Raw genomic sequence first — 55103 nt, 5'->3', positions numbered from 1 at the left:
ATGATGACGGTGCCCGCATCCTGCCCTGGGAGGTCTGCGAGGCGCACGCGCCCGCGCTGCTCGAAAGCCTGATGACCGTCGATCTTCCTGAAGGCACCTTCCTGAACCTCAACTTCCCGAACTGCCGTCCTGATGAAGTCGAGGGCGTCGAAGTGACGGCGCAGGGCAAGCTTGCCTTCAATCTGCAGGTCGATGCGCGCACGGATGGCCGCGGCTTCCCCTATTACTGGCTGAAATTCGGCGAGCGCGCCGGCGCCTTTACCGAGGGCAGCGATATTCACGCTCTCAAGCATAATAGGATTTCAGTAACACCTTTGAAACTTGATCTGACCGATTATTCCGTGACGGACCGCGTAGCGCGGGCGCTCGGACACGGAGTAAAGGGTTGACGGCAAAACTGGCCGAGAAGGAAGGCTTCGCAGCGCTGGTCTTGAGATTGCGCGCGGAAGGCATTTCCGACATCGATCTGCTGACGGCGGTCGAGCAGACGCCGCGCTCGCTTTTCGTACCGCCGCAATTTGCCGAGAACGCATATTCCAGCCGCACGATCCCAATCGAGTGCGGGGCCTTTCTTGAGGGCGTCGATTTCGCCGTCCGACTTCTGCATCACCTGAAGGTCCGTCCTGGCCAGCGCGTGCTCGAAATCGGCACAGGCAGCGGCTTTACTGCGGCGGTCATCGGTCGCATTGCGGAACGCGTGTTGACGGTCGATCGTTATAAGACCCTGGCGCTTTCGGCCCAGCGCCGCATGGAAGCCCTCAGTCTGCGCAGCGTCATTATCCGTCAGGCCGATGGCAGCAACGGCATGCAGGGCGAGGGTACTTTCGATCGCATCCTCGTTACGGCCGCCTTCAATTCCATGCCGCGCTTCTATGCAGATCAGCTGGTGTCCGGCGGTTCCATGATTGCGCCGCTGATCATCTCCGAGAATGAATGCCGCATGGTGCGGCTGACGAAGACGGGCAGCCGTTTTGAGCGGGAAGAGCTTTTCGACGCTCCCTATCTGCCGATTGTTCCAAGGCTTGCTTCACAGCTTTAGACCAGCGGGCGCAAGGTCCGGCGGCTATGATTTTTCGCCCGCAAACTTATGGTTATCAAGTTCTCAAAAATATAGCACTGATTCCAGCGCCTTAACCGCATGGTAACACTAACGCGCTTTAATAGATTCACAAATGGTTGCGTTCTAAGTGGGTCGAGTCATGCGTTTCAGTCTTTCGCCGAAGTTCGGGAAATCGGCCGGCAATCTTCTGGTCGTCGCCTTGCTGGCGAGTGCAGCAACGGGCTGCAGCTCAGATGTAACACGTTTCGGCAGTCTGTTTTCCTCTTCCGGGCAGGATCAGATGACGACAAATTCGATCCCGCGCAGGAGTTTCAACGGGCCGCAGGGCGACCCGGTGCCGCGTGCCGATCTCGGTGGTTCGGCCATGCAGCCGTCCTACGCTCAGAATGGGGCGATGAACCAGCCCTATCCGGGCCGCCCGAGCTATGATCCGGTCGCCTCCTCAGGCTCCCCCGCACGGATGGCATCCGCACCGGTTTCCGTTCAGCGCACCGAACTCGCGCCACCGAGCGCAGGATCCGTTTCTCCTCGGCAGCGGGAAAGGGATGTCGCTCTCGCTCAACCGTTCCCGTCCGCCCCGAAGCCTGATCGCATCGCTCCGGCAGGTGTGAATGCTCCGAAGGTTGCTCCCGATACGCTGACGACGGGCACGACGCCGAAGGTTTCGGGCTGGTCGGGGATCAATGCTCCGTCGGTGACGCTGCGCCCGGGTGAAAACATCGCTGTCCTTTCCCGCCGCTATGGCGTTCCGGAAAAGGAAATCCTGCGTGTCAACAATCTGAAGACGGCTTCCGCGGCGCAGCCCGGCCAAGCGATCCTCATCCCGACCTTTAACGGCGGCAACAATGCCGCCAAGGCCGCAGCCCAGTCCGCTGATCTTTCCAAGCCCGGCAACCTGCCGCAGCCGACGAAGGGCCAGGAGCAGAAGGTTGCTGTCATTCCCGGTGCCAATTCGGCTCGCGACAAGACCGTCGCTAACGCAGACCCGACAGGCAAGGCGCCACCGGCAGGCGGCAAGAATCCGAATGGCGCTGCGGGCACCTATACAGTCAAGCAGGGAGACTCGCTTGCCAAGATCGCCAAGGCGACGGGCGCCAACATCGACGATATCAAGGCAGCCAACAATCTGTCGGCAAGCTCGATCCGCATTGGCCAGGAACTGAAGATCCCGAACGGCGGAGTTTCCGCCGACACTATCAAGACGGCCTCCATCCCGGCGCAGAAGGTCGAGCAGGTCAAGCCCGCTCAGCCGGCCGCAGCCCCGGTGCAGACTGCCTCCGCGCAGCCGGCGCCTTACAAGGCTCCTGCCGCGACACAGACGGTCGATGATGTCGAGAAGAAGTCCGATGTCAGCGCTGCCGCTCCGGAAGCAACCGGCATCGGCAAATATCGCTGGCCGGTTCGCGGCCAGGTGATCGCTGCTTATGGCGCCAACGTCAACGGCAGCCGCAATGATGGCATCGATATCTCGGTTCCGCAGGGCACGGCGATCAAGGCTGCTGAAAACGGCGTGGTCATCTATGCCGGTAATGGCCTGAAGGAACTCGGCAACACGGTACTTGTTCGTCACGACGACGGGACCGTCACCGTCTACGGCAACGCCGACACGCTGAGCGTCACCCGCGGCCAGAAGATCCAGCGTGGCCAGACGGTCGCCATGTCGGGCATGAGCGGCAACGTCAAGCAGCCGCAGGTGCACTTCGAGGTTCGCAAGGATGCGTCCCCGGTCAACCCGATGACATTCCTTGAATAGAGGACATTTCCTGAGCAGGTAGAGCGTTTCAGGAAAGTGCAAAAGCCCGGCCAGCAGTCGGGCTTTTGTCGTTTAAAGCGTGTGGCGCAAACTCTGCAGCGGGTTTCGATAACGGCGCGCGCCGGAAGTGCTTAAGCGCGGTCGAGATGGATGCGCATTCGGCCGGCCAGATCCTGGATATATTGCCAGGCGACGCGGCCGGAGCGGGCGCCGCGGGTCGTTGCCCATTCCAGCGCCTCGGCATGCATCTTCTCACGGTCGAGACCGAGCTTGAAATGATCGGCGTAGCCATCGATCATCGTCAGGTAGTCTTCCTGGCTGCATTTGTGGAAGCCGAGCCACAGGCCGAACCGGTCGGAGAGTGAGACCTTCTCCTCGACGGCTTCCGACGGATTGATCGCGGTCGATTGTTCGTTTTCCATCATGTGGCGCGGCAGCAGGTGGCGCCGGTTGGACGTGGCATAGAACAGCACATTATCCGGACGCCCTTCTACGCCACCATCGAGCGCCGCCTTGAGCGACTTATACGCGGTGTCGTCGTGGTCGAACGAGAGGTCGTCACAGAAGACGATGACACGGTGCGGCGTGTCCTTGAGGAGGTCGAGTAGCGTCGGTAGGCTGGCAATGTCTTCTCGATGCACTTCGACCAGCTTCAGCGATACGGCGCTCTCGCGGCGCACATCTTCATGCACGGCCTTGACCAGCGACGACTTGCCCATGCCACGCGCGCCCCAGAGCAGCACGTTGTTGGCCGCATAGCCCTCGGCAAAACGTACGGTGTTTTCATGCAGGATGTCGCGCACATGATCGACGCCGCGGATGAGCTTCAGCGCCACGCGATTGGGGCGCTTGACGGGCTGCAGATACTGGCGGGCAGGGGACCAGACGAAACAGTCGGCGGCGTTCCAATCATTGGCAGCAGGTGGGGCGCCGGCCAGTCGTTCGACTGCATCTGCAAGCCTCTTCAGCTCCTGCAGCAGAACGCTGTTGATTTCTTCGGCCATCGGGTGCCTCCTTCATAAATTGCAGCGATCATCCGCTTTCGCTTTTTGATGCCGGGCTACCATGGCCTTTCCACAGCGGAAAGGTTATGAGGCAGCGGAATCGGTACGCTTTCCGGCTGTTTTTGTTGCATTCATCAAGGCTGCAACTATAGTCCGGCGACTTGAAAAGAGAGGCGGGGTTCCGCCGCCCACAGCCTGAGGAGCTTAGCATGTTTATCACCCCGGCATTTGCCCAGAGCGCAACCGACGCCACGAGCGCTTTCGGCGGCTCAGGCCTCGAAATGATCATCCTGTTCGTGCCGCTGATGGTGGTCTGGTATTTCCTGCTCATCCGCCCGCAGCGCGCGCAAGCCAAGAAGCGTGAGGAAACCCTGAAGGCGATCCGTCGCGGCGATCAGATCGTGACCGGCGGCGGCCTCGTCGGCAAGGTCACGAAGGTAGTCGACGAGAAGGAAGTCGAAGTCGAAATTGCCGAAGGCGTGCGCGTGCGCATCGTCCGCACGGGCATTTCCGAAGTCCGCGTGAAGGGCGAGCCGGTTAAGGCCGACGCTGCGTAATATGCGATAGCAACACCCGCCGGATCGGAAGATAGTCGAGAGAATGCACCATTTTTCCCGCTTGAAAACACTTCTGATCTGGTTGGTTGCGATTGCCGCTATCATCATCGCTGCGCTCAATCTCCTGAGCCAGGCGCAGCTTTCCTCCCTGCCCAGTTGGATCCGGCAGGACCGCGTCACCCTCGGTCTCGATCTTCAGGGCGGCTCTCATATCGTGCTTCGCCTCGAACGCTCCGACATTATCAGGAATCGGCTCGAGGCAACGGTTGCCAGCGTTCGTGAAAAGCTTCGCGGCGCCGGCATCCGTTATACGGGGCTTGCCGGAACCGCGCAGACGGTGACGGTCAAGGTCACCGACATGGCCCAGCTGCAGACCGCAGCCGATCTCCTGAAATCGCTGACATCAACCGATATCTCGCTGCAGCAGAGCAACGACGGCCAGCTGACGCTGCAGATCTCTGACAAGGCGATCGATGCGGACACGGTTGCTGCGCAGACCCGCTCGCTCGATATTGTAGCCCGCCGTATCGCTGGTTTCGGCAAAGAGAATTTCACCGTTCGTCCTGACGGCAACGATCGGATTGCCGTGCAGGTGCTGGGCTCCGTCGACGCCGAACGGCTGAAGAACCTGCTGAACGAACCCGCCGCACTCTCCTTCCACCTCATTGACGAAAGCATGACCGGCCAGCAGGCGCTTGCGGGCCGCTGGCCCGCGACATCGCAGGTGCTTTATTCGCTGGATGATCCGCCGGTTCCCTATCTCGTTGATCGCACTGTAATTGCGACAGGCGCCGATTTTGCCGAAGTCGATACCAAGACCGATCCGCAAACGCAGGACAGCGCCATTGTCTATCGGTTGAATGCCGAGGCGGCGAAGCGTCTGGCGCAAGCGACGAGCGCCAATGTCGGAAAACACCTTGCCATCGTCTTTGATGATCAGGTCATGGCTGATCCGGTCATCGAAGCGCCGATATCGGACGGCAGCGGCGAGATATCAGCCAATTTCTCCGAAGAAGGCGTTCAGGATCTGGCCGTCATGCTACGGGCCGGCGCGCTGCCTGCAACACTCACATCGGTGGAAGAGCGAACTGTCAGCCCGGTCTTCGGCTCCGAATCCGTCTTCTCCGGTCTTGTCGCCGGCATTGTCGCGGTCGTGCTGGTCGCGGCGCTGATGACCGCGCTCTATCGCATGCTCGGCATTATCGCCGTCGTCTCGCTGGGCTTCAATCTGGTGCTGATTGTTGCATTCCTAAGCGTTGCCGGTGCGACCCTGACGCTCCCAGGCATTGCCGGCCTCGTGCTGATCGTCGGCATGGCCGTGGATTCCAATGTGCTAATCTATGAGCGCATCCGCGAAGAGGAGAGGGTGCCGCATACCACCTTCGCCCAGGCGGTGGAGCGCGGCTTCTCGCGTGCCTTCGCCACCATCGTCGATGCTAACGTTACCATCTTCATTGCTGCCGTCATTCTGTTTTTCGTCGGCAGTGAATCCATTCGCGGCTTTGCCGTGACTTTGGCTGTTGGCATCCTCACGACCATTCTGATGGCTTTTACGCTGACGCGCGGGCTGGTGACTGCCTGGCTTGCAAGACGACATCCGCGCCACCTGCCGAAGAGCGCGCTGACCGGGCTGTTCGAGCACACCAATATCCGTTTCATGGGCATCCGCCGCTACGTTTTCACGGCGTCGGCAGCACTTTGCATCGCCGCGATGCTCGCCTTCGCAACGGTCGGTCTGCAGCTCGGCATCGACTTTACCGGCGGCTCGCTGATCGAGGTCAAGGCGAAGCAGGGCAATGCCGATATTGCCGATCTGAGCGCCCGTCTCAACGAACTGAACCTCGGGCCGGTGCGTGTCGATCGCATCGGCGATGCCGCCAACGCCCTGATCCGTGTCGGCTCGCAGGACGGCGGCGAAAATGCCGAGCAGTCGGTCGCAACATTCATTCGCGGCGAACTGGCCGAGGACTACGACTTCCGCCGCGTCGAGGTCGTCGGAGCAGCTGTCTCCAGCGAGCTGACGATGCTGGCAACGGTCGGTATCCTTGCCTCCCTGTTCGCCATCCTCGTCTATATCTGGATACGCTTCGAATGGCAGTTTGCGGTCGGTGCGATCGTCGCGACATTGCACGACGTCATCATCATGCTCGGTCTCTTCGTGCTGACCGGTATGGAATTCAATCTGACGAGCGTCGCGGCCCTTTTGACCGCCGTCGGCTATTCGCTGAACGATACCGTCGTCGTCTATGACCGCATGCGCGAAAACCTGAAACGCTACAGGAAAATGCCGCTGCCGATCCTGATCGATGCAGCGATCAACCAGACGCTCTCGCGTACCATCCTGACGGCCGCCACGACCTTGCTTGCGCTGCTTGCGCTTTACATCTTCGGCGGCGCCGTCATCCGCTCCTTTACTTTCACCATGCTCTTCGGCGTTGCGCTTGGGACATTCTCCTCCATCTATATAGCAGCGCCTGTTCTCATCATTTTCCGGCTGCGCCGCGAGACCGATGGCAAGGACGAGGGCGACATCAGCATGAAATCCGGCAAGCCGGTGGTGTAGATACATGGCAAAAGGCATTGAAATCCGCGACGCCCATTTCCCGGGCCGCGCTCCCATAGACACCTATGGCAATGGAGGATTCCGGTTTGCGGATATGTCGCATCGCGGCTCCATCCTCTGCCTGCCCTCGGGCATCCACGGCTGGGAGATGGACATGACGAAGCCGTTGTCGGTGGAAAATTTTCGCCGTGTGCTCGAAGAAGCCGCCGATATCGAAGTCCTGCTCGTTGGCACAGGCACGGAACTTCGCCGCCTGCCTGCAGAATTGCGTGCCGCCCTCAAAGCGCGCGGTATCTCCTCCGATCCAATGAGCACGGGTGCCGCCGTGCGCACCTTCAACATCATGCTCTCCGAACAGCGTGCCGTCGCCGCCGCCCTGATCGCGGTCTGATTATGGCCGATCCAACGACGAACCAGGACATCAGCCTGGCAATGCTGCGCGACACCGATCGCGATCGCTACCTCGCCTGCCTGCTATCACCTGATGACAAGCGTGGTGCGCTCGCCGCCCTTTATGCCTTCAATGCCGAGCTTGCCCGCATCCGCGATCTCGTTCACGAACCGTTGCCCGGCGAGATTCGTATGCAGTACTGGCGCGACCTCCTGGAAGGCAATGCGCACGGCTCGACTGATGCCAATCCACTCGCGGCAGCCCTTCTTTCGGCGGTCGAGACGCATCGGCTTCCACGCCAGACGCTCGTCAACATGATCGAGGCGCGGATCTTCGATCTCTACGACGACCCAATGGAAAGCCGAACCGCGCTGGAAGGCTATGCGGGCGAAACAGCCTCTGCACTCATTCAGCTTGCCGGCCTCATCCTTTCCCCGCAAGAGGCGATGAAATCCGCGGATGCCGCCGGTCATGCCGGCGTGGCGCAGGCTATATCTGGGATGTTACTGCTGATGCCGCTCCATCAACGTCGCGGACAGGTCTATATCCCGCTCGAAATTCTCTCGGCGACAGGCCTTGACCGGGAGAGCTTCCTGGCTGGCGCGGATAGGCCGCGCATCTCTGCGGCCATCGAAGCTTTCGCCGGGCTCGGTCGCGATCACCTTGCCAAGGCGAGAGCGTCTGCGCTGCCGCCATCGGTGCTGCCCGCCTTCCTGCCGGTTGCGCTCGCGGAACCGGTGCTGGTGAAGGCGCAGAAGCGCGGTGCAGCCGTTCTGGAAGTATCGCTGCAGGAGCCGCAATGGCGCCGTCAGATGCGCATGGCTTTTGCCGGTATGCGCAAGAAAATCTGACGACGGTCAAACTCGCGCAAGTCTCGCGCGTTATGTCAGGCATAACCCATTCTAAAGGGAGAATCCGCATGGGCATTATCGTCTGGTGCGTTCTTTTCGCCATCGTCATCTTCATCGCCTATGTGGCGACGCGCATGGCTGCTCAGAACAAGGAAGATGGCCTGCACGACACGGGCCTTGCGATCATCGAATTCGGCCGCGCATTCCCCAATGAGGCGATCCGTCAGCTTCAGGCGACAGTCGATGGGCAGGCCATCTTCGTGCGTCTGCATGACAACAAGGCGGGCTTTATGCGTAACATGTCGCGCCATTTCGCTTGCCATCTGATCGAGCCGGGCTCGGTGCGCGTTCTGGCGTCTGAAACGGGCAAGGGGCTGAGCATCGAATTTGCCAACGCCCCCCATCACAACGGCACCTACGAGTTCGCTTCTGCCAAGGAAGCGTCAGAAGTCTCGCTCTGGCTGCTCGGCAACTATGTTGCTGAGCAGGACAAGGAACTGCCTGTGCCGAATACCTCGGCGGTGAACGGCCACTAAACTCAGGCGCTTTCGGCGCGTTCGACATCCTGCGCGAGCCAGGTGGCGCAATCTGAAAGCGCCCGCTTGGCGATCAGCTGACGCTTCATGATCGTCTTATCCTTGCCCCGAAAGCGCTTGACGCCTTCAGGCTTGACGATGGAACCTGGCTGAAGCTCCGGAAACAACCCGAAATTGATATTCATTGGCTGGAAGGAGCGTTTACCCGGCTCCTCGTCAGTGACCAGATGGCCGCCAGTGATATGGCCAAGAAGCGAACCGAGCGCCGTTGTTGCGGGGGGAAGCGAGACTGGTTCTCCCTTGCGTTCCGCAGCGGCAAAGCGGCCGGCCAGCAGACCCACGCTTGCGCTTTCGACATAACCTTCGCAGCCGGTGATCTGGCCGGCAAAGCGCAGGCCCGGCCGCGATTTCAAAGTTAGCGACGGATCGAGCAGGGTGGGCGAATTGATGTAGGTGTTGCGGTGCAGACCGCCGAGCCGGGCAAATTCGGCATTCTCAAGCCCTGGGATCATGCGGAAGATATCGGCCTGGGCGCCATATTTGAGCTTCGTCTGGAAGCCGACCATGTTGTAGAGGGTGCCGAGCGCATTGTCCTGGCGAAGCTGCACGACGGCATAGGCTTTCACGGTCGGGTTATGCGCGTTGGTGAGGCCCATCGGCTTCATCGGCCCATGGCGCAGCGTCTCGCGCCCGCGCTCGGCCATCACTTCGATTGGCAGGCACCCGTCGAAATAGGGCGTGCCTTCCCACTCCTTGAAACCGACTGTATCGCCGGCGATCAGCGCGTCAACGAAGGCATTGTATTGCTCTTCCGTCATCGGGCAGTTGATATAGTCCTTGCCCGTGCCACCGGGACCGACCTTGTCGTAGCGGGACTGATACCAGCAGATGTCCATGTCGATGCTGTCACGATAAACGATCGGCGCGATGGCATCGAAAAAGGCAAGAGAATCCTCACCCGTTTCCGCCTGGATGGCGCCTGCCAGCGACGGCGCGGTCAGGGGACCCGTGGCGATAATGGCCAAATCCCAGTCCTTCGGCGGCAGGCCGGAAATCTCCTCGCGCACGACCGTGATCAGCGGATGCTCGTGGATCGCCTCGGTCACGGCATCAGAAAAGCCATCGCGGTCGACGGCCAGTGCGCCGCCTGCCGGCACCTGATGTTTGTCGGCCGACGCCATGATCAATGAGCCAGCCATGCGCATTTCCGCATGGATGACGCCCACGGCATTGCTGGTAGCATCATCCGAGCGAAAGGAGTTGGAGCAGACGAGCTCGGCAAGGCCATCGGTCTTGTGCGCATCCGTACCGCGCACGCCGCGCATTTCATGCAAGATTACGGGAACGCCGGCATTGGCGATTTGCCACGCAGCTTCGGAGCCGGCGAGTCCGCCGCCGATGACATGAATAGGGGAGTAGGAGGAATTATCGGTCATTGGCGGCTGATATCACGCCAGCACATGCGATCCAACAATAGAATCAAAAACGGCGCCTGCTGGCGCCGCAACGTGATCAGCTCTGCTCTCGCGTTCCAGGCGATGCTTCGCGCTGGTCGACATCTTCGAGATCGGCATCGACAATGTAGGCATCCCGATGTTCGCGTGCTGCTTCGCGTTGTGCAGCAAGGTTCGGAAGATCGTCGGGAGTCGTTTCTTCCGTATGTTCGTTGAACGTGTCTATTTCACCATTTGTGGACGGAGCGTCCTTACGTCGGGCATTCAGCGCCCGTGAGGTTTCGTCCACAATTTCGCGCCGACGCGCATCGGCAGCCGGACTATCTTCCGCCCGTGCATCGTCAGTTGCTTTTTCTAAAATGGTTCTCGCCATGATGTTACCTCCAGAAACGGTTCGTCTCGACGGACTGGCGGCCCAGCAGATAGCCGATGCTGAAAGCGAGAACGCCAATGCCGACAACGACAGAGCTGGCGGTATGGGGATGATCGGCCGCACCCGTTGCGACGGCCTGCACCTCGCGTTTGACCGCAGAGGCGGTGTTCGACGCAGTCTTTCTGATGCCTTCGGGCTTGTTCACCGGCTGTCCGGTAAACCCGGCATTGAGTTGGTTTGACATGGGGGTGGTCTCCTTTCGTGAAGGAGAACTGACGGAAGGCTGTCGGGTTCCGATAAACAACGAGTAAAGCTCAAAAACGAAAACGGCGCCTGATGGCGCCGTTTTGGAGAATGGTCCGCTTACTATTAGCGGAACGAGCGGGACGCAATGCCGCGGATGTCGTAGCGGCTGACGCCGATATCGGCGAGCGTCTGGTTGGACAGGTTGCCAAGTTCGTTGAGCGTACGGCGGTAGCTAATCCAGCTCTTTGCAATGCGAATCGGGTTCATGGTCTCTTCCTCAGATGTCTTGTGCAGGCAGCGGGATCGCTGTCTCTGCGGTTGACATTTATATAATCGAGGTCCTCGCTATTGTGCAGTGCAAATAAAGGGCGTCTGCTATGCAATTGTGCACTCTGGTGCCCGCTAATTATGCAGAGCGCGATTTTTAAGCGGGCCGGGAATTAAAACTTCCGTAACTTTACGGCGATCTGACCGGCAGGCAAAAGAAAACGCCCGCTGCGGAGGCAGCAGGCGTTTTGGGAAGGCAATCTGCTTGGGAGGAGCAGCGATTACCTGTACTTAGCGGGCGGCAGCTTCGCGAGCAACGCGATGGATGTCCGAACGGTCGATGCCGAGGTCATGCAATTCGCGGTTGGTCATGCGGCCGAGTTCGGTAACGGTCTGACGATACTTGCGCCAGTTATTGAAAGAGCGAGAGAAGTTCATGTTAATCCCCTTTCCGAGGGCTTGATCCTGCCAGCAGCCCGTCTTCGGCGCTGACCTCTATTTGATGACCAGAATATATGTTGCGCTGCAAAGAACTAAAAGAGCCAAGATTTCAAATCACCTATGCGTGATTCGCAAGGCTTAGATTGTGATTTACCCGCTTTGATCATTTTTTGATCAATGAATAGGCCGAGTGATTTTTTCCTAGGCTGCCGTTTTCTCAGAAGGGATATCCGGCCTGCAGCGGCGCCCGCGAGCGGTCTTTTTTGTAGCCGCATTTCCGAATGCATCTCCGGGAAAATGACGGGCCTCCGCGCGCTGAAGCGCTCTGCTGACTGTCCGACGCGGCTTAACGATTGCTTTACCCTGATTCAGGCGAAAGCCCGAAAAGGTAGGATGCTAATCGTTTAATCACCTGTTAAGAAAAACGCCCACCGGGGGAGGGTCCGGTGGGCGTCATGATGGTGACTGGCAACTGGGAGGAGGAGTGTTGCCAGTCTATCGCAGGGCGCTGGGAGGAGGAGTGCGCATCTGCGAATCTCGTCACGGACATATGTCCGCGGGCATCCGGAAAACCGGGCCAGGGCGCCATCCCCGCGCTTCGATATGCAGGTAAATAGTATGACTTTTGATTGTTTTGCAGTGCAATATAATCATGGTGGCTATGCGGTTAATGCATGCCGTGGGCGTCATGGTTATATTAGTAATGATGAGGTTAGCGCTTGGTTAATGGCTGACCCAATTAAGTCCAATGAGGAATTTGCGTATTTTAAATGTCGGCATTTCCGCACGACGGTCTTGCGCTATAAATGCAGAAGCCAAAAATGGCGGATTAATACGGGGTGGGGCATGTATCGCGGCAGATTGGGGCGGGATCTCTCGCTCTGGGTGGAGAAGGGACTTCTGGAGGAAGTGACGGCAAAGACGCTGCTTGCCGAATACGACACGCGTCCGGCCAGTTTCAGCGTCGGCCGCGTGCTGATGGGATTGGCGGCCGTGCTGCTCGGGGCAGCCTTTCTGCTTCTCGTCGCTTCGAACTGGGAGTATATGCCCCGCCTCGTTCGCGTCGGCCTGATGCTGGCGCTCATCTGGGCGGTTCACATCGGCGCTGCACTTCTTCTTATGCGTGGTGCGGTCGCCACAGCCGGCGGTCTGCTCATCATCGGTGCGTTGAGCTTCGGCGGTGCCATCTCGCTCATCGGCCAGATGTATCACCTCTCGGGCGACGAACAGACGGTCATGTATCTCTGGTTTGCCGTCGCAACCGTTTCAGCAATCCTTTTCCGCTCGGCTGCAGTGACCGTTGTCGCAGGCTTCCTCTCCTGGGCCTCCTTTGCCGTCTACCTCGAGAATTTCGATACGCGCTGGTTCGGCTCCGGCCCCTATGCGCCGCTTGTCATGGCGGCTGTCGTCATAGGGCTCGTGCGATTTACCGGCGCCGAGCGGGCGCGTCATCTCGCCTATTTGCTGGTGGTCGGCTGGCTCGCTTGGCTCTATGTGCTGACTGAGGAGATATCCGTGGCGATCGCCTTCGCCGTTCTCGGCATGGTGGCTTTCCTGCTGACAGCCTTGCCCATCCGTCCGATTTCTACGCTCGTCAGAACCGCGGGTGCGGCTCCGGCCTTCTATAGTTTCCTCGTCGCCCTCATGGGATTGTTCCTGCTCCATATCGAAATGGATGAAGGCGGGCGTATGGTGGTGATTGGCCTGCTGACGCTGGCTGCCGCCGTTGCGGCGATCGCGCTGCATGGCCGGGACAATGGAGCGGTGCGTTATCTGGCCTATGGCGGCTTCGCCGCCGAGATGCTCTATCTGGCCTCGGTGACGGTCGGCACGATCTTGGGCACGTCGAGCCTCTTCCTGTTCTCGGGCCTGGTGGTCGCAGCCGTTGCCTGGGTCGTCATCCGTCTCGAAAGACGCTTCGCGGCCGGACCGGGAATAGCCGAAGCGAAGGAGGAACGAGCATGAGGCTCGCCGTCGCAAGACCGTTAACTGGTCGCTTCTATATTGTTGCCGCGCTCCTCGTCGCTGGCCTGCAGACACTGATCCTCGGTTACATCATCCAGAGCCGCGCTTCCATCCTGGCAAGCGGCACCGAAATATTGCTGAAGACGGCTCCGGTTGATCCGCGCGATTTCCTGCGTGGCGACTACGTCGTACTGAACTACGATATATCGTCGATCCCGGTCTCGACGGTCACCGGCGGCATTCCGGCGGAGGCCGGCGAACAGACCCTGTGGGTGCGCCTCAAGCGTCAGCCGGATGGGTTCTGGGGCATTGTCGAATCGTCCTTTAGGGAACTGCCGGCTGCGTCGGATACAGTCGTCCTGCGCAGCCTGCCTTTCTATAGCTATGGTCCCAACGATGGTGAAACCATCCGGGTCGAATACGGGATAGAGCGCTATTACGTGCCGGAAGGCGAAGGAAAGCCGCTGGAGGAGGCCCGTAACGAGGGCGTCGTATCGATTGCTGCCAGCGTTTCATCGTCGGGTGCCGCACAGATCCGCAGCCTCGTTGTGAACGGCAAGCCGGCCTATGAAGAGCCTCTCTATTGAGAGTCGGGGTGGCTGACGGGAACGGTACGCTTTTGCCCGCAAATCCCTGTCATTTGCCGTTCATTTTTCCTTTGCCTGTTCTAAATCGGGTGATATAGAGACGCCGCGCTCCGGAAGGCCTCATGCGCAGGCATATGCATGCGGTTTCGCGAACGCGGGTATGGTGAAATTGGTAGACACGCCAGATTTAGGTTCTGGTGCCGCAAGGCGTGGGAGTTCAAGTCTCTCTACCCGCACCAAGCTGCCTTGCAGGGCGGGAGGACTGGAACTTAGTTGTCCCGGATACCCGAAAAGCGAGTGCTGTTCCGCTTCGGGCGGAACGAACAGGAATTGAGAAAAGCCACGCACGGCAGTTGGCCGGCGTCGTGCTCACAGAAACGAACGGCGTCTGGGCACGGCCGCCACGGAAATGAAGGTAGGAAGACATGCAGGTTATCGAAACGCTCGCTGAAGGGCTGAAGCGCGAAATCAAGGTCGTTATCCCGGCCAAGGACATGGAAAGCAAACTAAACGAGCGCCTTGCCGATGTGAAGGACAAGGTTCGCATCAACGGTTTCCGTCCGGGCAAGGTTCCGCCCGCTCACCTTAAGAAGGTCTATGGCAAGTCCATCATGGCCGATCTCGTCAACGAGATCGTTCGCGACCAGCCGACCCAGATCCTGTCCAGCCGTGGCGAAAAGTCGGCTACCCAGCCGGAAATCAACATGACGGAAGACAAGGACGAGGCGGAAAAGATCCTCGCTGCCCAGCAGGACTTCGAATTCACCCTGTCCTATGAAGTTCTTCCGCCGATCGAACTGAAGTCCAACAAGGGCATCAAGGTCACGCGCGAAGTTGTCGATATCTCGGACGATGAAGTCAACGAGCAGGTTCTCAAGGTCGCTGAAAGCGCCCGCGACTATGCCGAAAAGAAGGGCAAGGCTGCCAACGGCGACCGCGTCAAGATGGACTATGTCGGCAAGGTCGACGGCGTTGCCTTCGACGGCGGCACCGATCAGGATGCTGAACTGGTTCTCGGTTCCGGCCGTTTCATCCCGGGCTTCGAAGACCAGCTCGTTGGCGTCAAGGCTGGCGACGAGAAGACCATCACCGTGACTTTCCCGGCCGACTATCCGGCAAAGAACCTCGCTGGCAAGGAAGCCACCTTCGACGTTACCGTCAAGGAAGTCGCTGCTCCGGCTGATGTCGAGATCAACGACGAACTTGCCAAGAAGCTCGGCCTCGAATCTGCCGATCGTCTGAAGGAAATCGTCCGCGGCCAGATCGAATCCCAGTACGGTTCGCTGACGCGCCAGAAGCTGAAGCGCCAGATCCTCGACCAGCTCGACGAGATGTACAAGTTCGAAACCCCGTCCAAGCTCGTCGAAGCCGAATATAACGGCATCTGGAACCAGGTCAGCAACGACCTCGCCCAGTCCGGCAAGACCTTCGAAGACGAAGACACGACCGAAGAACAGGCACGCGAAGAATACCAGAAGCTCGCCGAGCGCCGCGTCCGCCTCGGCCTCGTTCTCTCCGAAATCGGCGAAAAGGCCGGCGTCGAAGTCAGTGAAGACGAAATGCAGCGCGCGATCTACGAACAGCTGCGCCAGTATCCGGGCCAGGAAAAGCAGATCCTCGAGTTCTTCCGCAGCCAGCCGGGTGCCGCCGCTTCGATCCGCGCTCCGATCTTCGAAGAAAAGGTCATCGACCACCTGCTGACCGAAATCGCCGTCACCGACAAGAAGGTGACCAAGGAAGAGCTGCTTGCCGACGAAGAAGGCGAAGCTTCTGAAAAGGCAGAAACCAAGAAGGCTGCGCCGAAGAAGAAGGCTGCCGCCAAGGCTGAAGCTTCTGCAGACGCTGCTGAAGGCGAAGAAGCTGCACCGAAGAAAAAGGCTGCTCCGAAGAAGAAGACTTCCGAGGATAGCGCCGAATAATCGGCTTTTCCGCAGTGAAATCAAAAGCCCTGCCGCTTGCGGCAGGGCTTTTTTGTTGAACCTTCGAAATCGGCGGATCTTACGTTCGGCTGTCAGACGGCCTTTCGGGCGTGGGTCAGTTCCGCGACCTTTTTGATGTGGCTGACGGCGGCAGTGCCACCAGCGGTCTTGGTGAAAAGATCGAGAACGTCTTCGTCATCATCGGCAACCGGCGTCAATGCCTTGTCCATATAGCTCTTCGCATCGGCCTGGCGTGCAATCAGGAAAGCTGAAACACTGAGCTTGATGATCGTGCCGGCAAGCGAGAGATGTTTGCGGGCGGTATCGAAGGCAAAGCGTGGCCAGAAGAGCAGCGGGTGCTCGCGCTTGAGGCTCGGACGGCGCTCCGAAGGATGTTTCAGGCGCAAAAGGCCGCTCTGCAGGGGATGAACGTTTTCGAGCGGCACGGTGGTCGCAAACGAGACCAGCACCTTGACAAGGCTGGAGAGCTTGATGCCGGTTGCCGCGCCACGGCGCAGCAGGGTCTTCATATGCTCAGGCGAGTAGTAGAGCGACCAGGCCTCTTGATAGATATCTTCCCACTCCTTCTTGCCCATCTTTGGATGGGCTGTGCAGACGTGCTCGACATCGTAGATGTTGAGATCGGCATCCATCTCGACACCCTTCTTCCAGAGAACCTGATGATCCTCTGAGCCGGGCAGCGGTGTCAGAACGAAGAATTCGATGACGTCGAGTGGCAACTCTTCCTGAATGATCTTGATGTCGCGGCGGATCGAGTCCGGCGTGTCGGCCGGGAAGCCCAGAATATAGCCGGCAAGCGTCATGATGCCCTGTGCCTTCCAGGCCAGCAGCATCTTGCGATATTCGGTGATCTTGTTCTGGTTTTTCTTGGCGGCGGTAAGATTGTCCGGATTGACGTTTTCAAGGCCGATGAAGACACGGGTGACGCCGGCGCGTTTCGATTTTTCGATGAAGTTCGGGATCTTGTGGCAGAGCGTGTCCACCTGGATCATCAGGCCGAGCGGAATGCCGTCCTTTTCCCTGAGCTCGATCAGCCGGTCGAAGATCGCTTCCCAATCCTTGTTGCGGGCGAAATTGTCATCGGTGATGAAGAATTTATGGATGCCCTGCGCCCAGTTCATACGCACCAGCTTCTCGACATCGTCCGCCGAGCGGAAGCGGGATTTGCGGCCCTGCACGTTGATGATCGTGCAGAAGGAACATTGATATGGGCAGCCGCGGCCCGCATCGAAACTGGTGCTGAGGCCAAGCGTGCGCTGAATATTGTCTTTCGGCAGAAAAGGCACCGGCGTGCCACCGATGCCTGGAAGGTCGTTCATGAAATTGTAGAGCGGCTTCAGCTCGCCGGCGGCTGCGTCGCGCAGCACCATCTCCAGCCGCCCTTCGGCCTCGCCTGCAAACATCGAAACACCCATCTTGCGACATTCCTCGAGGCCGATCGCGTCGCCGTCGAGCATCGACAGGCAGCCCGAGATATGAAAGCCGCCCATCGAGACCGGCAGTCCGGCATCGCGGAAGGGGCGGGCAATATCGAGTGCGCGGGGGTACTGATTGGATTGCACACCGATAAGCGCGACCATCCCGAAATTATTGTTACGTTTGAACTGGGAAATCAGCGCCGCAAAATCGATCCGCGTATTGGTCTCATCGATGACGGTGATATCGATGGCGGTGTCGGCCCCAAGTACCTGCCGCTCCGCACATTCAGCGGCAATCCCATAGATCGCCGCCAGCGAGTTGGAGGGGATCATTGCCCGCCACCATCGGATCACGTAGCCGTCATCGTCATAGTGCGACGGCTTTATCAGGATAAGCTGAAACCGTCTGCGAGCAGCCTCTGAATTATCGGGCAAAATATCTATCTCTCGTTGGGGTCTGCGCAGCTGGATTTGGTGGCGCCGCAGGCCGGTCTAAGACGTGGTTTCAGGCTGTCGAAAGCCGTGCCTCGTATTTGGGAAGGCGATAAGCAGAACGCAATAGAACAATGCAAGGCGCGAACAGGCTGACCTTACCAATATCTTTTGGCATGGGATATAGTCAGTTGGCACAGAACGAGAGTAGCCATCAATAGGGTATAATGAGGCGCCTACCATGCCATGAGATTTAGGGATCGTGGCTTAAGTGCTGTTGAAACGGCGAGGACGTTCCCTCGCTTTCTCATAGTTCGGATTTTATGTCGCCCATGCGGTTCCACGCATCGAGACCGGCGATCTTGTAGGCTTCGGCAAGCGTCGGGTAGTTGAAGGTATTCTCGACAAAATATTCCACAGTGCCCTTCAGGTTCAGCACGGCCTGACCGATATGCACGAGTTCGGTAGCACCTTCACCGACGATGTGCACGCCGAGCAGACGGCGTGTCTTTAACGAGAAGATCAGCTTCAGCAGGCCGGTATCGAGACCCATGATGTGGCCGCGCGATGTCTCCCGGAAACGGGCAATACCGCACTCATAGGGAATGCCACGCTCCTTCATTTCCTCTTCGGTCAGGCCACAGGTGGAGATTTCCGGCACGGCATAGATGCCATAGGGAAAATATTTCTGCGGCTCCTTGGCGACCGCACCGATCGCGACGCGCGCAGCAATACGGCCCTGTTCCATCGAGGTCGAGGCAAGACTCGGAAAGCCGACAACATCGCCGGCGGCATAAATATTGGGCACGGACGTCTGGAACGTCTCGGGATTGACCTTCAGGCGCCCGCGGCTGTCCGCCTCGAGACCGATGGCCTCCAGGTTGAGTGTGTCGGTGGCGCCCATGCGCCCGGCAGCGAAAAGCACCATGTCGGTCACGAGATGCCGACCGCTGTCGAGGGTCAGTTGCACCTTGCCCGCATCGAGCCGCTCGACCTTCTCGGCCTTAGTGCCGAGCAGCAGTTTCATATTGCGGTCGCGCAGCTGGTAAGTGAAATCCTCAATGATCTCCTTGTCGATGAAGTCGAGCATGGTCGACTTTGGATCGATGACGGTCACGGCGGTATCCAGCGCCGAAAAGATCGTTGCATATTCGATGCCGATGACGCCGGCGCCGATGACGACCATGCTGCGTGGCAGTTCCTCGATATCGAGCAGCTCGTCACTGTCGAGCACGGTCTTGTTGTCGAAGGGCATGTAATCAGGCCGAAACGGCTTGGTGCCGACCGCAAGAAGAATGCTGGCGCCGGTCACCATCATCGTATCGCCATCGTCCTTGATGACCTGGAGGGTATTGGCGTCGACGAAGCTGGCCTTGCCGCGGATATGTTGGACGCGGTTGCGGGCGAACTGATGTTCGAGCACTTCCACTTCATGATTGAGCGTGATTAGCAGGCGGCGGCGCAGATCTTCAGCGCTGATCTCCTGCTTGACGCGGTAGCTGCGGCCGTAGAAGCCGCGTTCACGCCAGCCGGAAAGGTTGAGTGCGGTTTCGCGCAACGTCTTGGAAGGGATCGTGCCGGTATGGACGGACACGCCGCCGACACGTTTTCCCTGCTCGATGACCAGCACTTTCTTGCCGAGTTTTGCAGCCTGGATTGCGCCGCGGCGCCCTGCCGGACCGCTGCCCACTACCACGAGATCGTACTGGAACATCTTTAGCCCCAAACTGGAATTGGAATCATATTGCGACGCGAAATCTCGCGCGTTCACCGGTAGCCGGTCAATGTTACAGTTTGTATTTCAATACCGTTTAGGAATTCAAAAAGCCGAACATCGGCTCAAGCCGCTCGAATGTGCGATCCATCGCATACGCGCCGATGAAGAAAAGCGACAGATGGCCGTATGTCAGTGATATCTGCGATTCCGCCGCCATCTCTCCTTCCTTGGCAACGCCGGCGACGTAGATGGCTGAAGCCAATCCCGTCCGGTCGGCGCCGGCCTTGCAGTGAATGAGCATCGGCTTGGGTGCGGCGGCCATGATCGCCATCAACTGACGTCCTTCTTCGATGGAAAGTTCCTTCGTCGCCGACATGCGGAAGTCGATATGCTGGACATTCAGTCCCTTTGCTGCGGCGACCTCGTTATCGTACCAGGCCTCGCCGCTGCTGTCGCCGCGCAGGTTCAGTACGGATTTGATGCCGTACTCCTTGACGAGTTCGCCAAGCTTTGCGGGGGAGGGCTGGGCAGAGCGATAGACCTGACCATCGACGACCGCATGCACATTCGTCGAAAGCTGCAGGTAGCCGAGATAGACACCGGTCACGACGAGCAGCAGAAGCGTCAGGCGTATCAGCGATCGAAGGCTCGGCGGCGCGTATAAACGACTAGGAGAAATGCCCATATTTCCCATCCTGTTGTCAGTCATTCAGCTTGGAGAACGCCATAATGGCTTTTTCATGCCTTAGCCGAGGTCTTATATCAAGCGCAGCCCCTTGAGGCTTGCTTGTCCGTCTTTGCCGATGATGATGTGATCGTGGATGGCAATACCGAGCGGTTTTGCAGCATCGATGATCATCTTCGTCATGTCGATATCGGCACGCGATGGCGTCGGGTCGCCCGAGGGATGATTGTGGACGAGAATAAGCGCCGTTGCCGAAAGCTCGAGCGCCCGCCTCACCACCTCACGCGGATAGACTGGTGTGTGGTCCACAGTCCCACGCCCCTGCACCTCGTCGGCAATCAGTGCATTGCGCTTGTCGAGGAAGAGAATGCGGAACTGCTCGCGCGCCTCATGTGCCATGGCAGCATGGCAATACCGAATGACTGACGACCACGAGGAAAGCACCTGCTTGCCCTTGAGTTCGCTCTTCAGTGCGCGATGGCTAATGGCGGATATCAGCTTCAGATCTAGCGCCACCGCTTCTCCGACGCCTTTGACCTCCTGCAGCAGTGCTGCCGGTGCGCCGAAGACGCCCGCAAGCGACCCGAAGCGGTCGATCAATGACTTAGCGATCGGTTTCGTATCGCGGCGTGGGATCAGCCGAAAAAGCAGGAGTTCGAGGATTTCATAATCGACGAGTGCCGTATCACCATGCTCGCGAAAACGGCTGCGCAGCCTTTCGCGATGGCCGTGATAATGTTCTTCCTTGGCGGGGAGGGCCGCCTTGGGGGCTGAAGTCTTTGCTGGCTGCGCGAAAAACGCCCGCTCATCGACTGCGACATCTTCGTCAATGTCGAAAGGCAATTCGTCATCGCTGGCCTGCGGAACGGGACCTTTCGCCATGGATGATGTCACCCGTTCAGCGGCGGCAGGCCCGGCCGGTCGAGGCCGGCAGGCGACAGCGTGAAGATTTCGCAGCCATTGGCGGTCACGCCGACCGTATGTTCGTACTGCGCCGACAGCGAACGATCGCGCGTCACGGCAGTCCAGCCGTCCGCCAGCACCTTCACGTGCGGGCGTCCGAGATTGATCATCGGTTCGATGGTGAAGATCATGCCCTCGCGCAATTCCGGTCCTTCATTGGCGCGGCCGTAATGCAGGATGTTCGGCGAATCGTGGAAGAGACGGCCGACACCGTGGCCGCAGAAATCACGCACGACGGAGCAACGCTCGGCTTCGGCATAGGTCTGGATCGCTTCGCCGATCGCGCCGGTGCGTGCGCCGGGATGAACGGCGGCAATGCCGCGCATCAGCGATTCATAGGTCACTTCCAGCAGGCGTTCGGCGGCGCGCTTGATCTGGCCTACCGGGTACATGCGGCTCGAATCCCCATGCCAGCCGTCGACGACGAAGGTCACGTCGATATTGACGATATCGCCTTCGCGCAGCGGCTTGTCATCGGGAATACCGTGACAGACTACATGATTGATCGAAGTGCAGGTGGACTTCGTATAGCCGCGATAGTTCAGCGTCGCCGGATAGGCGCCGTTATCCATGCCGAACTCGAAAACGAAGCGGTCGATTTCATTGGTGGCGAGACCCGGCTTGACGATATCGGCAAGCGCATCGAGGCAGCGCGCGGTCAGCTGGCACGCGTTGCGCATTCCCTCGAATGCTTCAGGGCCATAAAGCCTGATGGCGCCGGTATTTTTCGGCGGCGCGGAGGAGGCTTCGATATAATTCACCATTGCAAGGCCTTAGCAGAAATTGTCGTCTCTTTTCATAATGCAGCAATGCCGGCTTCGTCCATCGCGATCAACCGCATGGGAAAGATTTCTCGGGCGCGTTGTACCGGGTGAAAAAAGCCGCTGGGCCGCCCACCAGCGTCAGCAGAGCTGCGGACCATCAATATCCACAGTCTTCTCAATTAGATAGGATTGTAGATGGAAAATTCCACTGTTACTCACCGATTGGTGACAGACCGGGGTTGACCAAATGCTCAATGAAACTGCCGTGGCCGTGCTCGAACAGACGGGTGCCGCTGAGCCTGAAAAGCGTATCCGCGACAGAGGCGCTACGGAACGCGCTATCCTGAAAGCCGCCAAGAACCTGCTAGCAGAAGAGGGGTTCCAGAATTTCGGCATCAACGCTGTCGCGCGCCGCGCCGGCTGCGACAAGCAACTCATCTACCGGTATTATGGCGGTCTCGACGGTCTTGTCGAGGCGATCGGTGCCGATCTCGGCAACTGGGTCAAGGACCGCATCCCCGAAGATACTGGCGGCATGTTCTTGCTGACCTACGGCGACCTGATGGAGCGCTTGTCCTTGCTTTTTCTTGAGGCACTGCGCGAGGATCCCTTGATGCGCCGCATCGTCGCCTGGGAGGTGTCCGAAAATACCGAGCAGGTGAAGCGCCTTTCGGAAGCGCGCTCGAAAGCGCTTGGCCAGTGGCTCGATCGCATGCGCGGTTCGCTGACGCCGCCGAAGGGCGTCGATGTTGCCGCCGTCAATGCGCTCATCTTTGCCTCCATTCAGCATCTCGTGCTTGCTGCCGCGGCTGGTGGGCAGTGCGCAGGGCTGCTTTTGAAGAACGGCAAGGACTGGGAGAAGGCTGCCACCGCGCTAAAGCGGCTGGTGCGCGGTGTCTACGGCTAAACAATCCACAGCCTCTACTCGGCAGTTAACCTTAACAGTTGGTTTACGTTGCGTGACGCTGGTTAACCCGCCAGTGTGATCCACATTAGAAATGTAACGAGTGTGGACCCGAGTTCGGCCATGGAAACCAAAATCGCCAGAACCGCGTTGCTTGTCGCGGCGATGATGTTTTTCGCCGTGCTGGCGCTGGATATCGCCGTGCCCACGCTCGTACTCTGCATCATGGCATCGTCGGTCTGGCTCGCTTCCCTTGATATGCCGGTCCTGCGCAAGCACGAAGGAGAGGCCGCATGAAGTGGTTTCTGATCTTCTGGGCCGGTCCTACCGTCTTCCTGGCGGGATGGTACTGGCTTTCCTATTACGACCTGAACTTCGGCATCTTCATGCTGACGCGGCAGGTCCATGACCTGACTTTCGAGATCTATGGCAAGGCCCTCGGCCTGCCGCCGCAGGAAATCCCGCCGCTCGTCGCCCGCGCGATAGCCGTCGATAGTCTCGTCGTCTTCGCCATTATGGGCCTCCGCAAACGCCGCCAGATCGCGGCCTGGTGGAGGGCGCGTCATGCCTCCGTGTCGTCCGCCGATCTCGCCAGCAAAGAAAGTCTGTCGAGCGCTCCTTGAAGGATAAAGCTCGCCGCAGCCGAATCGATCCGCTCGGCACGTTTTGCCCGCGACACGTCCATTTCCAGTAAGGCGCGTTCGGCAGCCACCGTCGATAGCCGCTCATCCCAATAAACGAAGGGAATGGCAGTCTTCTGCTCCATGTTGCGCACGAAAGCCCGTGTCGCCTGCACGCGCGGACCGACCGATCCGTCCATATTCATCGGCAGGCCGATAACGAAGGCCGCAACCTTCTCTTTTGCGGCGAAACCCAGCAGCGTCTCGGCATCGATGGTGAATTTCTCGCGCTTGAGCACCGGGCGTGGCGTCGCAAAGCGGCGTCCGAGATCGGACATGGCAAGGCCGATCGTCTTGGTGCCGAGATCGAGGCCTGCGATTGCCTGTCCGGGACCGAGCGTTTCGGCTAGTTCCTCGATCGTCAGCACCGTCATTGCCGTGTCATCCTGTCAAAAGAAATTGAAGTTCCCGCCGCTTTTCTTTGCGGCCATATCGGCTATGTCCTTAGAGCAATTCCAGGAAAAGTGCGAAACGGTTTCCGGCCAGAATTGTCCTAAGCCTTTCTGGCCCCCGAAATCGCCTTTTGCATCACGTAATTAAGGAGACTTTTCATGAAGATCACCTGGCTCGGCCATTCTGCTTTCCGTATCGAAACGAAAGCCGCCAAAATCCTGATCGACCCTTTCCTGACCTATAACTCGTCTTTCGCCGGCCAGGGCATAAAGGAAGTGACCAACGGCATCACCCATATCCTGCTAACCCACGGCCATGGCGACCATGTCGGCGATACCGTAGCGATCGCAAAGGAAACCGGTGCCGTCGTTCTCGCCAATGCCGATCTTGCCTCCTGGCTTAGCACGAAGGGCGTCGAAAAGCTGGAAATGGGCAATACCGGCGGCACGGTCGCGCTCGGCAGCTTCACCGCGACCTTCACCAATGCGCTGCATTCCTCCGCTCAGACGACGGAAGACGGGGTTTCCCACTCGCTCGGCAATGCGAACGGCCTGATGCTGCATTTCGACGACGAGCCGAGCCTCTTCCATATGGGCGACACCGATATCTTCTCCGATATGGCGCTTATCAACGAATTGCATCAGCCCGATATCGGTATCGTGCCGATCGGCGACCGCTTCACCATGGGCGGCGCGGTGGCGGCTCTTGCCTGCCAGCGCTACTTCAACTTCAAGACGGCCATTCCCTGCCACTACGGCACCTTCCCGATCATCGACCAGACGCCGGAAAAATTCATCGCCGGCATGGAAGGCTCGAAGAGCCAAGTGAAGGCGCCGAAGCCCGGCGAAAGCCTGTCGCTCTGATGCAGAAGCCCTCAAACCCCGGTGAGTTTTGAGGGCAGGAATTCTGCATTGCCGAAAATGCAAACCCGTTGCACAGGACGGACATGGTCTTTATAGCGATAGGAAAATTCCTATCCGGAGAATGCCATGTCCGTCGATCTCGCCACCGTTAAGCGCGTAGCGCGCCTTGCCCGTATTGCCGTTTCGGAAGAAGAGGCAAATCGCATGGTCGGCGAATTGAATGGTATCCTCGGCTTCGTCGAGCAGCTTTCCGAAGTTGACGTTAGTGGCGTCCAGGCCATGACATCCGTGACGCCGATGGACATGAAGAAGCGCGCCGATGTCGTCAATGACGGCAACAAGGCCGCCGATGTCGTTGCCAATGCGCCGATCACCGACCACAATTTCTTCCTGGTGCCGAAAGTCGTCGAATAAGGCTTTGCCCGCCTCTTTCCGACCCTGTTGCCATTTTCAGACTTGAAGCGAAAACACGATGAGCGAACTCACCAGCCTGACCATTGCCGAAGCCCGCCAGAAGCTGCGCGCCAAGGAAATCACCGCGACCGAGCTGACCGAGTCCTACATCTCGGCTATCGATGCGGCCAATGGCCATCTCAACGCTTATATCAAGGTCACGCCTGATCTCGCCCGCCTCATGGCGAAGAATTCCGACGAGCGTATCGCTGCCGGCAAGGCAGGCGATCTCGAAGGCATCCCGCTCGGCATCAAGGATCTGTTCGCCACGGTTGGCGTGCATACCCAGGCTTGCAGCCACATTCTCGACGGTTTCGAGCCGCGGTATGAATCGACGGTCACCCAGAACCTCTGGGACGACGGCGCCGTCATGCTCGGCAAGCTGAACATGGATGAGTTCGCGATGGGCTCTTCCAATGAGACCTCGCACTATGGTGCGGTCATCAACCCCTGGCGTGCCGCAGGCTCTAACCAGCAGCTCGTTCCGGGCGGCTCTTCCGGTGGCTCGGCTGCAGCCGTTGCCGCCCATCTCTGCGCAGGTGCTACTGCAACCGACACAGGCGGTTCCATCCGCCAGCCGGCTGCCTTCACCGGCACGGTCGGCATCAAGCCGACCTATGGGCGCTGTTCACGCTGGGGAACGGTCGCCTTCGCATCTTCTCTCGATCAGGCCGGCCCGATCGCCCGCGACGTGCGCGATGCCGCGATCTTGCTGAAGTCCATGGCGAGCGTCGATGCCAAGGACACCACTTCCGTCGACCTGCCGGTCCCGGATTACGAAGCTGCCATCGGTCAGTCGCTGAAGGGCATGAAGATCGGCATTCCGAACGAATATCGCGTCGATGGCATGCCCGACGAGATCGAATCCATCTGGCAGCAGGGCATCGCCTGGCTGAAGGATGCCGGTGCCGAGATCGTCAACATCTCGCTGCCCCATACCAAATACGCCCTGCCGGCCTATTACATCGTTGCACCCGCTGAAGCCTCTTCGAATCTCGCCCGTTACGATGGCGTGCGCTACGGCCTGCGTGTCGACGGCAAGGATATCGTCGACATGTACGAGAAAACGCGTGCCGCCGGCTTCGGCCAGGAGGTCAAGCGCCGCATCATGATCGGCACTTACGTGCTGTCGGCCGGTTACTACGATGCCTACTATCTGCGCGCCCAGAAGGTCCGCACGCTCATCAAGCGCGACTTCGAACTCGCTTTCGATGCCGGCGTCGACGCTATCCTGACGCCAGCCACTCCATCGTCTGCCTTCGGCGTTGCCGACGAGAGCCTCGCCGCCGATCCGGTCAAGATGTACCTCAACGACATTTTCACAGTCACGGTCAACATGGCCGGCCTGCCGGGCATCGCCGTTCCCGCCGGTCTCGACCATAAGGGCCTGCCGCTTGGCCTGCAGCTCATCGGCAAGGCCTTCGACGAGGAAACCCTCTTCAAGACCGCCCATGTCATCGAACAGGCGGCCGGCAAGTTTACGCCGGCCAAGTGGTGGTAACCGGTCTAACGATACGAGAGATTGCAGACGCCGACCACAAAATGGTCGGCGTTGTTGGTTTCGCCGCATGGGCGGCAAGCAACGCCTTTGAAGCCAGCTATCGGGATCCTGCTGTCATCGACGGGGTGAAGCAGGAATTTGCGATATTTCCGGTTGAAACGACGGGCGAGATCTTCGTTGCTGAGTTTGATGGAGGAATCGTCGGCTGGGGCGCTCGGGAGAATACGCGAAACTATATTTCCGACCTTTGGGTGCATCCCGATCATCAGGGCAAAGGCATCGGCAAAGCGCTGCTGCATCATCTCTGCGAGCTGATGAAAGGCGAGGGCCTAGAAACGGCGCGGCTCGACACGCATGCGAAAAACAGCGGTGCAATCCGTCTTTACGAGCGCTGCGGTTTCAAGATCATCTGGCACGGTATCGAGTTTGCCAAGAGCATGGGCGTCCCGCTCGAAAAGGTACATTTGCAGAAGCAATTGGTTGAGGACTAGCACGACACGCCTGAAGAAAGGCAGGCGCCGTCTCTGATTTCGAGGCGGCGCCTGATATATAGGCAAGACTTTGCGAGGAGGGCCTCATGCCGAAACAGGATCTTGCGCGGTTGATCGAGGCCTTTGATGGCCTCGCCGTCCGTGGCTTTAAATTGGGCGCAGAGTGGGAGGCGGTTCACGAAATCTGCCAGAACCACGAGGGTGAACAGGTTTTCGACTGGGGCCATGCCCTTTGCCATCGCGTCGAAGGCGATGATTGGAACGCAGGCTACTGGTATCGCCGCGCAGGCAAGACGATGGGAGAAGGCACGATTGCCGAAGAATGGGCGGCGATGCGCCCGGAGCTTTCTGAAAAGCTCTGAAACATTCCTGGCCGCAGGGCGACGGCGCCGCACGGCCAGGCTTTGTCAGACCTATCTGTTATCGAGCTGTGACCTGACGAGCTTCAGTCCCCTTTCGGTGATCCGATAGGGCTGGCCGGCGGAAGATTTGATTGCCTTCAGCCGTTTCAGCTTGCGGAAAAGCTCCGTGCCGAAGCCGGGATAGACCCAGCCGTCTCGGGTGAAGCAACTTACCGTTTCGATCTTTTTGTTGTCGTCTCGGGTGATTTCGATACGGCCGCCCTGGGCCATAAGGTGCAGGATGCGCTGTTCTGCGCGCGAGATATCCATTGCTGTTGATCCAGAAACGCGCCTTCAGGAAGGCGCAGGAAAACGATTTGGCGCTCGGGTTTACACGATACGCCGCGGCTTCGTTTTTCTGGCCCATGCGCGCGAGGCTGTGCTTGCGGGCAGGGCCTTTACCGGGTCTCAGGCAGGTTAGACATAAAACACCTCTGACGGGCTTTTTATCAGCAACCACAATTCGGTCAAGCGGGCGCAGCGAAACAAAAAAGCCGCCGATAATATTGCTTTCGCTTCTTCATCTCCTTGCAAGGACTGGAAAATTGCCCGACTCAATGGTCTACTCTCTGCAGTAACGCGGAGGTGCCATTGATCCACATTCGCAATGCCCGCGAAAGCGACACGGCGCTCTTGAGCGAAATCGGCTTGCGAGCCTGGCAAAGAGCGATGGCATTGATAGGCGAATCGGACGCCATGACGGATGGAGCCCGCACCGCGTTCCGAACGTTCGTGGATAATAACTGGCTGACCATCACAGTCGTCGAACAGAACGGGCAGGCTGCCGGCTGGGCCGCGCGCGAAGGACTGGACGAGACCATTTCCGACTTCTGGATCGATCCGAGCTTCAATCGTCAGGGGCTCGGCACCGCACTTCTGGAGCATATCGAGTCTGATATTTTCGAACAGGGCTTCGAGGAGGCGGCGATGCAGACCCATTCTGGAAATACAGAGGCGATCTCCTTCTTCCAGAAGCACGGCTACGCGATCCACTGGCTTTCTGTCGCCTACAATCCGAAGCTCGACCGCGACGTGCCGTCAGTCGGTCTCAGCAAGCATCTCGGCCCGCAGGAGCAAGAAGGCTACGGCCCGGGTTTCTAGGCTGCCGAAAGCCTTGCACCTGCAGGCCATTTCCTTTACCTCACCTGTTGAAAAGAACAGCCTTCGAAGAGCATCTCATGACCATTGTCGACGTTCGCACGCCTGATCCGAAACGTTATATCCCCGGCGCCACTGGCGATTGGGAAGTCATCATTGGCATGGAAGTCCATGCCCAGGTGCTCTCCAATTCCAAGCTTTTCTCCGGCGCTTCGACGGAATTCGGCAAGCCGCAGAATTCGAATGTCTCGCTCGTCGATGCGGCCATGCCCGGCATGCTGCCCGTCATCAACGAGGAATGCGTCAAGCAGGCCGTGCGCACCGGCCTCGGCCTGAAGGCTGAGATCAACAAGCGCTCGGTCTTCGACCGCAAGAACTATTTCTATCCGGACCTGCCGCAGGGCTACCAGATCTCCCAGTACAAGGACCCGATCGTCGGGGAAGGCAAGATCGTTATATCGCTCGGCCCGGACCGTCAGGGACAGTTCGAGGATATCGAGATCGGCATCGAGCGCCTGCATCTGGAACAGGACGCCGGCAAGTCGATGCACGACCAGCATCCGACCATGTCTTATGTGGACCTGAATCGTTCCGGCGTTGCGCTGATGGAAATCGTCTCCAAGCCGGATATGCGCACCTCCGATGAGGCCAAGGCCTACATGACGAAGTTGCGCTCCATCGTACGCTACCTCGGCACCTGCGACGGCAACATGGACGAAGGCTCCATGCGCGCCGACGTTAACGTCTCCGTGCGCCGTCCGGGCGAGCCCTTCGGAACGCGTTGCGAAATCAAGAATGTCAACTCGATCCGCTTCATCGGCCAGGCGATCGAATACGAAGCCCGCCGCCAGATCGGTATTCTTGAGGATGGCGGCACGATCGATCAGGAAACCCGCCTGTTCGACCCGAACAAGGGTGAGACGCGGTCCATGCGCACCAAAGAAGACGCGCATGACTACCGCTACTTCCCCGACCCTGATCTGCTGCCGCTCGAATTCGACGATGCTTTCGTCAAGGAGCTGGCTGATCACCTGCCGGAGCTGCCGGACGACAAGAAGGAGCGCTTCGTGCGCGAACTCGGCCTGTCGATCTACGACGCCTCGGTTCTCGTTTCCGAAAAGGCGATTGCAGATTACTTTGAAGCCGTTGCCGAAGGCCGTGACGGCAAAGCGGCCGCCAATTGGGTCATCAACGACTTGCTCGGTGCCTTGAACCGCACCGGCAAGGACATCGAGGAAACGCCGGTCTCTCCGACGCAGCTCGGCGGCATCATCGACCTCATCAAGGCAGAGACCATTTCCGGCAAGATCGCCAAGGATGTTTTCGAAATCATCCTCAACGAAGGCGGCGACCCCGCCGAGATCGTTGAAAGCCGCGGCCTGAAGCAGGTGACGGATACAGGCGCGATCGAAAAGGCCGTCGATGAAATCATCGCCGCCAACCCGGATCAGGTTGCCAAGGTCAAGGCAAAGCCGACGCTTGCAGGCTGGTTCGTCGGTCAGGTGATGAAGGCGACCGGCGGAAAGGCCAACCCGCAGGCCGTGCAGGCTCTCGTCAAGGCCAAACTCGGTATTGTGGAAGAATAAGCCAACGGCCTTGGCCGAGGGGTGTGAAGCGGTTTTCGGAATACCGATGCCGCGAGGAGAAGGTCTTGGTTTATTTCGTCCGTACGGCCAGCGAGCGCGATCTTGAGAAGGTCCGTGCGTTGCTGGTCGAGAGCTTCCACGCGGCCTATGACGCGAGCCACGGCGTTGCAAAGGTCAACGAACTCGTTGCCCATCTCTTTTCGCCGGCTGCGCTGAAGGCGCGCCTGGCGAAGAAAAATGCCGAATTCCTGGTCGCCGATGACGGCCGGGATATCGGTGGCGTCGGTTACGCGGCGATGTCATCCGAGATGACAAAGACCGTCACGCTGCATCTTCTCTACGTGAAACCAGATCTGCAACGCCAGGGCATCGGCCGCGATATATTCGCCGAACTCGAAACCTGCTTCCCGGATGCGGAAATCATGCGGCTGGAAGTCGAGGTTCACAACCAAGAAGCTGTCCATTTTTATGAACGACTTGGTTTCGTTGAGGCCGGCCGTAACGAGAACAATAGCCCCGACCAGTCCGGCATTCCAACGCTGGTCTTCGAAAAGGCGCTTGAGTTCCACTGATATGCGATCTGGTGACATCATCATTCGTGAAGCGCGTGAAAGCGATCTGCCCGCCTTGATTGCGATGTTTGCCGCCGATCCTCTCGGCGGTCATGGTGATACCACCGATCCCGAGGCCTATCTGGATTATGCCGGCGCTTTCGCGACGATCACGGCGTCTTCCAACCAGACGCTTCACGTTGCAGAGCGGGACGGTGACGTAGTCGGCACCTTCCAGACGATGATCACCACCTCGCTCAATGCACGCGGCTCATCCGCCATGATCATCGAGGCGGTGCAGACGCGTGCCGATATGCGCGGGCAGGGCATCGGCGCGCGGATGATCGAATTTGCCATCGCCGAGGCGAAAGGTCGCGGCGTACGGCTCGTCCAACTGACATCGAATGCGGCACGCAAGGATGCCCATCGTTTCTATGAAAGGCTGGGCTTCAAGCCGTCGCATCTTGGTTTCAAGATGGCGCTCAAATGACCGCAGTTTCGGCGGGAATCACTGGACAATTCGGCTTGGCGGCGGCATAAGCGAAAAAGCCTATCTGCTTTCGTCCGCGTCCTGCGGCCACGAGGAAAAGACATGATCAAGTTCCTGTTGCACACCTTCACCTGGTGGAACAATTACACCTTCGGCACGCTGTTCGCCCTTCGTGGCTTCAAGCGGGTTGGTGAAGACGAGTTGGGCAATGTTTATTACGAAGGCGGTCTTTCCTCCTATGGTCTGCCGAAGCGCTGGGTGATCTACAGCGGTTACGCCGAAGCCTCCGCCATTCCTCCAGGCTGGCACGGCTGGATGCACCACCGGACCGACGTTCCGCCATCCAAGGAAAACTACGTCGCCAAGGAATGGCAGAAGCCGCACCGCGCCAACCCCACGGGCTCGCCGCAGGCCTACCGTCCGCCGGGTTCGCTCTCGGCTGCCGGCGAACGTCCGCGCGTGACCGGCGACTACGACGCATGGACGCCGGGCAACTGAGCGTCGAGCATCTGACGGCGGGTCCTGCCCCGCGCTTTGGCCACAATTGACCTTTACCCGCAGGTTGGCCGCAATTGCTGTGGCCATGAACCTGATATGTGCTGGAGACGGGTAGATATGAAGCTTTCCCTGCGAAACACGGTCCTGCCGGCTGCGGGAGCTGTATCGCTATTGGCGCTGTCCGCCGGGCTTCTTTCCAATCAGGCACAGGCTGCCCGCATTGACAATCCGGTCGCCGTCTTCTCTGGCCTCGACAAGATCACCGGCCGCATCACCACTTTCGACGTGTATGTCAACGAAACGGTCCAGTTCGGCGCCCTGCAGGTGACGCCGAAGGCCTGCTATTCGCGCGACCAGTCGGAAGCCCAGAAGATCGATGGTTTCGTCGAAGTCGACGAGATCACACTGGACCGCAAGATCCGCCGCATATTCACCGGCTGGATGTTCGCCGACAGTCCCGGCCTCAACGCAGTCGAGCATCCGATCTATGACGTCTGGCTGAAGGACTGCAAGCAGAGCTCGGACGTCCCGCCTCCGGACAGCGCCGGCGCCAAGTAAGGACACGCGCCTGATCGACCGGGCTTTCAGCTGCAAATAACTATTTATAGCAAGATGATGGCGGCGCCGTGTGCGTGCCGCATAAAATCCGTTCGATGCGACACGCCTGCTGATGCTGGTCGCTATGCGTTGGGCGTTTTGTTGCCGGTGAAAAGTTTCTTCACGAAACCGACCGCCCCGCCAAATACCACAAAGACGAGGATCCAGGCCTTCTTGAGGAAGGCAGCGGCGATTGCTAGCAGCCCGATCTTCGCGGCAACCTTGGCGCCAGCGCCTGCAGCGATCATGCCTGCCATCCCGTAGGCAGCGATCTTGTCGCCATCCACGTGATCGCTATAGGCCATTCCCTTGTCGAACTGGACGAGCTTGGTCACGGTCGGGACGGCGGTCTCGATTTCCTTCAACTGTTCGAGACCGGCAACGAAGTCGAACTGAAAGACTCCCTCACGGCCCAGCGTGCGCACGGAATAGTTCAGTGTATGCTGCGTGTTTCCATTCTCGTTGAACACCAAATCGCGTGCCCAGTGCAGGGCGTGTGCGGATTGGTCGTAATGCGGGGCAGAAGCCCAGCCGACGAGTGTCACCGTCGGAAAGCCCTGCTTCTGTCGTTCGGTATTGCTTTCCGCAATCGACTCCTTGATGTTCTGCAGCAATTCATCGTAGTCGATCGTCGCTGCGTCGGCATCCGATACATATCCATCCGCGCTGAATTCGACGACCGAACCCCATGATCCGACATCAGTCGGCGAATATTGCGCAGGAAATAGCATACCCAGCGCATCAGCCGCCGACCCCGGCGGGTTTCCCCAGATATCGACGAGCACGGTCTTCGTATCTTCAGGGCTGAGATAATAGAACCCGTCCGGTACGTTCAGCGTCGCCTTCGCAGCCGGCAGCTTGATCGCTCCCTGTTGGAAGTCGAGCTTCTCCAGAAGCGGTTTCTCTTGATCTGAGAAATCCGTTCTGTTCGGAAACATGTCCTGATAGGGGCGGGCATCGGCTGCTCCGGCAGCCATGGCGAGCAGGATCGCTGCCATAAAATATCGATTCAAGATTTCACCCTCCGTTGCGTTCTGACCTTAATCAGGGCTGCCAGAAAATCAACGCAAGGATGAAGAATTCAACCTTAAAACTTTAGGTGCGGCGATTCCATCGCCGCGGCGAGCATCAGCGCGTAGTCCGCTTTCGGCACGTCGAGCGCCCCGAATGTTTTGAGATGCTCTGTCGTGAATTGCGTGTCGAGCAGGGTGAAGTGCTGCCGCCTCAGGTGCTCGACGAGATGGACGAGACAGATTTTCGAAGCGTCGGTGCGGCGCGAGAACATACTTTCCCCAAAGAAGGCGGAGCCGAGAGAAACACCATAGAGGCCGCCAACGAGTTCATCGCCATCCCAGGCCTCGACAGAGTGGGCATGGCCCATGCGGTGCAGGGCCGAGTAGAGCGTTCGGATCGTCTCGTTGATCCAGGTACTCGGACGATCGGCCGTCTCCTGCGCGCAAGCGGTCATGACGGCATCGAAGGCGCTGTTGAAGCGGATCTCGAAGGGCTTTTGCCGAATCGTCTTTCGAAGACTTTTGGAAACGTGGAAACGATCGTCGAGCGGCAGTACGCCGCGGATATCGGGTTCGACCCAGAAGATTTCCGGATCGTCGGCGGATTCGGCCATGGGGAAGAGACCGATTGAATAGGCGCGCAGGAGGATCTCCGGGGTAATACCTGGTGATTTCCTGCGCGCTCCTGCCATTCTGTCCTATGCTGCCGGCTTGCTGTTGGCGAGATACTTTTCCAGCCAATGGATATCATAGTCGCCGTTGGCGATATCCTGGTTGGAAACGAGATCCTGGAACAGTGGCAGCGTTGTCTTGATGCCGTCAACGACAAATTCATCGAGCGCACGGCGCAGGCGCATCATGCATTCGACGCGCGTACGGCCATGGACAATCAGCTTGCCGATGAGGCTGTCGTAATAAGGCGGGATCCTGTAGCCCTGATAGGCGCCGGAATCGATGCGTACGCCAAGACCGCCCGGTGCATGGAAATGCGTGATCGTGCCGGGTGACGGCACGAAGGTGCGTGCGTCCTCGGCATTGATGCGGCATTCGATGGCATGACCCTGGAAGTGCACTTCCTCCTGCGTGACCGACAGACCGCCGCCGGAGGCAACGCGGATCTGTTCGTGCACGAGGTCTATGCCGGTGATGGCTTCGGTGACCGGATGCTCCACCTGCAGGCGAGTATTCATTTCGATGAAATAGAACTCGCCATTTTCGTAGAGGAACTCAATCGTTCCGGCGCCGCGATATTTCAGCTTCTTCATCGCGTCGGCGCAGATCTGGCCGATCTTCATGCGCTGTTCGACGTTGAGCGCCGGAGAATTGGCTTCTTCCCAGACCTTCTGGTGACGACGCTGAAGCGAGCAGTCGCGTTCGCCGAGATGGATCGCGTTCCCCTCGCCATCACCGAATACCTGTATTTCGATGTGGCGCGGCTTTTCGAGGTACTTTTCCATGTAGACGGCGTCGTTGCCGAAGGCGGCGGCGGCCTCGGTGCGGGCGGTCGACCAGGCTTCGATCAGGTCGGCTTCGGTCTTGGCGACCTTCATTCCGCGTCCGCCGCCGCCGGCCGTTGCCTTGATCAGCACCGGATACCCGATATAGGCAGCCGTCTTCAGCGCATCCTCTTCGGTCTTCACTTCGCCGTCGGAGCCGGGAACGACGGGAATGCCAAGTTCCTGCGCCGTCGTCTTGGCGGTGATCTTGTCGCCCATGATGCGGATATGTTCCGCCGTCGGGCCGATGAAGGTAATGCCGTGCGCTTCGAGAATATCGGCGAACTTGGCGTTCTCCGACAGGAAGCCATAACCCGGATGCACGGCATCAGCCCCTGTGATCTCGCAGGCAGCGACGATCTGGTGGATGTTAAGATAGCTTTCGCGCGACGGCGGCGGGCCGATGCACACACTCTCATCAGCGAGGCGCACATGCATGGCGTCGGCATCCGCCGTCGAATGCACGGCAACGCTTGCGATGCCGAGTTCCTTGCAGGCGCGCAGCACGCGAAGGGCAATCTCGCCGCGATTGGCTATGAGGATCTTGGAGATCATTGGCAACGCCTTATTCGATGACGACGAGCGCCTGACCGTATTCGACGGGCGAACCGTCTTCGACAAGGATTTCCGTGACCTTGCCGGACCTCGGCGAAGGAATCTGGTTCATCGTCTTCATCGCTTCGATGATGAGGAGCGTCTGGCCTTCCTTGACCGTCGTACCGATTTCGATGAAGGCGCGCGCGCCCGGAGCCGGCGCCATGTAGGCCGTGCCGACCATCGGCGCGTTGACCGTATTTGCTGGGTTGCGGCCTGCAACGGCAGCCGGGGCAGCTGCTGCCGCGACGGGGGCTGCTGCGGCGGCAGCGGCAGGTGCCGCATAGGCAGGGGCGGCGATCGGCGCCTGGATATACTGGGTCGTGCCTGCGCGCGAAACGCGGATCCGCAGATCTTCCTGTTCGACTTCGATCTCGGTCAGATCCGTGTCCTTGAGGATATTGGCGAGATCGCGGATCAGTGCCTGATCGATACCGGATTTCTTGTCAGCCATGAGTGTTGCCCTGTCTTCTTCTTATGCCGTGATGTTCTTCAGCGCGTGCAGCGCCAGGATGTAGCTGTGAGACCCGAAGCCGCAGATCACGCCCTTGCATGCGGGTGCGATCATCGACTTGTGGCGGAATTCTTCCCGTGCATGCACGTTGGATATGTGGAGCTCGATGACGGGAATGGAAATGGCACGGATCGCATCGTGCAGCGCGACCGACGTATGCGTATAGGCGCCTGCATTGATGGCAACGCCGGCGGCCTTTTCGTCCGCCTCGTGAAACCAGTCCACCAGCGTGCCTTCGTGATTGCTTTGGCGGAAGTCGATGTCGAAACCGAGTTCGCGGCCCGCAACCTTGCAGTCCGCCTCAATGTCCTTGAGCGTCTTGCCGCCATAGATGCCAGGTTCTCGCTTGCCCAGCATATTCAGGTTTGGCCCGTTCAGGACAAAGATCGTTTGCGTCATCGAATGTTCCGTCTGGCGCAGTGGCTCTTGATTCTCTTGGAATCAAGCGACCGCTACGCGGTTCAATGTATTCATCGCGTCAGATGCCCAGCTGTTGGCAGCAAAGGCACGGGAATGCGCGAGCGCCACCTATAGACTCCACGCGGACTTATTGAAAGCCCTTACAGAATCGGCAGGGGACGTCGCGCCATGTTTGTCCACATGGCTGAAACGCTTCGATTTAGGCGATTTGATGGGCGCAGGTTCAGCAGCTCGTCTTGCCGCAGGCCCGCATGTTCTTTACCTTGGCTTCAAGATCGTCGATGCCGACGGCGCCGGGCACCATTTCGTTTCCGATCACATAAGATGGGGTACCGCTGATGCCGAGATTGGCGGCGAGCTGATAGGTCGCCTGCACGATGTCATCGTTCGGGCTCTTTTTCATCTCGGCGCGGATCTTGTCTTCACCGACGCCGAGGGAAGAGGCGACCTGGATTGCGGTGTCCTCGGAGGCGCGGCCGTCGCTGCCGAGCAGCGCTACGTGGAAATCGCCGTACTTTTCCGGCGCAAGCCGGCGGAAGGCATCCGCCACGCGATGTGCCGCGACCGAATCCGGCCCGAGAATCGGAAACTCCTTCAGCACAAAGCGGACATTCTTGTCCTTCTTCAGGAGCGCCTGCATGTCGGGCAGGGCGTGGCGGCAATAAGTGCAATTATAGTCGAAGAACTCAACGACGGTGACATCGCCTTTCGGGTTGCCGAGCGTCACGTCATTTTTTGAATCGAAGATCCCGTCCGTATTGTTCTCGATCGCCATGGTGGCCTTCACCTGCTGGGCCATCTGCTGCTTTTTTTGCAGCGCGTCCTGCACCTCGAGCATGATCTCCGGATTCTCGATCAGATACTGCTTGATGAATTCACCCAGTTCCTTCTTCTGCTGGTCATCGAATGCAAATGCCTGAGCCGGAAGTGCGATAGAGGCTGCAAGCGCCAGCGCGGTGAGCGTTTTGGAGAAGAAGGCCATGGTATCCTCGTCGTCGGCTGATGGATTTTCGAAGCGAAAAATATCATCGCCGGGTTAATGGGCTTGGATGCGTCCGCATCAAATTACGGCGCGTCGGGCCGCCATCAAACAGGAATTTTCCTCCGATCCAAGCCCTCGCGGGATTGTGATGAGCCGATTATTGCGGCAATTGTCTGGCCTTTATGTGAAGCCAGGCAGGAAGTGATGGTGTTTTCCATATCGAAACGCAGCGAAGTCGAACCATTCCACGCCATGGATGTTCTGGCCGAAGCGACGAAGAGACGTGCAGGCGGTCATCCCGTGATTTCCATGGCTGTCGGCCAGCCCTCGCATCCCGCACCCCGGGCAGCCCTTGACGCAGCCCGCACGGCGCTCGCCGAAGGACGCATCGGCTATACGGATGCGCTTGGCACAGCACGGCTGAAACATGCGCTCGCCTGGCATTATCGCGATCGCCATGGCCTCGAGATCGATCCAGCCCGCATCGCCGTCACGACAGGCTCATCGGCCGCCTTCAATCTCGCTTTCCTGTCACTTTTTGATGCCGGCGACGCGGTCGCCATCGCCCGGCCAGGCTACCCGGCCTACCGCAACATCCTTGGTGCTCTTGGCCTCCATGTGGTCGAAGTGCCTGTCACGGCGGAGACGCATTTCACGCTGACGCCCGAAAGCCTCGAAGCGATCCAGCAGGAAAAGGGCGTGAAGCTGAAGGGCGTGCTGCTGGCAAGTCCTGCTAATCCAACTGGCACAGTCACCGGCCGCGAAGGCCTGAAGGCGCTTGCCGCCTATTGCGATGCCAATGACATCGCCTTCATCTCCGACGAGATTTATCACGGCCTCACCTTCGCAGGCGAAGAGACGACTGCACTGGAGCTGAAGGGCGAAGCAATCGTCATCAATTCCTTCTCCAAATATTATTGCATGACCGGCTGGCGTATTGGCTGGATGGTACTGCCGGACCGGCTGGTGCGCCCGATCGAACGCGTCGCCCAGAGCCTCTACATCTCGCCGCCGGAACTTTCGCAGATCGCCGCCACCGCAGCGCTCGGCGCCAGCGAGGAGCTGGATCGCGTCAAGGCAAGCTATGCCGCCAATCGCAAATTGCTGCTCGACCGGCTGCCGAAGATCGGGCTTGCGCCGGCGTCGCCGATGGACGGCGCCTTCTACGCCTATGTCGATGTGTCGCGCTTCACCAATGACAGCATGGACTTCGCGCGGCGCATGCTGGCGGAGATTAATGTCGCCGCCACACCTGGCCTTGATTTCGATCCGGTGGAAGGACCGCGCACCTTGCGCATGTCCTATGCCGGTTCCGAGGCCGAGATCGCCGAGGCGGCAGAGCGCATCGGTATGTGGCTGAAATAAGCGAGGCTTAGGTTCGGTATTCCGGCACCTGCCGGTCGAGAACGCGCTTGACGCTTTCGAGATGCAAGCGCGCACTTTCCGGATCGCCTTCGCGCATCTGCTTTGCCGCCTGTTCAGCGATATCTGTGGGAACCGGGATCAGCGAACGCCCGGTACTCATCGCCTTGAGCTGAACCTCTGCCGCACGTTCCAGATAGTAGAGATCGTCCCAGGCTTCGGCGATGTTTGGCGCACAAACCATGACGCCATGGTTCTTCATGAACAGGATATCCTTATTGCCGAGTACGGCGGCGATCCGGTCGCCCTCCCGTTCATCGAGGGCCAGTCCGTTATAGTTCTCGTCGACGGCGACGCGGCCATAGAATTTCAGTGCGGTCTGTCCGGCCCAGATGAAGGGATCGCCTTCGACCATGCTGAGCGCCGTCGCATTCGGCATATGCGTGTGGAAGGCCGCGCCGACGCGCGCCGACATCTTGTGCAGCCGGGCATGGATGAAGAAGGCGGTTGCCTCGGGCACGCCGTCGCCGGCAACGACATTGCCTTCAAAATCGCAGATCAGTAGTGAGGAGGCGGTCGCTTCCTGGAAGGCCCAGCCAAGCCTGTTGACGAGAAAGAGATCGGGATGGCCGGGCACGACTGCCGAGAAATGGTTGCAGATGCCCTCCTCGAGCCCGAGCCGTGCAGCCATACTGAGGCACGCCGCTAGATCGACACGCGCCTGCCAGATCTCGTCCGTATCGAGGGGCAGGTTGCGCAGTATCGCCGACTGTCCCTTCGCCAGGTTCAGTTCATGAGCCATTTTTCGTCTCCAATCGCGTCAATTACATCCAGCCGTTTGCGGCAAAAAGACCGGACACCTTGTCGAGCGTCGGCACGGTCTCGTCGGGGCGGTAGTCGCTGAGCGGTGTCCTTCCCGTGCCGCGATCGACCCAGATCGTACGAAAACCGAGTTCGCGTGCAGCGGCAAGGTCAAGATGCGGGCTGGCGCAGATATGCAGGAGATCATCCCTCCCGATGCCGAGTCTTTTCCAGGCGTGCCGGAAGATCTCCGGCGACGGCTTATAGGCTTCCGCCTGTTCCGCGGTAATAACCCGGTCGACGAAACCGCCGAGCTGCGCGACATTGCCCGCGATGATCGCGTCGTCCGTATTGGAGATGATGGCGAGCCGGAAACCGGCAGCCTTCAGCTTGCCGAGCGTCTCGACCACTTCGGGGAAGGGCGGCATCCGGCCGATCGACGAGGTCAGCAGATCGGCATCGGCAATGTCAAATGGCAGGCCGAACTCCTGCATCGCCAATTGCAATGCGAGAGCCGTGACCTGTTTGAAAGATCGGTACGGCTTCTGCTGTTCCAGTTCGTGCTCATGGCGGTCATAGACGGCAATGAAGCTCGTCTGGTCGATATCTTTGCCCTTGGCCGACAATATCGCATCCATGGCGGCAAGCAGGCCCTCATCCCATTGGATCAGCGTCCCGTAGCAATCGAAGGTCAGCCAGGTTGGTTGGTTTCCGGAAAGGGTCATCTCTCATCTCCATGATTTGCCTCATGTTGACAAAGAACACCGCCATTGAGAAATTAAATGTGATAATTACAGATAGTGGAAAATCGAATGAGCCTCGCCTTCGACCTCGATCTCCTCCGGACCTTCGCAGCGGTCGTCGATGCCGGCGGCTTCACGCGGGCGGCTGAGCGTGTTCACCTTACCCAGTCCACCGTTAGCCAGCAGATCAAGAAGCTCGAGGCCAACATCGGCCACACCCTGCTTCTGCGCGACAAGTCGACAGGTGGCATCCAGACGACGGAGGAGGGCGAGGTACTCCTGAGTTATGCGCGGCGTCTCCTGGCGACAGCAGAAGAGGCAATGGATGTGATGCGCCAGCCTGCTGCTCCCAAGACCGTCAGGCTCGGTGTGCCCGAGGATTTTGCCGGCCGCAGACTGATTGATCTCCTGTCGGGTTTTTCCGCCGCCTCTCCGCATATAAGGCTCGATACGGTGAGCGGCTGGAGCGTCGAGCTTCGTCGCCTTCTGGAAGTCGGCGAGATCGATCTTGCGCTGATCAAGCGCGAACCCGGAGACGGTGCCTCTCTGGCAAGTTGGAAAGAAGAATTGGTCTGGGTGGAGAGCATGAGGCCTTCGGCGAGGGACGAAACGGTGCCGCTCGCCGTCTTTCCGATTGGGTGTATCTACCGTGAAAGGGCGATCCGCTTCATCGAGCGCAGCGGACGGCGCTGGCGCATAGCCTATACGAGCCAGGGCTTGATGGGCGTACAGGCGGCAGTCGCATGCGGCCTCGGCATCAGCCTGCTGCCGTCGGACGCGGTTCTGCCGGAGCACAGGAAGCTTGGAAGTGTCGACGGCTTCGATCCGCAGCCGGCATCGGAACTCGCCCTCGTCAAAGGACGGTTGCGCCTGTCGGCGGAAAGCCGCTCGCTCGCCGATTTCCTCGTGGCGAATCTTTAGGTCCGTGAGGAGAACAGCGAAGCGAGCGTCGAGGTCGGCTTGTTGCTCATCCGCGGCACGACGACGAGCTGGCGGATTTCACCGCGTTTGTAGGCGGCGAGGAAGCGCTTGTAATCCTTGAAGGAAATGCAGCCGTTGGAATCGCCGTTCTTGCCAAGCATGTAGGTATGCGCCAGCAGACCGACCCGGTTGAAGATCGCGTCGGAACCTTGTATCGGCGTCAGGCGAATGGCCGCCACGCCATGGAACAGGGCTTCGCGCATCGTCAGGTTATAGGTGTGCGGCGGCGTCGGTCCGCGCATCTTCTGATCAATGTAACGCGGGTTGTCGCGCATCTTTCCGAGACCGGAATGAGCCTCCAGCCGCTCGCCGTTCGGCAGGTAAACCGTCGCGTTTTCGATATCGTAGATCGCGACACCGGCGCGCAGGCGCGGTGTAAAGACCGGTTTGTCGTAGCGCGGCACCGCATCGTCGTCGTTATCTTCGATCGGTGAATTCGGCTTGGCATAGGCAAGCACAGGCTCGGCAGTTCGCTGCGATCCCTTGGTGGCCGGCGCCGGCTTGCCGACGAGGCCGTCGGGCCGCGCCATCGGCAGCGGTACGGAGTCCTCGTTGGGCGCAAGAACCAGATCGAAGGGCGGCGCGCCATCCTCCGCTTCGGCGACTTCGATCTCTGCCCGGCTATCGGCGGCAGGAGCGGCAGCGCGGTTGGTCGGCAGTGGCTCGATCGGAACGGGCGTTACGCGCGGCCCGGCTTCGGCAAGCGCGAGCATAGCCGGCATTTCAGCCTCGGCGATTGCTTCCTTCGACGGAATGATGATCCGGTCGGCGTCATCTTCGGCGGGCGCGGCGGCAGCGGTATCGACGGCCGGCCCAGAGCTCTTGATGGTATCTTCCTTGCTGAAGCGCAGATTGTCGGAGAGGGCGACCGGCTGAAGTTGCGCGACTGCAACGGCGAGGCGATTGGTCTTGGAGAGAGCCAGCTTTGCATTCGAGGCAGCAGATGTGCTTTCCGCATATGACTGGATCAGCTGTGCCGTCAAAGGCACTACCGGCTTGGCATCGAATGCAACAAGGCGTGATGCCTTGTTCACGCGGATGAGCCGCTCATGCATAACGGCAGCAGGTGTCGCCCTTGACGCGACAGCAGCCGGGGAAATCTCCTTCTGCGAAGAGAACGGCATCGGCACGGATTGCATTGTTGCAACAGTGCCGATAAGCCATGTGGAGGTCAAAAGTCCGGCGATTGCGATGCCGGTGAGTAAACCGCGAGACCTGCCTGAACGAACAGGGGATCCGCCAAAAGGGGCGACGTCATTGAACGTCCCTACCGCAAACGCCATACTCAACTCGTCTTTCAAAACGCGCTACGCAGGCCGGCAGCCTGACTGACTGATCTTTGCCGGAGGCGCTAACTGCCCAAAAAGGCCGAATTTTGGCCTATCCGCGACATGCGACCGTTTCTTAAGGATGACGAACTATGGTTTCCAATTGGTTTACAGGCGAAGCGCTCTGTTTCGATTGTCGCGAAAAGATACGTAATATTTTAGAGAAAGCTATTTTTCAAAGGCTTGCTCTCCATCGCGTGTCGTCACTCGGTGATTGTTGCTCCGATGGCCAGAAAATTTTCTGCCATCAGCTGCGCGCCATCACATAGCTGCCCGGAGCTTCCTCGATCGCATTGAGTGCTGCTCCGCCCACCTTGCGGGCAGCCACACGCTCGCCGGCCTGCGACTCGATCCATGCATGCCAGTGCGGCCACCAGGAACCCCTCGTTTCCTTTGCCTTGGCGAGCCATGCATCATAGTCGCCCTTGGCCGGTCCGCCGGTCCAGAACTGGTACTTATGCTTGTCCGGCGGGTTGACGACGCCGGCAATATGGCCGGAACCCGCGACGACGAACTTCACCTTGCCGCCGAAGAACTGGCTGCCGACGAAGACGGAATTCGCTGGCGCGATATGATCCTCGCGGGTCGCGAGATTGTAGATGGGAATCTTGATGTCCTTCAGCGACAAGGTCTTGCCGTCGAGGACCATCTCATCCTTGGTCAGCGCATTCCTGAGATAGCAGTTGCGCAGGTAGAAGGCATGATTGGCAGCAGCCATGCGAGTCGAATCGGCATTCCAGAACAAGAGGTCGAAGGGCAGGGGCTCCTGGCCCTTCAGATAGTTGTTGACGAAGTAGGGCCAGATGAGTTCGCTTGCCCTGAGCATGTTGAAGGCCGTCGACATGCGTGAGCCGTCGAGATAGCCGAGCTCCTGCATATGCGCTTCCAGCGCCTGCAACTGCTCCTCGTCGACGAAGACCTTCAGGTCGCCGGCATGGGTGAAATCGACCTGCGTGGTGAAAAGCGTCGCGCTCTTGATGTGTTTGTTCTTCTCCTTGGCGTGCAGCGCCAGCGTAGCAGCAAGGAGCGTGCCGCCGACGCAATAGCCGATGGCGTTGACTTCCTTCTCTCCGGTCGCCTTCTCGACCGTTTCCAGTGCATAATCGATGCCTTCCCTTGCGTAAGCCGTCCAATCTTTCAGCGCATGGCGGCTATCCGGATTGACCCAGGAGATGACGAAGACGGTATGTCCCTGGTCTACGCACCATTTGATGAACGATTTCTGCGGGTTGAGATCGAGGATGTAGAATTTGTTGATCCATGGCGGGCAAATCAGCAGCGGCCGTTTGAGCACGGTTTCCGTCGAAGGCTCGTACTGGATGATCTGGCAGATCTCGTTCTGGGCGATCACCTTGCCGGGCGTCAGCGCCATGTCGCGGCCGACGGCGAATTTGGTCATGTCGGTCTGGCGAAGCCGCAGTTCGCCGCGACCGGCAATGATATCCTCGGCCAGCATCTTCATGCCGCGCACGAGGTTTTCGCCACTGGTCGCAATCGTTTCCCGATAGACCTGCGGATTGGTGAGCGCGAAATTGGTGGGTGAGAGCGCCGCGGTGATCTGCTTCACATAAAAGCCGGCTTTGTGTTTCGTGTGCTCGTCGAGTCCTTCAGTCTCGGCCACCAGCTTTTCGGCCCAGTCGGCAGTCACGAAATAGACCTGCTTTAAAAATTCGAAGAAGGGATTCTTCTGCCAGTCTTCGTCGGCGAAACGTTTATCGACGCGAGCGACCGGTTCCGCTGCCACCGGGCTGCCCTGCATCCTCTGCATGGAGTTCATCCAGATGCCGAAGAACGAGCCCATCAGCTGCGTTTGCGCTTCGAAGGTTCGGCGCGGATCTGAAATCCAGTATTCTGTCACCTTGGAGAGCGTCTTCACTATATCGGTGACGGGTTCGGCAACTGTGTCGGAGATTTCGCCGCGCTCGCGCGGGCCAAGCCATGCCGAAGCTGCCTTGCCGAGATTTTCGAGCGCACGGGCGAGGTTCATCGCCATGGCCTCGGGATCCTTCAGGAGATAGGGATCGAGATCCTTGGCGTCGAAATCCACCTTGGCACCATTCTCCCGCTTGCTGTCGGTCACGCACTTCCTCCGGCGGCAGCATCCACTGTTTGTTCGTTGTACATCTGCTGTATCGAAGAAAACAAGTTCCGCCCGCCCGCTCTCATGCTATTGCTTTGTCGCTGCGACGAATTTAACAGTCGAAGTAGGCAGGATTGGATCATTAGGCATGACGACGACAGGCATTGGGCATATCGCGACCTTCACCCGCACCGCAGCAATCTGCGCGGCGGCCGCGGCCATGGCCTTTGCGCTTGCCGGATGCAACAAGACAGCCGAGGAGAAGAAGGCCTTCGCCCAGCGCATGGCAGCGCCGACGGCTGTCGTGATGCCGGCCTCCAAGGGCGAACCCGTTGAAGGCGGCCTGACCAAAAGCCGGGACGGCTACCCGTCGTTCGGTGCGCCACTGACGGCCGCCAACGTGCAGATGAGCGACGAACAGGCGGCCGAGCTTCAGCATCAGCTGACGGCCCTCAGCGCCAAGCGCCAGTCGGGTGCGATCTCGGAAGCCGAGTATCAGCGCCGCGTAACCGAGATGCGGGAACTGGCGGCCCGGCACGGCGCCGAAACCCTCTCCGAAATCACCAAATAAGCCTTGCCTTTAGGGCGATTTGGACGCAAAGCCTTCCGGATGGATCGGAAGATGCAATTTTCCCGATAATGCGCGTCGTGCGCGGCTTCTCCGTCAAAGATTTGCCGCGCAGTTAAGCTGAAGAGGAATACGGCGCTGCGAGTCTGAAGCTCGTATCGCAGATGCCGGGAGACGGAACGAGCTTCGACAGCGGTCAAGTTGGCCGCATTTCCATGGGGAAAGAGATGGAAGAGTTTCACAAAGTCCGGCGTTTGCCGCCTTACGTTTTCGAACAGGTCAACCGTTTGAAAGCGAGCGCGCGAGCGGGCGGGGCTGACATCATCGACCTCGGCATGGGAAACCCTGACCTTCCGACCCCCCAGGCGATCGTCGACAAGCTCTGCGAAGTCGTTCAGGACCCGCGCACCCACCGCTATTCGTCCTCCAAGGGCATTCCCGGTCTGCGCCGCGCCCAGGCTGCCTACTATGCACGCCGATTCGGCGTGAAGCTGAACCCGGACACGCAGGTGGTCGCCACCCTCGGCTCCAAGGAAGGCTTCGCCAATATGGCGCAGGCCATCACCGCCCCGGGCGACGTCATTCTCTGCCCGAACCCGACCTACCCGATCCATGCTTTCGGCTTTCTGATGGCAGGCGGGGTGATCCGTTCCATGTCGGTCGAGCCGGATGAAAGCTTCTTTCCGCCGCTCGAACGCGCCGTCCGCCACTCGATCCCGAAGCCGCTGGCCCTGATCCTGAACTATCCGTCGAACCCGACGGCTTTTGTTGCCAGTCTTGACTTCTACAAGGACGTCGTCGCCTTCGCGAAGAAGCACGACATCATCGTGCTCTCGGACCTCGCGTATTCGGAAATCTACTTCGATAGTGAGCCCCCACCGTCGGTTCTGCAGGTTCCGGGCGCTATGGATGTGACGGTTGAATTCACCTCCATGTCGAAGACCTTCTCCATGCCCGGCTGGCGCATGGGCTTTGCCGTCGGCAACGAACGACTGATCGCGGCGCTGACGCGGGTGAAGTCCTATCTGGATTACGGCGCTTTCACGCCGATCCAGGTTGCGGCGACCCATGCGCTGAACGGCGACGGTTCCGACATCGCGGAAGTCCGCAACGTCTACAAGCGTCGCCGCGATGTCATGGTCGAAAGCTTCGGCAAGGCCGGTTTCCAAGTGCCGCCGCCGGCCGCCACCATGTTTGCCTGGGCAAGGATCCCGGAAAAGTTCCGGCATCTTGGCTCGCTGGAATTCTCCAAGCTCCTGGTGGAGAAGGCCGACGTCGCCGTTGCCCCGGGCATCGGCTTCGGTGAGATGGGCGACGACTACGTGCGTCTGGCCCTCGTCGAGAACGAGCACCGAATTCGCCAGGCTGCGCGCAATATCAAGAAGTTCATGTCGACGGCCGACGAGACGATGCATAACGTCATCTCGCTCAACGCCCACCGTTAATTCCAACCTCGAAGACAGCCGCAAAATTGCGGCTGTCTCTCACCAGACATTTCAGGATCGATCCATGGCAGATGCCCTTAAAATCGGCATTGCGGGCTTGGGCACCGTTGGCGCCTCGCTTGTTCGCATCATCAAGCAGAAGAGCAACGAACTTGCAGTCACCTGCGGCCGCCCGATTGCGATTACGGCAGTTTCCGCTCGCGAGCGCGCGAAAGACCGTGGCATCGATCTGACCGGCATCACCTGGTACGAGCGCCCGGAAGAACTGGCTGAAAAGGCCGACATCGATGTTTTCGTCGAGCTGATCGGTGGCGCAGAAGGTGTTGCTAACATCGCTGTTCGCGCGGCTCTCGCTCGTGGTCTCCATGTGGTGACTGCCAACAAGGCGCTGCTTGCCTATCACGGCGTGGAGTTCGCGACGATCGCGGAAGAAAAGGGCTCGCTCTTGAATTTCGAAGCGGCCGTTGCCGGCGGCATCCCTGTCATCAAGGCGCTGCGTGAATCGCTGACGGGCAACACGATCTCGCGCATCTACGGCATCATGAACGGCACCTGCAACTACATCCTCACAAAGATGGAGAAAGAGGGCCTGTCCTTTGCCGATTGCCTGAAGGAAGCCCAGCGCCTCGGTTATGCCGAGGCCGATCCAGCCTTTGACATCGAAGGCAACGACACCGCTCACAAGCTCTCGATCCTGACGACGCTTGCCTTCGGCAACAGGATCGCTGCTGACGATATCTATCTCGAAGGCATCACCAATATCTCGATCGAGGATATCCGCGCCGCAGCCGATCTCGGCTACCGCATCAAGCTGCTTGGCGTCGCCCAGCGCACGGACACCGGCATCGAACAGCGGGTGCATCCGACCATGGTGCCAGTCGATTCAGTCATCGCCCAGGTCGATGGTGTCACCAACGCAGTCGCAATCGAATCCGATATTCTCGGCGAACTGCTGATGGTCGGCCCAGGTGCCGGCGGCAGTGCCACGGCCTCTTCTGTGCTCGGCGATATCGCCGACATCGCCAAAAGTCAGCCGGGCGCCCAGCGCGTTCCCGTTCTCGGCCATCCCGCCAAGTCGCTGGAGACTTACCGCAAGGCGCAGATCCAGAGCCACGAGGGTGGTTATTTCATCCGCCTGACCGTTCTCGACCGCACCGGCGTTTTTGCGAGCGTCGCCACCCGCATGGCAGAAAACCAGATTTCGCTGGAATCGATCGTCCAGCGTTCCAAGCAGCATCTGGCGCCCTCGCATCATCAGACGATCATCCTCGTCACCCATGCAACGATGGAGGATTCGGTGCGCAAGGCGGTCGCGGCGATCAAGGAAGAGGGCTATCTCGTCGGCGAACCACAGGTGATCCGCATCGAACGTCCCAAGGAAGAATCCTGACTCTTTGTGCCAATTGGAACGACTGAGCCGTCCGGGTCGCTCGGACGGAATTTCTGTTGGCAATCACAGCATTTCACCAAAGTCTATATTAACAGATATGCAGATGTCGATATAATCGATCCCTGAACTGTTGGAGTCGTGGGTTGAGGAATATTGAGCATACGGATGATCATGCTCACACCGAGCTTGAGAGTCCTCGGGGGGAATTACAGAGATATGATCCGACGAAGCCGGCAGCGGCCCTTGAATGCGAGGGGCCGCGAGGGCGGAATTGGGCCACGCTCCTGATCCTGCTTTCGATCCTCTTCGTCCAGCTGCTTGCTATCGGCTTGGTTATCCGGGCAATTTTCTGGTAATCCACAGGCTTGAAATCACCGCTTTGCTATCTTCCCTGCATCTGTAAAAAGGGCAGATGATGAAAGCGGAGTTTGGCATGGCAGATCAGGTCGATCCGGTACCGCGTGCCTTCCTGGGCGTCGAAAAATCGGTTCTCGACAATCGCTGGGTTTCACGTCTCGATCAGGCGGGGCAGAACCGCGCGCTCGCCATGTCGCAGATGCACGGCCTGCCGGATCTGATCGCGCGTGTGCTTGCCGGCCGTGGCGTGACCGTGGACGAGGCCGTCGAATTCCTCGATCCCACCATCCGCAGCCTCATGCCCGACCCCTACAAGCTGACGGACTGCGAGAAGGCAGCCAAGCGTCTTGCCGCTGCGATCCAAAGTAGTGAGCCCGTGGCGATCTTCGGTGACTACGATGTCGACGGCGCTGCGTCCTCCGCGCTCATGTATCGCTTCCTGACCCATTTCGGCGTCAAGGCGCATATCTACATTCCTGATCGCATCTTCGAAGGTTACGGCCCCAACCCGACGGCCATCAATCAGTTGATCGACAACGGTGCTAGCCTGATCGTCACGGTCGACTGCGGTTCCACCAGTCATGAGGCGCTGGCGGCTGCCGCGAACCGTAACATCGATGTCGTTGTCATAGATCATCACCAGGTGACACACGAGCTGCCGCCCTGCCACTCCCTCGTCAATCCAAATCGCGAAGACGATCTTTCCGGGCTAGGGCATCTTTGCGCGGCCGGCGTCGTCTTCATGGTGCTGGTGGCAACGCTGCGCCTGCTGCGTGAGTCCGGAGACAAGCGCATTCTCGCGATCGATCTCCTGCAATGGCTGGATATCGTGGCACTCGCGACCGTCTGCGATGTCGTGCCCCTCAAGGGCCTCAACCGCGCTTATGTCGTCAAGGGGTTGGTCGCCGCGCGCCACCAGAGCAATGCCGGTCTTGCGGCACTATTCCGCAAGGCGGGCTTGGCTGGGCCTGTTACGCCCTATCATTTTGGCTTCCTGATCGGGCCGCGCATCAATGCGGGCGGGCGAATCGGCGATGCAGCGCTGGGAAGCCGCCTGCTGACGCTCGACGATGCCATGGAAGCCGAAACCATCGCCCAGCGGCTGGATGAGCTCAACCGCGAACGGCAAGCCATGGAAGCGGCCATGCTGCAGGAGGCCGAGGCCGAAGCGATGGCCGAGTATGGAGACGGCGAGGGAGCTTCCGTCATCGTCACCGCGCATGAGAAATGGCACCCCGGTATTGTCGGCCTCATTGCCGCGCGCCTGAAGGAGAGGTTCAAGCGACCCGCCTTCGCCATCGCATTCGATCCATCAGGCAAAGGTACGGGCTCTGGCCGTTCGATCAGCGGGTTCGACATGGGCAGGATGGTTCGTGCTGCGGTCGATGAGGGACTGCTCGTCAAGGGCGGTGGTCACGCCATGGCGGCCGGTCTTACCGTTGAGCGCGGCAAGCTTGGCCTCCTGAGAGCCTTCTTTACAGAGAAGGCACAGAAGACGGTGTCGGCCCTGGTCGTCAATGAAACGCTGAAGATCGATGGCGCCATCGCTGCAAGTGGTGCAACGATCGAGCTCATCGACCGTCTGGAAACGGCAGGCCCTTATGGTTCTGGACATTCGCAACCAATTTTTGCCGTGCCGGCGCATCGTGTGCGCGATTCCCGCCTGGTCGGCGAGCGGCATGTGAAGGTGACGCTGGAAGCCATGGACGGTGCTCGCCTCGACGGCATCGCCTTCAGGGCTGCGGAAACGCCCCTCGGCAATCTGCTTCTCAACTCTCGCGGCGCCAACCTGCATGTCGCAGGCTCTCTCGGTGCCGAACATTATCAGGGCTCGCGCAGAATCCAGCTGCGCATCAGTGATGGTGCGCCGGCCAAGTGACCGGCCGAAAGGCAATCGGCCAAGAGGGCGGGTCGGCTGCGGCCGGAAAAGGGTTGCTTTCCGCGAGGAAGAGTGACGGGCATAACAAGCAGCATGCCACCCTCAATCCGCCCATCGCGGCAGCGAGCGTGCCGAAATAACTCTATAAAAATAAAATGAAATAATTGAGGAAAGTGGCACGCCCTAGGGGAGTCGAACCCCTCTTTACAGAATGAAAATCTGTCGTCCTAACCGATAGACGAAGGGCGCGTGCTGTGGTGGCGCCCTTATAGTCAGCACCTTTCTGTACCGCAAGCGGCAAAATGAGAATTTTTCGCCGGATTATGCAGATTTTTGCTGGGCTTGTGGAAAAGTGGAGAAGGGACGGGAATGATTGTCTTCGCCGGATCTATCACTGCCTGAATTGTTGGCCTGCAGCCGTCGGTCACCAGGTGCAGGGACGATTTCGTTCTTTGTGAAACTTCCGTCGACGGCTCTTTTTGGTACGCCCTAGGGGAGTCGAACCCCTCTTTACAGAATGAGAATCTGTCGTCCTAACCGATAGACGAAGGGCGCAGGCCTACAACTCAAATAGGAAAGCGCAACGCGTTCCGCAAGCGGTAAGTATAGTGTCGATTTGGAAGAAGAAGTGGCACGCCCTAGGGGAGTCGAACCCCTCTTTACAGAATGAAAATCTGTCGTCCTAACCGATAGACGAAGGGCGCGTGCTGTGGTGGCGCCCTTATAGTCAGGCACTTCCGATCCCGCAAGCGGCAAATACGAAATTTTTCAAAAAAATGACAGGCCGTTTCCCGTTGTGGAAAATGAAGATTATTGCAGCCGAATCAAAGAGCTGCAGCGGCGGACGAAAATCCCCTGCCGGCCAGTTCCCCTGCGTTATGCTTTCAGAGGAGTGAAGGTCAGATCGCCCTTGCCGAAGCAACCGGCGCGTTCTTGCGGCCACAGCCCCAGTTCCAGTCGCGAGCATTGCCCGTGTCCAGATGGACCGAATCCGTGTGGCAATAGGTGCCGACGCCGCCGCGGTTCGGGAGCGATCGGATATATTCGGCGATATCCCATTTGCTGACGCCATTGATCTGGATATCGGCTGCTTCGCAGCTCTTGTGCATCGATTCCTCTGCACCTCCGACTTCACGGTTGTGCTGCGGATCGCGGTAGCCTGACGTGACGACAACTGGCTTGCCGAAATGAGTTTCGACTGTCTTGATGACCCGCATGAGGTCCGGCTTGAAGCAGCCGACCTGGACGCTGTCGTTCTGCACATGCAGGCCATTTGGCGCGATGCGCGTCATGCCGGGCAGCGATGCCTTCTGAAGGAGCCCGGAGAGGCTGCTGAGCAGGTTCTGCTTCGGCGCGCTGTAGAGCGCGTTCATTGTCGATCCCGGAATGCTTCCGCCGGCAAGTGAGGCAGTTTGATCAGGCGCCAGCTTCGTGCTGGTATTCTGTGACGACTGCTGCGGCAGCATCTCGCCCTGTTGCAACTCCGGCGGCACGCTGAATACGCTAGATCTTGGGCCGGCATTCTCAGGTGCGTAGGCGTTCACGCCCTGCGGCTGGATAACCGTTGAGGTCGAGTTGTTCTGCGGCAGCGGCTGATGATCGGAAAAGATGCTCATCGCCTGCGCGTTGATTCGCGTCGACTGCATGACAAGACCACCGATATTGGCCGGCTGCTGCTGTTGCATTGCCGAATCTACGGGCGCAGCAGCCATTGCCGCATTCGGATCCTGAGCCGCAACCTGCGGATCGACGCCGGAAACATTGGTCAGCATTGGATCGCGATAGAGCTGTTTCGGCGCGGGGGACGATGCGGCGGGCATTGCCGCTGCAAGCCTCGGCGCCGGCTGTCGCTCCGCGACCGGTGTGGCGACGGCGGCCGAATCAAGCGCCTTCTTGTCGGAGACGCAGCCGGAAAGCGCCAGGATGGAGCTGGCGATCAGCAAAGCACCGACAGCCCGTCGGCGCGAAGGAGCAATCCGCTTGTTATTTCTGGTCAACCGAGAATTCTCCGGTGAATGCGGAAGGCGCCCGAAAGCGCGCTTCCGTTAAGATGGAACCGAAGAGTGCCTCGTGAAGCTTGCCTGCAGCTTGGCTTACCAGGCGCCGGTATTGCCCATGGATAACCAGGGTTCGGCCGGAGCCAGTTTTTCGCCCTTCTGCAGGATCTCTATCGAGATGCCGTCGGGCGAGCGAACGAAGGCCATATTGCCGTCGCGCGGCGGGCGATTAATCGTAATGCCGTTGTCCATCAATTTCTGGCAGATCGCGTAGATGTCATCCACCTCATAGGCGAGGTGACCGAAATTGCGTCCTCCAGTATAATCCTCCGTGTCCCAGTTATAAGTAAGCTCCAGACAAGGGGCTTTTTCGCTGCGGGCGCGGTCGAGATCATCGCGAGCGGCCAGGAAAACGAGCGTGAAGCGGCCCTTCTCGTTCTCATGGCGGCGGATTTCCTCGAGTCCGAAGAGTGTGGTGTAAAAATGGAGGGAAGCGTCGAGGTCTTTGACGCGAACCATGGTGTGGAGATAACGCATTGTGTTTCCTCTCTCTATTTAGGCTAGCCCATCTGGAGTAACAGACACCAGCTTCGGGCAAGTCATCTCGATAAAATGTACAGTTGGGAATAACCGAAAACTAGGACTTGCGCTTATCCGTTACCAAGATGTTAATCTTGATTTCAAGAATCAGTTAACCGTAACAGTGTGACGCGTATTGAGGGGCTGGCGACATGGCTGACAGGATTTCATCGAATGGCTTCACCGACATTGAAGAGTTGTCGGCGGAACCGGTTGACCTCGTTGAAATCACCGGCGTGGTGAAATGGTTCGACGTGGCCAAGGGCTTTGGCTTCATCGTACCCGACAATGGCATGCAGGATGTACTGCTGCACGTAACCTGCCTGCGCCGCGACGGCTACCAGACCATCCTTGAAGGCACCCGCATCGTCGCGCTCATTCAGCGCCGCGAGCGTGGCTATCAGGCTTTCAAGATCCTTTCCATGGACCAGTCGACTGCGGTCCATCCGTCGCAGCTGCCGCCGGTTCGCACCCATGTGCAGGTAACGGCAACGAGTGGCCTCGAGCGCGCGCTGGTAAAGTGGTTCAACCGTACCAAGGGCTTCGGCTTCCTGACCCGCGGTGAGGGTACGGAAGACATCTTCGTGCATATGGAAACGCTGCGCCGCTTCGGCCTCACCGAACTGCGTCCCGGACAGGTGGTGCTGGTGCGCTTTGGCGACGGCGAGAAGGGCCTGATGGCTGCCGAAATCCATCCTGACGTTCCGAGTCCGGTTGGCCGGTCTCACTGATGCGCAGCCTGTTTTCTTCTGAGATGTTGAGAAGCGCCTTTATGGCGCTTTTTTTCATGGCCGCCCTGCCGGCATTCGCGCAGCAGGACATGCACTTCGATAGAGAACCGTTGATCATCCAGACGGCTGCCGGCAAAATGCTGCACTTCACCGTAGAGATCGCTGCCACCGGCGACCAGCGCGCCTACGGTCTGATGTTCCGCAAGGCAATGGCTGAAGACGCCGGCATGATCTTTGATTTCGGCGTATCGCGGCGTGTAACCATGTGGATGGAAAATACAGTCCTGCCTCTCGACATGCTCTTTGCGGACGACAGGGGCGTGATCACCCATATCAAGGAAGACGCGACACCTTATTCCCGCGATATCATCGATTCGATGGGTGACGTTCGCTATGTGCTCGAGGTGAATGCCGGCACAGCCCGCAAGCTCAATATCCGTCCCGGTGATCGCATCGTCAGCGCCACGACAACGAAAAAGGCGAAGTAAGCCTGTGAAAACTGCCGGGGAAGGCAGATTTATGGGGTTGCTAGGGCACGGGGAAGCGTGTATTTCCGCTCCCATCAAAGGCTCGGAGTGTAGCGCAGTCTGGTAGCGCATCTGGTTTGGGACCAGAGGGTCGGGAGTTCGAATCTCTCCACTCCGACCATTATTCTCCCTGTCCATACCGAAGACATAGGTAACAGAACGTACCTAAGACATGGGTGACAACCTCGTGCCGAACGGGTTGTCGATGGTTTGCAAGGTTCTCTGCTCCAGGTCGATATATCCCAGATCATAATGCATGAAGCTGACGAGCCAAATACCGTCGTCGACTTCCTTGATGCCGAGTTTCTGTCCGGCCAGCACGGTCGAGATGTTGATCTTCTTGCGATAGATGCAGATGCGGCCGCAATTGGTGACCAGCGCCTCCCTGTCGTGGAAGGGGTAGTCGACCTCCGGCAGGCCTTGATAAGGTCGCGATGAGACTGTGTAGAGATCTGCCGGCATCTTCATGTCCAGCGCCTCGTGTGGCCGCTCCTGATTGAATTCGCTGACGAATGCATCGAATCGGGCCTGCTGCTGGAGGATGTTTCTGCCAGCTGGCCGAGTGGCCTCTTGTTTCAGCGTCAGGTGCATGCGCTCATGCCGGCCGTTTTGTTGGGGACGGCCCGGCCTGATGCGCTCGAGGCCGATCCCAAGCCTCAGCCACCACACCGACAGTTTGGACAGATTGTAGAGGCCGTTGGGGCTGGCGAAGGGGAGTCCATTGTCGCTGCGGATCGCCGCCGGCAGGCCACGCTCGGCAAACAGCCGCCGAAAGGCGTCGAAGACACCTTGCTCGCGCGTCGACTCGAAGGCTTCACAGCAAAGAAGATATCGTGACGTCTG

The 55103-nt window shown here is 59.0% G+C and carries 59 protein-coding genes and 5 tRNA genes (1 of these 64 running past the window's edge); 35 read left to right on the top strand and 29 right to left on the bottom strand.

Annotated elements, in window-relative coordinates; translation table 11 throughout:
* From surE to FHT78_RS11380, 3 genes are all read left to right on the top strand, one after another.
* On the top strand, positions 1-389 hold the 3' portion of the coding sequence (surE, locus tag FHT78_RS11390) for a 5'/3'-nucleotidase SurE (RefSeq protein WP_183743618.1). The gene continues 385 nt to the left of window position 1, outside the view; 389 of the gene's 774 nt are visible here — the last part of the coding sequence; its start codon lies off the left edge, out of view; its stop codon occupies positions 387-389.
* A complete protein-coding gene (locus FHT78_RS11385) occupies positions 386-1039 on the top strand; it encodes a protein-L-isoaspartate(D-aspartate) O-methyltransferase (RefSeq protein ID WP_183743616.1) in 654 nt (217 codons plus the stop codon). Before surE ends, FHT78_RS11385 begins: the two co-directional genes overlap by 4 nt.
* A gap of 160 nt (positions 1040-1199) precedes the next feature.
* A complete protein-coding gene (locus FHT78_RS11380) occupies positions 1200-2813 on the top strand; it encodes a peptidoglycan DD-metalloendopeptidase family protein (RefSeq protein WP_183743614.1) in 1614 nt (537 codons plus the stop codon).
* A gap of 131 nt (positions 2814-2944) precedes the next feature.
* On the opposite strand, the gene FHT78_RS11375 is transcribed toward FHT78_RS11380, so the two are convergent.
* On the bottom strand, positions 2945-3817 hold the full coding sequence (locus FHT78_RS11375; protein WP_183743612.1) for an ATP-binding protein: 873 nt from the start codon (positions 3815-3817) through the stop codon (positions 2945-2947).
* Between the two features lie 209 nt (positions 3818-4026).
* Between FHT78_RS11375 and yajC the strand changes: the two genes are divergently transcribed.
* From yajC to FHT78_RS11350, 5 genes are all read left to right on the top strand, one after another.
* On the top strand, positions 4027-4374 hold the full coding sequence (gene yajC, locus FHT78_RS11370; RefSeq protein WP_007813582.1) for a preprotein translocase subunit YajC: 348 nt from the start codon (positions 4027-4029) through the stop codon (positions 4372-4374).
* Positions 4375-4417: 43 nt separating this feature from the next.
* Positions 4418-6937 carry a protein translocase subunit SecDF gene (gene secDF, locus FHT78_RS11365; protein WP_183743610.1) on the top strand — a complete coding sequence of 840 codons (2520 nt, stop codon included), beginning with the start codon at positions 4418-4420 and terminating at the stop codon, positions 6935-6937.
* Positions 6938-6941: 4 nt separating this feature from the next.
* Positions 6942-7328 (top strand): Mth938-like domain-containing protein, encoded by a 387-nt coding sequence (locus tag FHT78_RS11360; protein WP_183743608.1) that lies wholly within the window; start codon positions 6942-6944, stop codon positions 7326-7328.
* A 2-nt stretch (positions 7329-7330) separates the two neighbouring features.
* The gene (locus FHT78_RS11355) at positions 7331-8179 is read left to right on the top strand and encodes a phytoene/squalene synthase family protein (protein WP_183743606.1); all 849 of its coding nucleotides are present in this window, start codon (positions 7331-7333) and stop codon (positions 8177-8179) included.
* Positions 8180-8247: 68 nt separating this feature from the next.
* Entirely contained in the window at positions 8248-8715 is a 468-nt protein-coding gene (locus tag FHT78_RS11350) for a hypothetical protein (RefSeq protein WP_183743604.1), read from the top strand.
* A gap of 2 nt (positions 8716-8717) precedes the next feature.
* Here FHT78_RS11350 and trmFO read toward each other — a convergent pair whose 3' ends face one another.
* From trmFO to FHT78_RS11325, 5 genes are all read right to left on the bottom strand, one after another.
* Entirely contained in the window at positions 8718-10151 is a 1434-nt protein-coding gene (gene trmFO, locus FHT78_RS11345) for a methylenetetrahydrofolate--tRNA-(uracil(54)-C(5))-methyltransferase (FADH(2)-oxidizing) TrmFO (RefSeq protein ID WP_183743602.1), read from the bottom strand.
* A 76-nt stretch (positions 10152-10227) separates the two neighbouring features.
* Positions 10228-10542, bottom strand: a complete 315-nt coding sequence (locus tag FHT78_RS11340) for a hypothetical protein (protein WP_183745391.1) — start codon at positions 10540-10542, stop codon at positions 10228-10230.
* A gap of 4 nt (positions 10543-10546) precedes the next feature.
* Entirely contained in the window at positions 10547-10786 is a 240-nt protein-coding gene (locus FHT78_RS11335; protein WP_183743600.1) for a hypothetical protein, read from the bottom strand.
* A 125-nt stretch (positions 10787-10911) separates the two neighbouring features.
* On the bottom strand, positions 10912-11055 hold the full coding sequence (locus tag FHT78_RS11330; protein ID WP_112545790.1) for a DUF1127 domain-containing protein: 144 nt from the start codon (positions 11053-11055) through the stop codon (positions 10912-10914).
* A gap of 291 nt (positions 11056-11346) precedes the next feature.
* Positions 11347-11493 carry a DUF1127 domain-containing protein gene (locus FHT78_RS11325; protein ID WP_112568189.1) on the bottom strand — a complete coding sequence of 49 codons (147 nt, stop codon included), beginning with the start codon at positions 11491-11493 and terminating at the stop codon, positions 11347-11349.
* Positions 11494-12342: 849 nt separating this feature from the next.
* Here FHT78_RS11325 and FHT78_RS11320 point away from each other — a divergent pair.
* The 4 genes from FHT78_RS11320 to tig all read left to right on the top strand — a co-directional run bounded on the left by FHT78_RS11320 (position 12343) and on the right by tig (position 15967).
* Positions 12343-13461 carry a DUF2157 domain-containing protein gene (locus FHT78_RS11320; protein WP_183743598.1) on the top strand — a complete coding sequence of 373 codons (1119 nt, stop codon included), beginning with the start codon at positions 12343-12345 and terminating at the stop codon, positions 13459-13461.
* Complete coding sequence (locus FHT78_RS11315; protein WP_183743595.1) at positions 13458-14048, top strand: GDYXXLXY domain-containing protein; 591 nt, start codon at positions 13458-13460, stop codon at positions 14046-14048. The genes FHT78_RS11320 and FHT78_RS11315 overlap by 4 nt, the downstream gene beginning before the upstream one ends.
* 154 nt (positions 14049-14202) lie before the next feature.
* Positions 14203-14287 (top strand) — tRNA-Leu (locus FHT78_RS11310).
* Positions 14288-14473: 186 nt separating this feature from the next.
* Entirely contained in the window at positions 14474-15967 is a 1494-nt protein-coding gene (gene tig, locus FHT78_RS11305; protein ID WP_183743593.1) for a trigger factor, read from the top strand.
* A gap of 92 nt (positions 15968-16059) precedes the next feature.
* Here tig and FHT78_RS11300 read toward each other — a convergent pair whose 3' ends face one another.
* From FHT78_RS11300 to map, 5 genes are all read right to left on the bottom strand, one after another.
* The gene (locus FHT78_RS11300) at positions 16060-17841 is read right to left on the bottom strand and encodes a radical SAM protein (protein WP_183743591.1); all 1782 of its coding nucleotides are present in this window, start codon (positions 17839-17841) and stop codon (positions 16060-16062) included.
* Positions 17842-18145: 304 nt separating this feature from the next.
* On the bottom strand, positions 18146-19552 hold the full coding sequence (gene sthA, locus FHT78_RS11295) for a Si-specific NAD(P)(+) transhydrogenase (protein ID WP_183743589.1): 1407 nt from the start codon (positions 19550-19552) through the stop codon (positions 18146-18148).
* Between the two features lie 97 nt (positions 19553-19649).
* Positions 19650-20240: a dual specificity protein phosphatase family protein gene (locus FHT78_RS11290; protein ID WP_183743587.1), complete on the bottom strand. Its 591-nt coding sequence runs from the start codon at positions 20238-20240 to the stop codon at positions 19650-19652.
* Positions 20241-20312: 72 nt separating this feature from the next.
* Positions 20313-21122 (bottom strand): DNA repair protein RadC, encoded by an 810-nt coding sequence (gene radC / locus FHT78_RS11285; protein WP_183743585.1) that lies wholly within the window; start codon positions 21120-21122, stop codon positions 20313-20315.
* A gap of 8 nt (positions 21123-21130) precedes the next feature.
* The gene (map, locus tag FHT78_RS11280) at positions 21131-21967 is read right to left on the bottom strand and encodes a type I methionyl aminopeptidase (protein WP_183743583.1); all 837 of its coding nucleotides are present in this window, start codon (positions 21965-21967) and stop codon (positions 21131-21133) included.
* Positions 21968-22214: 247 nt separating this feature from the next.
* Here map and FHT78_RS11275 point away from each other — a divergent pair, with 247 nt between their 5' ends.
* The 3 genes from FHT78_RS11275 (at position 22215) to FHT78_RS11265 (ending at position 23494) form a co-directional block, all read left to right on the top strand.
* Positions 22215-22874, top strand: coding sequence for a TetR/AcrR family transcriptional regulator (locus tag FHT78_RS11275; protein ID WP_183743581.1), 660 nt, complete (start codon positions 22215-22217; stop codon positions 22872-22874).
* 120 nt (positions 22875-22994) lie between these two features.
* On the top strand, positions 22995-23168 hold the full coding sequence (locus FHT78_RS11270) for a hypothetical protein (RefSeq protein ID WP_183743579.1): 174 nt from the start codon (positions 22995-22997) through the stop codon (positions 23166-23168).
* Positions 23165-23494 carry a DUF6105 family protein gene (locus tag FHT78_RS11265; protein WP_183743577.1) on the top strand — a complete coding sequence of 110 codons (330 nt, stop codon included), beginning with the start codon at positions 23165-23167 and terminating at the stop codon, positions 23492-23494. Before FHT78_RS11270 ends, FHT78_RS11265 begins: the two co-directional genes overlap by 4 nt.
* Here the strand turns inward: FHT78_RS11265 and ruvX are convergent.
* The gene (ruvX, locus tag FHT78_RS11260; protein WP_183743575.1) at positions 23434-23925 is read right to left on the bottom strand and encodes a Holliday junction resolvase RuvX; all 492 of its coding nucleotides are present in this window, start codon (positions 23923-23925) and stop codon (positions 23434-23436) included. The genes FHT78_RS11265 and ruvX overlap by 61 nt on opposite strands.
* Before the next feature lie 177 nt (positions 23926-24102).
* Here ruvX and FHT78_RS11255 point away from each other — a divergent pair, with 177 nt between their 5' ends.
* The 5 genes from FHT78_RS11255 to FHT78_RS11235 all read left to right on the top strand — a co-directional run bounded on the left by FHT78_RS11255 (position 24103) and on the right by FHT78_RS11235 (position 27614).
* Positions 24103-24807: a metal-dependent hydrolase gene (locus FHT78_RS11255; RefSeq protein ID WP_183743573.1), complete on the top strand. Its 705-nt coding sequence runs from the start codon at positions 24103-24105 to the stop codon at positions 24805-24807.
* 126 nt (positions 24808-24933) lie between these two features.
* Positions 24934-25221, top strand: a complete 288-nt coding sequence (gatC, locus tag FHT78_RS11250; protein WP_183743571.1) for an Asp-tRNA(Asn)/Glu-tRNA(Gln) amidotransferase subunit GatC — start codon at positions 24934-24936, stop codon at positions 25219-25221.
* Positions 25222-25279: 58 nt separating this feature from the next.
* Positions 25280-26761 carry an Asp-tRNA(Asn)/Glu-tRNA(Gln) amidotransferase subunit GatA gene (gene gatA / locus FHT78_RS11245; protein ID WP_183743569.1) on the top strand — a complete coding sequence of 494 codons (1482 nt, stop codon included), beginning with the start codon at positions 25280-25282 and terminating at the stop codon, positions 26759-26761.
* Between the two features lie 41 nt (positions 26762-26802).
* The gene (locus tag FHT78_RS11240; protein WP_183743566.1) at positions 26803-27252 is read left to right on the top strand and encodes a GNAT family N-acetyltransferase; all 450 of its coding nucleotides are present in this window, start codon (positions 26803-26805) and stop codon (positions 27250-27252) included.
* An 86-nt stretch (positions 27253-27338) separates the two neighbouring features.
* Positions 27339-27614, top strand: a complete 276-nt coding sequence (locus tag FHT78_RS11235; protein ID WP_183743564.1) for a hypothetical protein — start codon at positions 27339-27341, stop codon at positions 27612-27614.
* 51 nt (positions 27615-27665) lie between these two features.
* On the opposite strand, the gene FHT78_RS11230 is transcribed toward FHT78_RS11235, so the two are convergent.
* Positions 27666-27923 carry a YjhX family toxin gene (locus FHT78_RS11230; protein WP_183743562.1) on the bottom strand — a complete coding sequence of 86 codons (258 nt, stop codon included), beginning with the start codon at positions 27921-27923 and terminating at the stop codon, positions 27666-27668.
* 321 nt (positions 27924-28244) lie between these two features.
* On the opposite strand from FHT78_RS11230, the gene FHT78_RS11225 reads away from it, so the two are divergent.
* The 6 genes from FHT78_RS11225 to FHT78_RS11200 all read left to right on the top strand — a co-directional run bounded on the left by FHT78_RS11225 (position 28245) and on the right by FHT78_RS11200 (position 32434).
* A complete protein-coding gene (locus FHT78_RS11225) occupies positions 28245-28754 on the top strand; it encodes a GNAT family N-acetyltransferase (RefSeq protein ID WP_183743560.1) in 510 nt (169 codons plus the stop codon).
* A gap of 77 nt (positions 28755-28831) precedes the next feature.
* Positions 28832-30337: an Asp-tRNA(Asn)/Glu-tRNA(Gln) amidotransferase subunit GatB gene (gene gatB / locus FHT78_RS11220; protein WP_183743558.1), complete on the top strand. Its 1506-nt coding sequence runs from the start codon at positions 28832-28834 to the stop codon at positions 30335-30337.
* A 65-nt stretch (positions 30338-30402) separates the two neighbouring features.
* Complete coding sequence (locus FHT78_RS11215) at positions 30403-30909, top strand: GNAT family N-acetyltransferase (protein ID WP_183743556.1); 507 nt, start codon at positions 30403-30405, stop codon at positions 30907-30909.
* Position 30910: 1 nt separating this feature from the next.
* The gene (locus FHT78_RS11210; protein ID WP_183745317.1) at positions 30911-31378 is read left to right on the top strand and encodes a GNAT family N-acetyltransferase; all 468 of its coding nucleotides are present in this window, start codon (positions 30911-30913) and stop codon (positions 31376-31378) included.
* Between the two features lie 102 nt (positions 31379-31480).
* Complete coding sequence (locus tag FHT78_RS11205; RefSeq protein WP_183743554.1) at positions 31481-31876, top strand: NADH:ubiquinone oxidoreductase subunit NDUFA12; 396 nt, start codon at positions 31481-31483, stop codon at positions 31874-31876.
* A 117-nt stretch (positions 31877-31993) separates the two neighbouring features.
* On the top strand, positions 31994-32434 hold the full coding sequence (locus tag FHT78_RS11200) for a DUF2155 domain-containing protein (protein ID WP_183743553.1): 441 nt from the start codon (positions 31994-31996) through the stop codon (positions 32432-32434).
* A 122-nt stretch (positions 32435-32556) separates the two neighbouring features.
* On the opposite strand, the gene FHT78_RS11195 is transcribed toward FHT78_RS11200, so the two are convergent.
* The 6 genes from FHT78_RS11195 to FHT78_RS11170 form a co-directional block, all read right to left on the bottom strand.
* The gene (locus tag FHT78_RS11195) at positions 32557-33486 is read right to left on the bottom strand and encodes a DUF2167 domain-containing protein (protein WP_183743551.1); all 930 of its coding nucleotides are present in this window, start codon (positions 33484-33486) and stop codon (positions 32557-32559) included.
* Positions 33487-33560: 74 nt separating this feature from the next.
* Positions 33561-34178 (bottom strand): leucyl/phenylalanyl-tRNA--protein transferase, encoded by a 618-nt coding sequence (gene aat, locus FHT78_RS11190; protein WP_183743549.1) that lies wholly within the window; start codon positions 34176-34178, stop codon positions 33561-33563.
* Positions 34179-34184: 6 nt separating this feature from the next.
* Positions 34185-35537 carry an acetyl-CoA carboxylase biotin carboxylase subunit gene (gene accC, locus FHT78_RS11185; RefSeq protein WP_183743547.1) on the bottom strand — a complete coding sequence of 451 codons (1353 nt, stop codon included), beginning with the start codon at positions 35535-35537 and terminating at the stop codon, positions 34185-34187.
* Positions 35538-35547: 10 nt separating this feature from the next.
* Positions 35548-36030, bottom strand: coding sequence for an acetyl-CoA carboxylase biotin carboxyl carrier protein (gene accB, locus FHT78_RS11180; protein ID WP_183743545.1), 483 nt, complete (start codon positions 36028-36030; stop codon positions 35548-35550).
* A gap of 21 nt (positions 36031-36051) precedes the next feature.
* Entirely contained in the window at positions 36052-36489 is a 438-nt protein-coding gene (gene aroQ, locus FHT78_RS11175) for a type II 3-dehydroquinate dehydratase (protein ID WP_183743544.1), read from the bottom strand.
* Between the two features lie 244 nt (positions 36490-36733).
* The gene (locus FHT78_RS11170; protein ID WP_183743542.1) at positions 36734-37492 is read right to left on the bottom strand and encodes a DsbA family protein; all 759 of its coding nucleotides are present in this window, start codon (positions 37490-37492) and stop codon (positions 36734-36736) included.
* Positions 37493-37699: 207 nt separating this feature from the next.
* Between FHT78_RS11170 and FHT78_RS11165 the strand changes: the two genes are divergently transcribed.
* On the top strand, positions 37700-38857 hold the full coding sequence (locus FHT78_RS11165; protein WP_183745315.1) for an aminotransferase class I/II-fold pyridoxal phosphate-dependent enzyme: 1158 nt from the start codon (positions 37700-37702) through the stop codon (positions 38855-38857).
* Between the two features lie 7 nt (positions 38858-38864).
* Here FHT78_RS11165 and FHT78_RS11160 read toward each other — a convergent pair whose 3' ends face one another.
* Complete coding sequence (locus tag FHT78_RS11160; RefSeq protein ID WP_183743540.1) at positions 38865-39656, bottom strand: aldolase; 792 nt, start codon at positions 39654-39656, stop codon at positions 38865-38867.
* 22 nt (positions 39657-39678) lie between these two features.
* Positions 39679-40380: a haloacid dehalogenase type II gene (locus tag FHT78_RS11155; protein WP_183743538.1), complete on the bottom strand. Its 702-nt coding sequence runs from the start codon at positions 40378-40380 to the stop codon at positions 39679-39681.
* Positions 40381-40467: 87 nt separating this feature from the next.
* Between FHT78_RS11155 and FHT78_RS11150 the strand changes: the two genes are divergently transcribed.
* Positions 40468-41319, top strand: a complete 852-nt coding sequence (locus tag FHT78_RS11150; protein ID WP_183743536.1) for a LysR family transcriptional regulator — start codon at positions 40468-40470, stop codon at positions 41317-41319.
* Here the strand turns inward: FHT78_RS11150 and FHT78_RS11145 are convergent.
* Together FHT78_RS11145 and phaC are read right to left on the bottom strand one after the other, a co-directional pair.
* Positions 41316-42662, bottom strand: a complete 1347-nt coding sequence (locus tag FHT78_RS11145; protein ID WP_183743535.1) for a DUF2778 domain-containing protein — start codon at positions 42660-42662, stop codon at positions 41316-41318. The two genes, FHT78_RS11150 and FHT78_RS11145, sit on opposite strands and share 4 nt — an antisense overlap.
* Positions 42663-42954: 292 nt before the next feature.
* Positions 42955-44787 carry a class I poly(R)-hydroxyalkanoic acid synthase gene (gene phaC / locus FHT78_RS11140; RefSeq protein ID WP_183743533.1) on the bottom strand — a complete coding sequence of 611 codons (1833 nt, stop codon included), beginning with the start codon at positions 44785-44787 and terminating at the stop codon, positions 42955-42957.
* 148 nt (positions 44788-44935) lie between these two features.
* Here phaC and FHT78_RS11135 point away from each other — a divergent pair, with 148 nt between their 5' ends.
* The 4 genes from FHT78_RS11135 (at position 44936) to recJ (ending at position 50426) form a co-directional block, all read left to right on the top strand.
* Positions 44936-45358, top strand: coding sequence for a hypothetical protein (locus tag FHT78_RS11135; protein WP_183743532.1), 423 nt, complete (start codon positions 44936-44938; stop codon positions 45356-45358).
* Between the two features lie 224 nt (positions 45359-45582).
* Positions 45583-46800, top strand: a complete 1218-nt coding sequence (locus tag FHT78_RS11130) for an LL-diaminopimelate aminotransferase (protein ID WP_183743531.1) — start codon at positions 45583-45585, stop codon at positions 46798-46800.
* Positions 46801-46864: 64 nt separating this feature from the next.
* Positions 46865-48190, top strand: coding sequence for a homoserine dehydrogenase (locus FHT78_RS11125; RefSeq protein WP_183743530.1), 1326 nt, complete (start codon positions 46865-46867; stop codon positions 48188-48190).
* Between the two features lie 433 nt (positions 48191-48623).
* On the top strand, positions 48624-50426 hold the full coding sequence (recJ, locus tag FHT78_RS11120) for a single-stranded-DNA-specific exonuclease RecJ (protein WP_183743529.1): 1803 nt from the start codon (positions 48624-48626) through the stop codon (positions 50424-50426).
* 174 nt (positions 50427-50600) lie between these two features.
* Here recJ and FHT78_RS11115 read toward each other — a convergent pair.
* The 5 genes from FHT78_RS11115 to gloA all read right to left on the bottom strand — a co-directional run bounded on the left by FHT78_RS11115 (position 50601) and on the right by gloA (position 52960).
* Positions 50601-50675, bottom strand: a tRNA-Glu gene (locus FHT78_RS11115).
* Between the two features lie 231 nt (positions 50676-50906).
* A tRNA-Glu gene (locus FHT78_RS11110) sits at positions 50907-50981 on the bottom strand.
* Between the two features lie 74 nt (positions 50982-51055).
* Positions 51056-51130, bottom strand: a tRNA-Glu gene (locus tag FHT78_RS11105).
* Positions 51131-51325: 195 nt separating this feature from the next.
* On the bottom strand, positions 51326-52423 hold the full coding sequence (locus FHT78_RS11100; protein ID WP_183743528.1) for a D-Ala-D-Ala carboxypeptidase family metallohydrolase: 1098 nt from the start codon (positions 52421-52423) through the stop codon (positions 51326-51328).
* Positions 52424-52519: 96 nt separating this feature from the next.
* A complete protein-coding gene (gene gloA / locus FHT78_RS11095) occupies positions 52520-52960 on the bottom strand; it encodes a lactoylglutathione lyase (RefSeq protein WP_112545722.1) in 441 nt (146 codons plus the stop codon).
* Positions 52961-53154: 194 nt separating this feature from the next.
* Here gloA and FHT78_RS11090 point away from each other — a divergent pair, with 194 nt between their 5' ends.
* The 3 genes from FHT78_RS11090 (at position 53155) to FHT78_RS11080 (ending at position 54381) form a co-directional block, all read left to right on the top strand.
* Entirely contained in the window at positions 53155-53733 is a 579-nt protein-coding gene (locus tag FHT78_RS11090) for a cold-shock protein (protein ID WP_112545721.1), read from the top strand.
* On the top strand, positions 53733-54221 hold the full coding sequence (locus tag FHT78_RS11085; protein ID WP_183743526.1) for a DUF192 domain-containing protein: 489 nt from the start codon (positions 53733-53735) through the stop codon (positions 54219-54221). The genes FHT78_RS11090 and FHT78_RS11085 overlap by 1 nt, the downstream gene beginning before the upstream one ends.
* 83 nt (positions 54222-54304) lie before the next feature.
* A tRNA-Pro gene (locus FHT78_RS11080) sits at positions 54305-54381 on the top strand.
* 44 nt (positions 54382-54425) lie between these two features.
* On the opposite strand, the gene FHT78_RS11075 is transcribed toward FHT78_RS11080, so the two are convergent.
* The coding region (locus FHT78_RS11075) for an integrase core domain-containing protein (RefSeq protein WP_183743525.1) at positions 54426-55103 on the bottom strand (678 nt) is incomplete at its 5' end.

This window comes from Rhizobium sp. BK196 (genome assembly GCF_014193255.1).
In the GTDB taxonomy this organism is placed as follows: domain Bacteria; phylum Pseudomonadota; class Alphaproteobacteria; order Rhizobiales; family Rhizobiaceae; genus Rhizobium.
This window is presented reverse-complemented; position numbering and strand designations above follow the sequence as displayed.

Coding starts and splice junctions, on each gene's coding strand:
- FHT78_RS11380 (WP_183743614.1), top strand. CDS start 1,200: ATGCGTTTCAGTCTTTCGCCGAAGTTCGGGAAATCGGCCGGCAATCTT.
- FHT78_RS11375 (WP_183743612.1), bottom strand. CDS start 3,817: ATGGCCGAAGAAATCAACAGCGTTCTGCTGCAGGAGCTGAAGAGGCTT.
- yajC (WP_007813582.1), top strand. CDS start 4,027: ATGTTTATCACCCCGGCATTTGCCCAGAGCGCAACCGACGCCACGAGC.
- secDF (WP_183743610.1), top strand. CDS start 4,418: ATGCACCATTTTTCCCGCTTGAAAACACTTCTGATCTGGTTGGTTGCG.
- FHT78_RS11360 (WP_183743608.1), top strand. CDS start 6,942: ATGGCAAAAGGCATTGAAATCCGCGACGCCCATTTCCCGGGCCGCGCT.
- FHT78_RS11355 (WP_183743606.1), top strand. CDS start 7,331: ATGGCCGATCCAACGACGAACCAGGACATCAGCCTGGCAATGCTGCGC.
- FHT78_RS11350 (WP_183743604.1), top strand. CDS start 8,248: ATGGGCATTATCGTCTGGTGCGTTCTTTTCGCCATCGTCATCTTCATC.
- trmFO (WP_183743602.1), bottom strand. CDS start 10,151: ATGACCGATAATTCCTCCTACTCCCCTATTCATGTCATCGGCGGCGGA.
- FHT78_RS11340 (WP_183745391.1), bottom strand. CDS start 10,542: ATGGCGAGAACCATTTTAGAAAAAGCAACTGACGATGCACGGGCGGAA.
- FHT78_RS11335 (WP_183743600.1), bottom strand. CDS start 10,786: ATGTCAAACCAACTCAATGCCGGGTTTACCGGACAGCCGGTGAACAAG.
- FHT78_RS11330 (WP_112545790.1), bottom strand. CDS start 11,055: ATGAACCCGATTCGCATTGCAAAGAGCTGGATTAGCTACCGCCGTACG.
- FHT78_RS11325 (WP_112568189.1), bottom strand. CDS start 11,493: ATGAACTTCTCTCGCTCTTTCAATAACTGGCGCAAGTATCGTCAGACC.
- FHT78_RS11320 (WP_183743598.1), top strand. CDS start 12,343: ATGTATCGCGGCAGATTGGGGCGGGATCTCTCGCTCTGGGTGGAGAAG.
- FHT78_RS11315 (WP_183743595.1), top strand. CDS start 13,458: ATGAGGCTCGCCGTCGCAAGACCGTTAACTGGTCGCTTCTATATTGTT.
- tig (WP_183743593.1), top strand. CDS start 14,474: ATGCAGGTTATCGAAACGCTCGCTGAAGGGCTGAAGCGCGAAATCAAG.
- sthA (WP_183743589.1), bottom strand. CDS start 19,552: ATGTTCCAGTACGATCTCGTGGTAGTGGGCAGCGGTCCGGCAGGGCGC.
- FHT78_RS11290 (WP_183743587.1), bottom strand. CDS start 20,240: ATGGGCATTTCTCCTAGTCGTTTATACGCGCCGCCGAGCCTTCGATCG.
- radC (WP_183743585.1), bottom strand. CDS start 21,122: ATGGCGAAAGGTCCCGTTCCGCAGGCCAGCGATGACGAATTGCCTTTC.
- map (WP_183743583.1), bottom strand. CDS start 21,967: ATGGTGAATTATATCGAAGCCTCCTCCGCGCCGCCGAAAAATACCGGC.
- FHT78_RS11275 (WP_183743581.1), top strand. CDS start 22,215: ATGCTCAATGAAACTGCCGTGGCCGTGCTCGAACAGACGGGTGCCGCT.
- FHT78_RS11270 (WP_183743579.1), top strand. CDS start 22,995: ATGGAAACCAAAATCGCCAGAACCGCGTTGCTTGTCGCGGCGATGATG.
- FHT78_RS11265 (WP_183743577.1), top strand. CDS start 23,165: ATGAAGTGGTTTCTGATCTTCTGGGCCGGTCCTACCGTCTTCCTGGCG.
- ruvX (WP_183743575.1), bottom strand. CDS start 23,925: ATGACGGTGCTGACGATCGAGGAACTAGCCGAAACGCTCGGTCCCGGA.
- FHT78_RS11255 (WP_183743573.1), top strand. CDS start 24,103: ATGAAGATCACCTGGCTCGGCCATTCTGCTTTCCGTATCGAAACGAAA.
- gatC (WP_183743571.1), top strand. CDS start 24,934: ATGTCCGTCGATCTCGCCACCGTTAAGCGCGTAGCGCGCCTTGCCCGT.
- gatA (WP_183743569.1), top strand. CDS start 25,280: ATGAGCGAACTCACCAGCCTGACCATTGCCGAAGCCCGCCAGAAGCTG.
- FHT78_RS11240 (WP_183743566.1), top strand. CDS start 26,803: ATGGTCGGCGTTGTTGGTTTCGCCGCATGGGCGGCAAGCAACGCCTTT.
- FHT78_RS11235 (WP_183743564.1), top strand. CDS start 27,339: ATGCCGAAACAGGATCTTGCGCGGTTGATCGAGGCCTTTGATGGCCTC.
- FHT78_RS11230 (WP_183743562.1), bottom strand. CDS start 27,923: ATGGATATCTCGCGCGCAGAACAGCGCATCCTGCACCTTATGGCCCAG.
- gatB (WP_183743558.1), top strand. CDS start 28,832: ATGACCATTGTCGACGTTCGCACGCCTGATCCGAAACGTTATATCCCC.
- FHT78_RS11210 (WP_183745317.1), top strand. CDS start 30,911: ATGCGATCTGGTGACATCATCATTCGTGAAGCGCGTGAAAGCGATCTG.
- FHT78_RS11205 (WP_183743554.1), top strand. CDS start 31,481: ATGATCAAGTTCCTGTTGCACACCTTCACCTGGTGGAACAATTACACC.
- FHT78_RS11200 (WP_183743553.1), top strand. CDS start 31,994: ATGAAGCTTTCCCTGCGAAACACGGTCCTGCCGGCTGCGGGAGCTGTA.
- aat (WP_183743549.1), bottom strand. CDS start 34,178: ATGGCAGGAGCGCGCAGGAAATCACCAGGTATTACCCCGGAGATCCTC.
- accC (WP_183743547.1), bottom strand. CDS start 35,537: ATGATCTCCAAGATCCTCATAGCCAATCGCGGCGAGATTGCCCTTCGC.
- accB (WP_183743545.1), bottom strand. CDS start 36,030: ATGGCTGACAAGAAATCCGGTATCGATCAGGCACTGATCCGCGATCTC.
- aroQ (WP_183743544.1), bottom strand. CDS start 36,489: ATGACGCAAACGATCTTTGTCCTGAACGGGCCAAACCTGAATATGCTG.
- FHT78_RS11170 (WP_183743542.1), bottom strand. CDS start 37,492: ATGGCCTTCTTCTCCAAAACGCTCACCGCGCTGGCGCTTGCAGCCTCT.
- FHT78_RS11160 (WP_183743540.1), bottom strand. CDS start 39,656: ATGGCTCATGAACTGAACCTGGCGAAGGGACAGTCGGCGATACTGCGC.
- FHT78_RS11155 (WP_183743538.1), bottom strand. CDS start 40,380: ATGACCCTTTCCGGAAACCAACCAACCTGGCTGACCTTCGATTGCTAC.
- FHT78_RS11150 (WP_183743536.1), top strand. CDS start 40,468: ATGAGCCTCGCCTTCGACCTCGATCTCCTCCGGACCTTCGCAGCGGTC.
- FHT78_RS11145 (WP_183743535.1), bottom strand. CDS start 42,662: ATGGCGTTTGCGGTAGGGACGTTCAATGACGTCGCCCCTTTTGGCGGA.
- FHT78_RS11135 (WP_183743532.1), top strand. CDS start 44,936: ATGACGACGACAGGCATTGGGCATATCGCGACCTTCACCCGCACCGCA.
- FHT78_RS11130 (WP_183743531.1), top strand. CDS start 45,583: ATGGAAGAGTTTCACAAAGTCCGGCGTTTGCCGCCTTACGTTTTCGAA.
- FHT78_RS11125 (WP_183743530.1), top strand. CDS start 46,865: ATGGCAGATGCCCTTAAAATCGGCATTGCGGGCTTGGGCACCGTTGGC.
- recJ (WP_183743529.1), top strand. CDS start 48,624: ATGGCAGATCAGGTCGATCCGGTACCGCGTGCCTTCCTGGGCGTCGAA.
- gloA (WP_112545722.1), bottom strand. CDS start 52,960: ATGCGTTATCTCCACACCATGGTTCGCGTCAAAGACCTCGACGCTTCC.
- FHT78_RS11090 (WP_112545721.1), top strand. CDS start 53,155: ATGGCTGACAGGATTTCATCGAATGGCTTCACCGACATTGAAGAGTTG.
- FHT78_RS11085 (WP_183743526.1), top strand. CDS start 53,733: ATGCGCAGCCTGTTTTCTTCTGAGATGTTGAGAAGCGCCTTTATGGCG.